This window comes from Rhodococcus sp. 11-3, from assembly GCF_023704055.1.
Taxonomy (GTDB): Bacteria; Actinomycetota; Actinomycetes; order Mycobacteriales; family Mycobacteriaceae; genus Rhodococcus; species Rhodococcus aetherivorans.
Map to the genome: position 1 here is coordinate 800,093 of NZ_CP080406.1, position 57,671 is coordinate 857,763.

General features: G+C 70.8%; 47 protein-coding genes and 1 pseudogene (2 of these 48 running past the window's edge). 25 read left to right on the forward strand and 23 right to left on the reverse strand.

The genetic code is table 11. The features are described from left to right. Positions 1–234: the 5' portion of an STAS domain-containing protein gene (locus KZJ41_RS03680; protein ID WP_029540784.1), read on the reverse strand. The gene continues 198 nt to the left of window position 1, outside the view; only the first 234 of its 432 coding nucleotides appear in the window; it begins with the start codon at positions 232–234; its stop codon lies off the left edge, out of view. Between the two features lie 267 nt (positions 235–501). Between KZJ41_RS03680 and KZJ41_RS03685 the strand changes: the two genes are divergently transcribed. After that, on the forward strand, positions 502–1,767 hold the full coding sequence (locus KZJ41_RS03685; RefSeq protein WP_251550188.1) for an MFS transporter: 1,266 nt from the start codon (positions 502–504) through the stop codon (positions 1,765–1,767). Here KZJ41_RS03685 and KZJ41_RS03690 read toward each other — a convergent pair. The 4 genes from KZJ41_RS03690 to KZJ41_RS03705 all read right to left on the reverse strand — a co-directional run bounded on the left by KZJ41_RS03690 (position 1,755) and on the right by KZJ41_RS03705 (position 8,363). Next, a complete protein-coding gene (locus KZJ41_RS03690) occupies positions 1,755–5,411 on the reverse strand; it encodes a hydantoinase B/oxoprolinase family protein (RefSeq protein ID WP_006947939.1) in 3,657 nt (1,218 codons plus the stop codon). The two genes, KZJ41_RS03685 and KZJ41_RS03690, sit on opposite strands and share 13 nt — an antisense overlap. 52 nt (positions 5,412–5,463) lie before the next feature. Further along, entirely contained in the window at positions 5,464–6,378 is a 915-nt protein-coding gene (locus KZJ41_RS03695; RefSeq protein ID WP_006943426.1) for a metal ABC transporter permease, read from the reverse strand. After that, positions 6,375–7,187 carry a metal ABC transporter ATP-binding protein gene (locus tag KZJ41_RS03700; RefSeq protein WP_202917110.1) on the reverse strand — a complete coding sequence of 271 codons (813 nt, stop codon included), beginning with the start codon at positions 7,185–7,187 and terminating at the stop codon, positions 6,375–6,377. Before KZJ41_RS03700 ends, KZJ41_RS03695 begins: the two co-directional genes overlap by 4 nt. Before the next feature lie 135 nt (positions 7,188–7,322). Next, positions 7,323–8,363, reverse strand: coding sequence for a metal ABC transporter solute-binding protein, Zn/Mn family (locus KZJ41_RS03705; protein ID WP_006943424.1), 1,041 nt, complete (start codon positions 8,361–8,363; stop codon positions 7,323–7,325). Between the two features lie 156 nt (positions 8,364–8,519). Between KZJ41_RS03705 and KZJ41_RS03710 the strand changes: the two genes are divergently transcribed. Next, on the forward strand, positions 8,520–9,629 hold the full coding sequence (locus KZJ41_RS03710) for a LacI family DNA-binding transcriptional regulator (protein ID WP_065923070.1): 1,110 nt from the start codon (positions 8,520–8,522) through the stop codon (positions 9,627–9,629). On the opposite strand, the gene otsB (KZJ41_RS03715) is transcribed toward KZJ41_RS03710, so the two are convergent. Next, positions 9,617–12,214 carry a trehalose-phosphatase gene (otsB, locus tag KZJ41_RS03715; RefSeq protein ID WP_006943418.1) on the reverse strand — a complete coding sequence of 866 codons (2,598 nt, stop codon included), beginning with the start codon at positions 12,212–12,214 and terminating at the stop codon, positions 9,617–9,619. The genes KZJ41_RS03710 and otsB (KZJ41_RS03715) overlap by 13 nt on opposite strands. 94 nt (positions 12,215–12,308) lie before the next feature. Further along, on the reverse strand, positions 12,309–12,974 hold the full coding sequence (gene kstR / locus KZJ41_RS03720; RefSeq protein WP_006943416.1) for a cholesterol catabolism transcriptional regulator KstR: 666 nt from the start codon (positions 12,972–12,974) through the stop codon (positions 12,309–12,311). A 92-nt stretch (positions 12,975–13,066) separates the two neighbouring features. On the opposite strand from kstR, the gene KZJ41_RS03725 reads away from it, so the two are divergent. The 10 genes from KZJ41_RS03725 to KZJ41_RS03770 all read left to right on the forward strand — a co-directional run bounded on the left by KZJ41_RS03725 (position 13,067) and on the right by KZJ41_RS03770 (position 23,634). After that, a complete protein-coding gene (locus KZJ41_RS03725) occupies positions 13,067–15,211 on the forward strand; it encodes an acyl-CoA dehydrogenase family protein (protein WP_043797600.1) in 2,145 nt (714 codons plus the stop codon). 65 nt (positions 15,212–15,276) lie between these two features. Continuing rightward, positions 15,277–16,335, forward strand: a complete 1,059-nt coding sequence (locus tag KZJ41_RS03730) for an acyl-CoA dehydrogenase family protein (protein ID WP_185713900.1) — start codon at positions 15,277–15,279, stop codon at positions 16,333–16,335. Continuing rightward, positions 16,320–17,471 (forward strand): acyl-CoA dehydrogenase family protein, encoded by a 1,152-nt coding sequence (locus tag KZJ41_RS03735; protein WP_251550190.1) that lies wholly within the window; start codon positions 16,320–16,322, stop codon positions 17,469–17,471. Before KZJ41_RS03730 ends, KZJ41_RS03735 begins: the two co-directional genes overlap by 16 nt. 14 nt (positions 17,472–17,485) lie before the next feature. After that, complete coding sequence (locus KZJ41_RS03740; RefSeq protein ID WP_251550193.1) at positions 17,486–18,523, forward strand: bifunctional MaoC family dehydratase N-terminal/OB-fold nucleic acid binding domain-containing protein; 1,038 nt, start codon at positions 17,486–17,488, stop codon at positions 18,521–18,523. After that, positions 18,520–18,927 carry a MaoC family dehydratase gene (locus KZJ41_RS03745; RefSeq protein WP_006943405.1) on the forward strand — a complete coding sequence of 136 codons (408 nt, stop codon included), beginning with the start codon at positions 18,520–18,522 and terminating at the stop codon, positions 18,925–18,927. Before KZJ41_RS03740 ends, KZJ41_RS03745 begins: the two co-directional genes overlap by 4 nt. Continuing rightward, complete coding sequence (locus tag KZJ41_RS03750) at positions 18,924–20,096, forward strand: lipid-transfer protein (protein WP_006943399.1); 1,173 nt, start codon at positions 18,924–18,926, stop codon at positions 20,094–20,096. Before KZJ41_RS03745 ends, KZJ41_RS03750 begins: the two co-directional genes overlap by 4 nt. Positions 20,097–20,177: 81 nt before the next feature. Then, positions 20,178–20,897, forward strand: a complete 720-nt coding sequence (locus KZJ41_RS03755) for a TetR/AcrR family transcriptional regulator (RefSeq protein WP_043797593.1) — start codon at positions 20,178–20,180, stop codon at positions 20,895–20,897. Between the two features lie 57 nt (positions 20,898–20,954). Next, the gene (locus tag KZJ41_RS03760; protein ID WP_029540809.1) at positions 20,955–21,773 is read left to right on the forward strand and encodes an SDR family oxidoreductase; all 819 of its coding nucleotides are present in this window, start codon (positions 20,955–20,957) and stop codon (positions 21,771–21,773) included. A gap of 77 nt (positions 21,774–21,850) precedes the next feature. Further along, complete coding sequence (locus KZJ41_RS03765; protein ID WP_006943394.1) at positions 21,851–22,834, forward strand: daunorubicin resistance protein DrrA family ABC transporter ATP-binding protein; 984 nt, start codon at positions 21,851–21,853, stop codon at positions 22,832–22,834. Then, on the forward strand, positions 22,831–23,634 hold the full coding sequence (locus KZJ41_RS03770) for an ABC transporter permease (RefSeq protein WP_006943393.1): 804 nt from the start codon (positions 22,831–22,833) through the stop codon (positions 23,632–23,634). Before KZJ41_RS03765 ends, KZJ41_RS03770 begins: the two co-directional genes overlap by 4 nt. A gap of 109 nt (positions 23,635–23,743) precedes the next feature. Here the strand turns inward: KZJ41_RS03770 and KZJ41_RS03775 are convergent. Further along, positions 23,744–24,097: pseudogene (locus KZJ41_RS03775) on the reverse strand (pyruvate kinase alpha/beta domain-containing protein); the annotation flags it as partial. A 135-nt stretch (positions 24,098–24,232) separates the two neighbouring features. Here KZJ41_RS03775 and KZJ41_RS03780 point away from each other — a divergent pair. Both KZJ41_RS03780 and otsB (KZJ41_RS03785) read left to right on the forward strand, forming a co-directional pair. Further along, positions 24,233–25,840: a DASS family sodium-coupled anion symporter gene (locus KZJ41_RS03780; RefSeq protein WP_251550195.1), complete on the forward strand. Its 1,608-nt coding sequence runs from the start codon at positions 24,233–24,235 to the stop codon at positions 25,838–25,840. Between the two features lie 282 nt (positions 25,841–26,122). Further along, the gene (gene otsB, locus KZJ41_RS03785; RefSeq protein ID WP_251550197.1) at positions 26,123–30,082 is read left to right on the forward strand and encodes a trehalose-phosphatase; all 3,960 of its coding nucleotides are present in this window, start codon (positions 26,123–26,125) and stop codon (positions 30,080–30,082) included. Positions 30,083–30,097: 15 nt separating this feature from the next. On the opposite strand, the gene KZJ41_RS03790 is transcribed toward otsB (KZJ41_RS03785), so the two are convergent. The 6 genes from KZJ41_RS03790 to KZJ41_RS03815 all read right to left on the reverse strand — a co-directional run bounded on the left by KZJ41_RS03790 (position 30,098) and on the right by KZJ41_RS03815 (position 35,257). Next, complete coding sequence (locus KZJ41_RS03790) at positions 30,098–30,499, reverse strand: TIGR02611 family protein (RefSeq protein WP_006943381.1); 402 nt, start codon at positions 30,497–30,499, stop codon at positions 30,098–30,100. A 205-nt stretch (positions 30,500–30,704) separates the two neighbouring features. Continuing rightward, the gene (locus KZJ41_RS03795; RefSeq protein ID WP_006943375.1) at positions 30,705–31,052 is read right to left on the reverse strand and encodes a hypothetical protein; all 348 of its coding nucleotides are present in this window, start codon (positions 31,050–31,052) and stop codon (positions 30,705–30,707) included. Positions 31,053–31,164: 112 nt separating this feature from the next. After that, positions 31,165–32,238, reverse strand: a complete 1,074-nt coding sequence (locus tag KZJ41_RS03800; RefSeq protein WP_029540825.1) for a patatin-like phospholipase family protein — start codon at positions 32,236–32,238, stop codon at positions 31,165–31,167. Positions 32,239–32,318: 80 nt separating this feature from the next. Further along, entirely contained in the window at positions 32,319–33,356 is a 1,038-nt protein-coding gene (locus KZJ41_RS03805) for a DUF5914 domain-containing protein (RefSeq protein ID WP_251550199.1), read from the reverse strand. Next, positions 33,353–34,918, reverse strand: a complete 1,566-nt coding sequence (locus tag KZJ41_RS03810) for an FAD-dependent oxidoreductase (RefSeq protein WP_251550201.1) — start codon at positions 34,916–34,918, stop codon at positions 33,353–33,355. Before KZJ41_RS03810 ends, KZJ41_RS03805 begins: the two co-directional genes overlap by 4 nt. A gap of 102 nt (positions 34,919–35,020) precedes the next feature. Then, complete coding sequence (locus tag KZJ41_RS03815; protein WP_168579042.1) at positions 35,021–35,257, reverse strand: hypothetical protein; 237 nt, start codon at positions 35,255–35,257, stop codon at positions 35,021–35,023. A gap of 259 nt (positions 35,258–35,516) precedes the next feature. On the opposite strand from KZJ41_RS03815, the gene KZJ41_RS03820 reads away from it, so the two are divergent. The 4 genes from KZJ41_RS03820 to KZJ41_RS03835 all read left to right on the forward strand — a co-directional run bounded on the left by KZJ41_RS03820 (position 35,517) and on the right by KZJ41_RS03835 (position 39,139). Beyond that, complete coding sequence (locus KZJ41_RS03820; RefSeq protein WP_251550203.1) at positions 35,517–36,950, forward strand: DUF4038 domain-containing protein; 1,434 nt, start codon at positions 35,517–35,519, stop codon at positions 36,948–36,950. 441 nt (positions 36,951–37,391) lie between these two features. Continuing rightward, entirely contained in the window at positions 37,392–37,682 is a 291-nt protein-coding gene (locus tag KZJ41_RS03825; RefSeq protein WP_043797559.1) for a hypothetical protein, read from the forward strand. A 204-nt stretch (positions 37,683–37,886) separates the two neighbouring features. Next, the gene (locus KZJ41_RS03830; protein ID WP_043797557.1) at positions 37,887–38,633 is read left to right on the forward strand and encodes a flavodoxin family protein; all 747 of its coding nucleotides are present in this window, start codon (positions 37,887–37,889) and stop codon (positions 38,631–38,633) included. Further along, a complete protein-coding gene (locus tag KZJ41_RS03835) occupies positions 38,633–39,139 on the forward strand; it encodes a lipoprotein (RefSeq protein WP_006943359.1) in 507 nt (168 codons plus the stop codon). The genes KZJ41_RS03830 and KZJ41_RS03835 overlap by 1 nt, the downstream gene beginning before the upstream one ends. A gap of 194 nt (positions 39,140–39,333) precedes the next feature. Here KZJ41_RS03835 and KZJ41_RS03840 read toward each other — a convergent pair whose 3' ends face one another. Beyond that, positions 39,334–40,551: an erythromycin esterase family protein gene (locus KZJ41_RS03840; RefSeq protein ID WP_251550205.1), complete on the reverse strand. Its 1,218-nt coding sequence runs from the start codon at positions 40,549–40,551 to the stop codon at positions 39,334–39,336. Positions 40,552–40,664: 113 nt separating this feature from the next. Between KZJ41_RS03840 and KZJ41_RS03845 the strand changes: the two genes are divergently transcribed. Further along, positions 40,665–41,384 (forward strand): MerR family transcriptional regulator, encoded by a 720-nt coding sequence (locus tag KZJ41_RS03845; RefSeq protein WP_185713893.1) that lies wholly within the window; start codon positions 40,665–40,667, stop codon positions 41,382–41,384. Between the two features lie 329 nt (positions 41,385–41,713). Here KZJ41_RS03845 and ligD read toward each other — a convergent pair whose 3' ends face one another. Continuing rightward, positions 41,714–42,685 carry a non-homologous end-joining DNA ligase gene (gene ligD, locus KZJ41_RS03850; protein ID WP_161995491.1) on the reverse strand — a complete coding sequence of 324 codons (972 nt, stop codon included), beginning with the start codon at positions 42,683–42,685 and terminating at the stop codon, positions 41,714–41,716. Between the two features lie 245 nt (positions 42,686–42,930). Here ligD and shiA point away from each other — a divergent pair, with 245 nt between their 5' ends. After that, positions 42,931–44,295 (forward strand): shikimate transporter, encoded by a 1,365-nt coding sequence (gene shiA / locus KZJ41_RS03855; RefSeq protein WP_006943336.1) that lies wholly within the window; start codon positions 42,931–42,933, stop codon positions 44,293–44,295. Between the two features lie 170 nt (positions 44,296–44,465). Here shiA and KZJ41_RS03860 read toward each other — a convergent pair whose 3' ends face one another. Both KZJ41_RS03860 and KZJ41_RS03865 read right to left on the reverse strand, forming a co-directional pair. Beyond that, entirely contained in the window at positions 44,466–45,245 is a 780-nt protein-coding gene (locus KZJ41_RS03860) for an IclR family transcriptional regulator C-terminal domain-containing protein (RefSeq protein ID WP_043797546.1), read from the reverse strand. A gap of 74 nt (positions 45,246–45,319) precedes the next feature. Beyond that, positions 45,320–45,955 (reverse strand): TetR/AcrR family transcriptional regulator, encoded by a 636-nt coding sequence (locus tag KZJ41_RS03865; RefSeq protein WP_251550207.1) that lies wholly within the window; start codon positions 45,953–45,955, stop codon positions 45,320–45,322. A 49-nt stretch (positions 45,956–46,004) separates the two neighbouring features. On the opposite strand from KZJ41_RS03865, the gene zapE reads away from it, so the two are divergent. Further along, on the forward strand, positions 46,005–46,970 hold the full coding sequence (zapE, locus tag KZJ41_RS03870; protein ID WP_006943332.1) for a cell division protein ZapE: 966 nt from the start codon (positions 46,005–46,007) through the stop codon (positions 46,968–46,970). A 9-nt stretch (positions 46,971–46,979) separates the two neighbouring features. After that, on the forward strand, positions 46,980–49,550 hold the full coding sequence (locus KZJ41_RS03875; RefSeq protein WP_006943331.1) for an AMP-binding protein: 2,571 nt from the start codon (positions 46,980–46,982) through the stop codon (positions 49,548–49,550). 33 nt (positions 49,551–49,583) lie between these two features. Here the strand turns inward: KZJ41_RS03875 and KZJ41_RS03880 are convergent, their stop codons facing one another. The 3 genes from KZJ41_RS03880 to kstD are packed head-to-tail and all read right to left on the reverse strand — an operon-like array spanning position 49,584 to position 54,010. Continuing rightward, positions 49,584–51,329 (reverse strand): cholesterol oxidase substrate-binding domain-containing protein, encoded by a 1,746-nt coding sequence (locus KZJ41_RS03880; RefSeq protein WP_251550209.1) that lies wholly within the window; start codon positions 51,327–51,329, stop codon positions 49,584–49,586. Between the two features lie 57 nt (positions 51,330–51,386). Beyond that, positions 51,387–52,247 carry a MaoC/PaaZ C-terminal domain-containing protein gene (locus KZJ41_RS03885; protein ID WP_100056781.1) on the reverse strand — a complete coding sequence of 287 codons (861 nt, stop codon included), beginning with the start codon at positions 52,245–52,247 and terminating at the stop codon, positions 51,387–51,389. A gap of 50 nt (positions 52,248–52,297) precedes the next feature. Next, a complete protein-coding gene (kstD, locus tag KZJ41_RS03890; protein ID WP_251550211.1) occupies positions 52,298–54,010 on the reverse strand; it encodes a 3-oxosteroid 1-dehydrogenase in 1,713 nt (570 codons plus the stop codon). 131 nt (positions 54,011–54,141) lie between these two features. Between kstD and KZJ41_RS03895 the strand changes: the two genes are divergently transcribed. From KZJ41_RS03895 to dmpG, 3 genes are read left to right on the forward strand one after another with little or no spacing between them, the layout of a single operon-like run. Continuing rightward, positions 54,142–54,927, forward strand: a complete 786-nt coding sequence (locus tag KZJ41_RS03895; protein ID WP_251550213.1) for a 2-keto-4-pentenoate hydratase — start codon at positions 54,142–54,144, stop codon at positions 54,925–54,927. Positions 54,928–54,956: 29 nt separating this feature from the next. After that, positions 54,957–55,886 (forward strand): acetaldehyde dehydrogenase (acetylating), encoded by a 930-nt coding sequence (locus tag KZJ41_RS03900; RefSeq protein ID WP_029540875.1) that lies wholly within the window; start codon positions 54,957–54,959, stop codon positions 55,884–55,886. 5 nt (positions 55,887–55,891) lie between these two features. Then, positions 55,892–56,959: a 4-hydroxy-2-oxovalerate aldolase gene (gene dmpG / locus KZJ41_RS03905; protein ID WP_251550215.1), complete on the forward strand. Its 1,068-nt coding sequence runs from the start codon at positions 55,892–55,894 to the stop codon at positions 56,957–56,959. Positions 56,960–56,974: 15 nt separating this feature from the next. Here dmpG and KZJ41_RS03910 read toward each other — a convergent pair whose 3' ends face one another. Then, positions 56,975–57,295 carry a DUF6191 domain-containing protein gene (locus tag KZJ41_RS03910; protein ID WP_006943319.1) on the reverse strand — a complete coding sequence of 107 codons (321 nt, stop codon included), beginning with the start codon at positions 57,293–57,295 and terminating at the stop codon, positions 56,975–56,977. Positions 57,296–57,452: 157 nt separating this feature from the next. Then, a protein-coding gene (locus KZJ41_RS03915) for a hypothetical protein (protein ID WP_161996828.1) crosses the window boundary here: on the reverse strand, positions 57,453–57,671 show its end. It continues 471 nt past the right edge of the window; the window shows 219 of its 690 coding nt (coding positions 472–690); its start codon lies off the right edge, out of view — the gene reads right to left on this strand; it ends in the stop codon at positions 57,453–57,455.

The following is a 57,671-nucleotide window of genomic DNA, read 5'->3' on the forward strand; positions in this document are numbered from 1 at the left end:
GAGGATCGTGAGGCCCACCGCGCCGAAGAAGGTGACGCCGCCCATGTCGGCGACGAGGGCACGGCCGCGATGGGCGTTGTCGAGCGCGGAGCGCAGCAGGTGCGCGGTGGTCATGTCGATCTCGCCGGCGACCGAGAGCACGGCGTATCCGGCACGTTCCGACAGGGTGGCTCCGAAGGCCGGCGACGGTGCGGGGGAATCGGACGGAGTCTCGGGAGTAGTGGGGTCGATCATCGGACGAACCTTTCGCTCGGGATGTCTCGACGCCGTGGATCCGACGCTGTTTCGCAAAAGCAAGCATGTCGCAGTTCGATAACGGCCCAGGACCGCGCTCCATAGCGAAATGATCTCGAAAAGATAGCGATGAGATAACGGAGACGGGAAAGGCCTGGCAGAGGAGGGGACCGGACTGCGCGGAACCGGCCGCTTCGCCGCCCGAAAATCGCTCGTGCCGGCCGCCGTGCTCCTGCTAGCGTCGCGGCACCGCCTCCTCCCGAGTGAATGCCGACCGCCGTGACCACCCTCGACCTGACCACCCGCCGCTTCGCGCCGCTGATCCTCCTCAACGTCGCCACCCTGCTGTCCGCCACCGGCAACGGCATCGTAGTCGTCGCGCTGCCGTGGCTGGTGCTCGAGCAGACCGGCCGGGCCACCGACGCGGCGATCGTCGCGGGCGCGGCCACCGTGCCGCTGCTGCTGGCAAGCCTGCTCACCGGCACCGTCGTCGACCGGTTCGGCCGGCGGCGCACCGCCGTGGTCTCGGATGCCCTCTCGGCGCTGTCGGTCGCGACGATCCCCGTGCTCGCGGCCACCGTCGGACTCTCGGTGCCCCTGCTCGCCGCACTCGCGGCGCTCGGTGCCGTGTTCGACCCGGCGGGCATCTCGGCGCGGGAGTCGATGCTGCCGGCGGCGACCCGCGCCGCCGGGTGGTCGCTGGACCGTGTCAACAGCCTCTACGAGGCGAACTACAACCTCGCCTACCTGATCGGACCGGGTGTCGGCGGTGTCCTCATCGCGGCGGTCGGTCCCGAGAACACCCTGTGGGTGACGTCGGCGTGCTTCGTGCTCTCCCTCGTCACCGTCGCCTTCCTCCGGCTCGAGCACGCCGGCCGGCCCGACCGGGCCACCCGGCCCGCCTCGCTGTGGGCCGGCACCCTCGAGGGGCTGCGGTTCGTGTGGCGCGACCGGTTGCTGCGCACGCTCGCGCTGGTCGACATGGTCATCATGGCGCTGTTCCTGCCGATCGAGTCGGTGCTGCTGCCCGCCTACTTCACCGGCCTGGACGCACCCGCTCAGCTCGGCTGGGTGCTGATGTCGCTGAGCATCGGTGGCCTGGTGGGTGCCCTGGCCTACGGCGCCTTCGCACCGCGCCTGCGGCGCCGCACCCTGATGCTCGTCGCGGTCACGGTGCTGGGCGCGGCGACGACCGGCATGGCGTTCCTGCCGCCGCTGGGGGTCCTCGTGCTGCTGGGCATCCTCATCGGCCTGGTGTTCGGCCCGGTGGGGCCGATCGGGAACTGGGCCATGCAGACCCGCAGCCCGGAGCACATGCGCGGCCGCGTCGTCGGTGTGATGACCTCGACCGCGTACGCGGCGGGCCCGGTCGGGATCCTGGTCGCCGGGCCCCTGATCGACGCGGCGGGTGTGCGGACGACGTTCTTCGCGTTGGCCGTGCCGATGATGTTCGTCGCCGCGGTGTGTTTCGCGCTGCCCGTCCTGCGGGAACTGGATCCCGCCCCGGAGTCCCGTGCGGCCTACCGGCCGTAGCCGCCCCCGCCCGGCGTCTCGACCACGAGCACGTCACCGATCCCGACCTCGACGGAGTCGCAGCCGGCCATGTGGGTGACGGCGCCGTCGGCGCGCTCGATGCGGTTGCTGCCCAGCGCTCCCGGCCCGCCCCCGGCCATCCCGTACGGCGGCACGCGCCGGTGCCCGGAGAGCGTGCTGACGGTCATCGGCTCGAGGAACCGGAGCCGGCGCACGGCGCCGTCGCCGCCGCGCCACCGGCCGCCGCCCCCGCTGCCGTGACGAATCGTGAAGGCCTCCAGCAACACCGGAAGGCGCCACTCCAGTACCTCCGGATCGGTGAGCCGCGAGTTCGTCATGTGGGTCTGCACCACCGACGTCCCGTCGAACCCCTCGCCGGCGCCCGACCCGGAGCCGAGCGTCTCGTAGTACTGGTATCGCGCGTTGCCGAAGGTGACGTTGTTCATCGTGCCGGCGCCCTCGGCCTGCACCCGCAGCGCCGCGTAGAGCGCGCCGGTGACGGCCTGCGACGTCTCGACGTTGCCCGCGACGACGGCGGCGGGGAACTCGGGGGCGAGCATCGACCCGTCGGGGACGACGATGTGCAACGGACGCAGGCACCCGTCGTTGAGGGGGATGTCGTCGGCGACGAGCGTGCGGAAGACGTACAGCGCCGCGGCCCGCGTGACGGACGAGGGCGCGTTGAAGTTCGACGCGAGTTGCGGTGACGTGCCGGTGAAGTCGATCGTCGCCGAGCGCGCCCGCCGGTCGACGGTGACCCGCACCGCGATCACCGCACCGGAGTCCATCTCGTAGCGGTACTCGCCGTCGTGGAGGCGGTCGACGACGCGGCGCACCTCCTCCTCGGCGTTGTCCTGCACGTGGCGCATGTAGGCCTGGACGACGTCGAGACCGAAGTGGTCGATCATCCGGCCCACCTCGACCACCCCGCGGGCGTTGGCCGCGATCTGTGCGCGCAGGTCCGCGAGGTTGGTGTCCGGGTTCCGGGACGGGTACGGGCCGCCGGTGAGCAGCGCGCGGGTGTCGGCCTCCCGGAAGGTTCCGTTCTCGACGAGCAGCCAGTTGTCGAACAGCACGCCCTCCTCGCGGATGTCGTGGCTGCCGGAGGGCATGGAACCCGGTGTCGATCCGCCTATTTCGGCGTGGTGACCACGGGAGGCGACGAAGAAGAGGATGTGCTCGCCGGACCCGTCCGGCCCGGGGCCGAAGACCGGCGTGATCACCGTGACGTCCGGCAGGTGGGTACCCCCGTGGTACGGGTCGTTGACCGCGTACACGTCACCCGGCTTCATCGACCCGTGCCGGCGGCGCACCACCTCCTGCACGCTCGTGCCCATCGAGCCGAGATGGACGGGGATGTGTGGCGCGTTCGCGATCAGGTTTCCGTCCGGATCGAACAGCGCGCACGAGAAGTCCAGGCGCTCCTTGATGTTCACCGACTGCGCGGTGGATTCGAGGGTGGTGCCCATCTGCTCGGCGATCGACATGAACAGGTTGTTGAAGATCTCGAGCATCACCGGGTCGGCGTGGGTGCTCACCGCGGTGTCGTCGTGGGCGTGCACCCGGGTGAGCACGAGATGGCCCTGCTCCGACATCGTCGCCGCCCAGCCGGCCTCGACGACGGTGGTCGAGTTGTCCTCCGCGACGATTGCCGGGCCGGCCACGGCGTCGCCGGGGGAGAGGTGTTCGCGGCGGTGCAGGGGGGCATCGCGCCACGCGCCGTCGACGAACATCCGGACGGTGCCGCGCGGCGGGCGGGTGGGCTCGGGTGCGCCGCTGTCGTCGCTGCGGCCGCGTCCGAGCCCGGACAGGTCGGGCCGGCGCGTCGCCCCGACGGCCTCGACCGCGACGGCATCGACGATCAGCGGACGGTCCATGAGGAAGGAGTAGGTGCGCCGGTGCACGGCCTCGAACTCCGCGGTCATCGTCGCCGGGTCGGCGAGCGCGACGGGCACGGACGTGTCGGTGCCGTCGTAGCGCAGGTGCGCCCGGAAGGCCACGTCGATGCGTTCGGGGGGCACGTCCTCGTCGAGCAGTTCCGCGCGCGCCGCGGCCTCGAGTTCGGCGGCGACGTCGCGCAGCCGCGGCATCGCCTCGGCGTTCAGTTCGACGACGACGGACTGCTCGCGCATCGCGGTGGTGTCCGCGAGACCCATGCCGAGCGCGGACAGGACACCGGCCAGCGGCGGCACGAGGACGGTCCGGATGCCGAGCGAGTCGGCCACCGCGCAGGCGTGCTGCCCGCCGGCGCCGCCGAAGGTCGTCAACGCGTACTCGGTGACGTCGTGTCCCTTCTGCACCGAGATGCGCTTGACGGCGTTGGCCATGTTCGCCACCGCGATCTGCAGGAAGCCGGCGGCGACCTCCTCGGGGCTGCGGTCGTCGCCGGTCGCCTCGCGGATCTCGGCGGCCAGGGCGGCGAACCGGGCCCGCACCGTCTCGTCGTCCAGCGGTTGGTCGCCGCCGGGACCGAACACGTGCGGGAAGTGCGCGGGCTGCACGCGGCCGAGCATGACGTTGGCGTCGGTGACGGTGAGCGGGCCGCCGCCGCGGTAGCAGGCCGGCCCGGGGTCGGCGCCGGCGGAATCGGGCCCCACCCGGTACCGGCTGCCGTCGAAGTGCAGGATCGAGCCGCCGCCGGCGGCGACGGTGTGGATGTCCATCATGGGGGCGCGCAACCGCACCCCGGCGACGACGGTGTGGAAGACGCGCTCGTATTCCCCGGCGAAGTGCGACACGTCCGTCGACGTGCCGCCCATGTCGAACCCGATCACCTTGTCGAACCCGGCCAGCGCCGACATCCGGCTCATGCCGACGATGCCCCCGGCAGGACCGGAGAGGATCGCGTCCTTGCCGCGGAAGTGCATCGCCTCGGTGAGCCCGCCGTTGGACTGCATGAACATCAGCCGCACGCCCGGCAGTTCCTCGGCCACGCGGTCCACGTAGTGGCGGAGCACGGGCGAGAGGTACGCGTCGACGACGGTGGTGTCGCCGCGCGGCACCAGCTTCATCAGCGGGCTGGCGACCGCGGACAGCGAGATCTGCCCGAAGCCGAGACGCTCGGCGAGCTCACCGATCGCGTGCTCGTGCTGCGGGTACAGATGGCTGTGCATGCACACCACGGCGACGGAGTCGATGCCGTCGTCGCGCACCTGCCTCAGGTCCCGCTCGAGCCGGTCGAGGTCGGGGGCACGCAGCACCGTGCCGTCGGCCCGGATGCGTTCGTCGACCTCGAGCACCCGCTCGTACAGCAGCTCGGGCAGCACGATGTTGCGCTCGAAGATCCGCGGCCGGTTCTGGTAGCCGATGCGCAGCGCGTCCCGGAAACCGGCGGTGATCACCAGGGCGGTCCGGTCGCCCTTGCGCTCGAGCAGTGCGTTGGTCGCGACGGTGGTGCCCATGCGCACCTGCTCGACGAGGTCGGCGGTGACGGGTTCGCCGGCGGGCACCCCGAGCAGCTCCCGGATCCCGGCGACGGCCGCGTCCCGGTACCGGGACGGGTTCTCCGACAACAGCTTGTGGGTGACCAGGGCACCGTCGGGCCGGCGGGCGACGACATCGGTGAAGGTGCCGCCGCGGTCCACCCAGAACTCCCAGCGCCCGGGTGTCCGGTCTCGTTCGCTCGCCTGCTCCGCTGTCGCCATGACAGCAGGTTAGCCACCGCGTGCGGGACGGCCCAGACCGCCGCACCCGGGCTCAGGCGGTGACGGCCGCGGCCCTGTCCGGGGCCGGCGCGGGCGCTCTGCGTCCGGTGCCGCGCCGGGTGCGGGCCGCGCCGATTCCGCGGCACACGAGATAGATGACGAACGCGATCGCCGTGATGAACGCCGAGACCGGCACGCCGGGCGCGAGGGCGAGCAGGATCCCACCGACCGCGGAGACCTCCGCGAAGATCACGGCCAGCACCGTCGCGGCGAGCGGGCCGCCGGCCACCCGGGACGCCGCGGCGGCCGGGGTGATGAGCAGCGCCATCACCAGCAGGGCCCCGACGATCTGCACGCCGAGGGCGGCGGTGATTCCGACCAGCACGGCGAAGACGATGGACAGCGCCCGCACCGGCACCCCGCGCGCGGCGGCGACCTCGGGGTCGGTGCTGGCGAACAGCAGCGGGCGGTAGATGACCAGCATGGTGCCGATGACGCCGACGGCGCAGGCGGCGAGCAGCGCGATGCCCGTGCCACCCGGCGCGACGATCTGGCCGGTGAGGAGGGAGAACGCGGCGCCGGTGCGGCCGTCGTAGGCCCACAGCAACAGCACGGCCAGACCGAGCCCGAACGCCATGACGACGCCGATGACGGAATCGCGTTCACGGGCGCGGGTGCCGAGGACACCGAAGAGGATGGCCGCCACCACCGCCCCCAGCACGGCGCCGAGTCCGACGGAGACGCCGATGATCAGGGCCGCGGCGGCACCGGTGAGCGAGAGCTCGGAGGTGCCGTGCACGGAGAATGCCATCTGACGGCTGATCACCAGCGGCCCGATCACGCCCGCGAGCAGGCCGAGGATCGCGCCGGCCAGCAGGGCCTGCTGCACGAAGTCGTACTGGAGCAGGTCGACGGTGGCCTGCACGTCGAACATCCGGCCCATCGCGTCGGTGAACTTGCTGCTCAATGCTGATCCTCGTGATGGTCGTGGTGGACGCCCTCGCCGGGGCGCAGCCCGCCGGCGCTGCCGAGCGCGTCGATGGCGTCGCCGGTGCCGACGACGACGAGACGGCCGCGGATCTCGAGGACCTCGACGTCGGTGCGGTACAGCTCGGAGAGCACCTCGGAGGTCATCACCTCGGCGGGGGTGCCGATGCGGAACTGCCCGTCGACGAGATACAGCACGCGGTCCACCAGCGGCAGGATCGGGTTGATCTCGTGGGTGACGAACAGGACGGCGGTGCCGTGTTCGCGGCGACGACGGTCGATGAGGGACGACACGAGGTGCTGGTTGGCCAGGTCGAGACTGAGCAGCGGTTCGTCGCAGAGCATGACCCGCGGGTCGCCGACGAGGGCCTGCGCGATGCGCAGCCGCTGCTGTTCGCCGCCGGAGAGGGATCCGATCGGGGCGTTGGCGTAGGTTTCGGCGCCGACCTGCCGGATCGCGGCGTCGACGGCGCTGCGGCGGGTCTTCCAGTAGCGCAGGCCGGTGCCCCAGCGATGGCCGTCCACGCCGAGCCCGACGAGGTCGCGGCCGCGCAGGGGCACGCCCTCGTCGAGCGACTTCTGCTGCGGCACGTAGCCGACGTGCGAGTTGCCCGTGCGGGCGGGCGCGCCGGCGATCGTGGCGGTGCCACCGCTGAGGGGTAGCTGACCGAGCAGGACCTTCAGCAGCGTCGACTTGCCCGCCCCGTTGGGGCCGAGCACCGCGACGAACTCGCCGGGCTCGACGGTGAGATCGAGGCCCCGCCACAGGACGCGGTCGCCGAAGGCCATGCGGGCGTCGCGGAGCTCGACCGCGGCGGTGCGGCCGGCGGGCGTCGCGGGCGCGCTCGGTGTCGCGGCGGTGCCGCCCGGTGTGACGTCGGCCGGTGTGGTCACGGGAGTGATGTCCTTGCCCTGCTCGAAGGGTCAGCGGGCGGCGTCGAGGGCGGCGGCGAGCGCCTCGGCCGTCTGCTTCTGCCACTGAATGTAGTCCACGCCCGCGGGCAGGGTCTCCACAACTTCGACGACGGGGATGCCCGCGGATTCCGCGGTCGCCCGCATGTCGCGGCTGACCTTGTCCTCGGTCTGCGGGTTGTGGAGCAGGACGGCGACCTGCTTGTCGAGGAGCAGCTGGCGGGTCGCGGCGATCGCGGCGGGCGACGGGTCGGTGCCGTTCTCGACGGCGTTGGTGAAGTCGGCGGGCGTCCGGTCCTCGAGCTTCGCGGACGTGACGAGGTAGTAGCCGATGGATTCGGTCTGCGCGACGGGGGTGTTCGCGTGCGCGGCGGCGATCTCGGCGGTCACGTCGGTGACCTCGTGCAGCTGCGAGTGGAAGGCCTCGGCGTTGGCGCGGTAGGTGTCGGCCCCGGCCGGATCCAGTTCGGCCAGCCGGTCGGCGACGGTGTGCGCGACGGCGTCGGCGGCGGCCAGGTCGTACCAGACGTGCTCGTTGATGCCGCTGTGGTCGTGCCCGGCGTGCGCGTCGCCGTCCTCGGCGGCATGGGTCTCACCCTCGTGGGTGTCGCCCTCGGGTGCGGTGCCGCCCGAGTGGTCGTGGCCGTCCTCGAGGTCGCTTCCGGTGCCGGACTCGAACAACGCGAGGGCGTCGACCGTGGCGGTGTCGGTTCCGGTGGACTCGAGGATGTCGTCGACGAACTGGTCGTAGCCGCCGCCGTTGTAGACGACGAGGGTGGCGTCGCTGATGGCGGCGGCGTCGGCGGGGCTGGCCTCGTACGAGTGCGGGTCGGCGGACGGCTCGGTGATCAGCGACTGCACCTGGGCGCGGTCCCCGGCGACGGCCTGCGCGACCGAGCCCCACACGTTGGTGGACGCGACGATGCGGATCTCGCCGGAGCCGGTGCCCGCCCCGTCCCCCGAGTCGCTGCCGCAGGCGGCGAGGGTGAGCGCGGCGGCGCAGGTCAAGCCCACGGTCGCGGTGGCGGCGCGCATTCGGCGGGGCAGTCGCACGGTTCCATCTCCTGTGATCACGTTCGGCCGGAGGGCCGGGGAGGTCGCGGTTCCCACCTTATTGGAAACCGTTACCGTTCCACTTTAGCGGATGTCCGGATCTGCGCCCATCCGGCCCGATTCGTCGCCGCGGCGCGGACCCGCTACCGTCCGTTCATGCCCAGGTCTCCTCAGCCGCGTCCCCAGGCCACCCTGGCGTCGATCGCTGCCGAGCTGAAGATCTCCCGCACCACCGTCTCCAACGCCTACAACCGGCCGGACCAGCTGTCCGCCGAGCTTCGCGAGCAGATCCTCGAGGTCGCCAAGCGTCGCGGCTACGCAGGTCCGGACCCGATGGCCCGATCCCTGCGCACCCGCCGGGCCGGGGCCGTGGGCGTGCTGCTCACCGAGGCGCTGAGCTATTCGTTCCGGGACCCGGCCGCGATGAGCTTCCTGTCCGGCCTCTCCGAATCCTGCGAGGCCGCCGGCGAGGGCCTTCTGCTCATCCCCGCCGGACCGGAACGCGACGAGGAGGAGGCAGCGCAGGTCGTGCACGGCGCGGCGGTCGACGGCTTCGTCGTCTACTCGGTTCCGTCCGACGATCTGTATCTCGCCGCCGTCCTCGAACGGAACCTGCCCCTGGTGGTGTGCGACCAGCCCCGCGGCATCGCGAGCGCGCCCCTGGTCGGCATCGACGACCGAGGCGCGATGCGCCGGCTCGCCGAGCACCTCATCGCCCTCGGCCACCGCCGGATCGGGGTGCTGTGCATGCGACTCGGCCGCGACCGGCACGACGGTGTCGTCGACCCCGCCCGCTTCGAGTCCGACCGCTTCCACGTGCAGCACGAGCGGATCCTGGGCGTGCAGGAGGCCCTGCGCGCGGCCGGCCTCGACCCCGCGAGCCTCACGGTCGTCGAGCGCTACGCGCACACCGCGGAGGACGGCGCGTCCGCCGCCGCGCAGGCGCTGGCGGCGAACCCGGCGATCACCGCCCTGATGTGCACCACCGACGTCCTCGCGCTCGGCGCGCTGGCGTGGGCACGCAGCGCCGGCCTCGAGGTCCCCGGACGGTTGTCGATCACCGGCTTCGACGGGATCGGCGAGGCCCTGCGCGAGGGCGTGACCACCGTGCGCCAGCCTCAGGAGGAGAAGGGCCGGCGCACCGGCGCCCTGCTCATGGCCGCGCCGTCACACTCCGGGGTCGCGACGGTGGAAACCCTTGCGACGGAACTGCTCATCGGCCAGACCACCGGCGTGCACGACGAGACGTCGATCTACGCCGAGTGATCGACGACCGACAGCGTCCGATCCGCCTCCGCCGGCGCCGCCGCGAGCAGCTGGGCGCACCGCAGCAGCCCGAGGTGGCTGTACGCCTGGGGATGGTTGCCGAGTGACCGCTCCGCCACCGGGTCGTACTCCTCGCTGAGCAGCCCCGTGGGCCCCGCCGCGTCGACGAGCTGTGCGAACAGCGCCTCCGCCTGCGGACGGGCGCCGACGAGAAGATATGCCTCCACCAGCCACGCCGCGCACAGGTGGAAGCCGCCCTCGGTTCCGGGCAGGCCGTCGTCGTGCAGGTAGCGGTACACCGTCGAACCGCTGCGCAGCTCCGCCTCCGTCGCGACGACCGTCGCGTGGAACCGTGGGTCGTCGGGGTCGATGAGCCCGGACAGGCCGATGAACAGCGTCGCCGCGTCGAGATCGGTGCCGTCGTAGGCCGCGGTGTAGGAGCAGACGTCCTCGTTCCAGCCCTTCTCCAGCACCTCCTCCGCGATCTCGGCGCGCAGCCCGGCCCAGTTGTCGCCGGCGGTGCGCCCGAACTTCTCGGCCAGCGTCAGCGCGCGGTCCACGGTCAGCCAGCCCATGACCTTCGAGTACACGTGGTGGCGCGGGTTGTCGCGGATCTCCCAGATGCCGTGGTCGGGCTCGAACCAGCGGCATTCCACGGCGGTGACCATGGCGCACACCAGCTCCCAGTCCCGGTCGGTGAGGGCCTGATCGTGCGGGACGCCGCGCTCCTCGCGGCGGTGCGCCAGCGCCGAGATCAGGTCCACGATCGGACCGAACACGTCGAGCTGGACCTGCTGGCTCGCGGCGTTGCCGACCCGGACGGGCCGGGAGCCGGCGTAGCCGGGCAGCGTGTCGATGACGGCCTCGGGCGGCAGCGCGCCGCCGGCCAGCGTGTACAGCGGGTGCAGGCGCTCGGGACCCGGCACGGTGTCGAGCACCCGGTGCACCCAGTCCAGATAGGCATCCGCCTCGGCGAGCGACCCGACGCTCACCAGGGCATGCGCGGTCAGGGCGGCGTCACGGAGCCAGCAGTAGCGGTAGTCCCAGTTGCGGACGCCGCCCATCTCCTCGGGCAGCGACGTGGTCGCGGCCGCCATGATGGATCCCGTCGGTGCGTGCACGAGGCCGCGCAGAGTCAGCGCCGACCGCTTCATCAGGTCCCGCTTGAGCGGCGGCAAGTCCAGGCCCGCCGCCCACTTCCACCAGTACTCCTCCGCGGACGCGCGCCGCTGCACCTCCGCGACGGGGTGTGGGCCGATATCATCGGTGCCGCAACGGAATTCGAGGATGATGTCGCTGTCGGACGGATCGACGACGGCGTGCGCGGTCTGATGGGCGCCGTCGGTGGTGATGTTCCACTCGACGCCGGGGGAGCGCAGCACGTACGGCTCGTTGAATCCGAGTACCCGCAGGCCGTCGGCCACGGGTTCGAGCCCGACCTGGCCCTGTCCGAACTCGGGGCGCGGCGCGAACGTGACCACCGCCTTGGCCTTGCCGGTGATGACCCGGGTCAGGTCGGTGCGGCCCGGTTCGACGTCGTGCGGAAGGTAGTCGATCACCGCGAGGCTCGCCCAGCGGGTCACCGCCGTCATGGTGCCGTCGATGTAGCGCTGGCTCAGGGGCAGGGCCTCCCGGCTCGGACCGATGGTGAAGTGCCCGGCCGGTTCGCCGCCGAGCAGATGCGCGAACACCGCCGCGGAATCCGGCTCGGGGTGACACAGCCACGTCACCGTTCCGTCCGGCGTCAGCAGCGCCTTCGAGCGCGGGCTCGCCAGCATCGTCAGCCGCTCGATCGGGCAGGCCTCCGCGCCCGAGAGCCACGTGCGGCGCTGGTCGAGCAGGAACGCCAGCGCGGCCGCGACGTCCTCGACCGTGCCGATCCGGTACTGGGCGGCGGTCTCGCCGTCCCCGACCTTCACGCCCACGTCCGGGCCGTGGAGGGAGGCGAAGGCCTTCTCGTCCGTCACGTCGTCGCCGAAGAAGACCGCGGCGCTCGCCGATTCCTGGTGCCGGATGATGTCCAGCGCGTGGCCCTTGTCGGTGGGCACGACCGCCAGCTCGATGACGGCCTTGCCCTCGGTGACCTGCACACCCGGGTGCCGGGCGAGGTCGCCGCGGACCAGCGACAGTGCCAGCTCGGCGTCGGCCGGGTCGGCGTTGCGCACGTGCAGCGCGGCACTGGCCGGCTTCGCCTCGACGTGCACGCCGTCGTAGCGGGCGGCGATCGCCTCGAGCTCGGCGACGATATCGCGCAGCAGCTGCCGGGCGTCGCTGTCGATGGCGTGGACGAAGCCGATGTCGAACTCCGAGCCGTGGCTGCCGACGAGCTGCACCTCGGCGGGCAGGCGGGACAGGGCCGCGAGATCCTTCAGGGCGCGACCGGAGATCACGGCTGCGGCCGTGGACGGCAGGCCGGCGAGCGCGCGCAGGGCGCGGACCGACTCGGCGTTCGGGAACGCCTTGTCCGGATCCGAGACGATCGGCGCGACGGTACCGTCGTAGTCGGAGGCCACGAGGAGCCGCGGGGTCCGCGCCAGCGCGACGAGGGCGCGGCGCAGGTCGATCGGGAGGTCTTGGGCGCTCACTCACTCAAAGGTAGGTGATCCGGCGCCCGGCGTCGTCTCCCCTGTCCGGTTCGGGACGTGTTTCCCGTTACAGTTCCGCTCCTCGCGGCGCAGGTCAGCCTTCCTGGACCGGAATCGAGGCCGGACGCTGCGATCCGTCGCCGAGCAGCAGCTCGACGGTCAGCTCCAGCCGGCGCGCGACGTCGGTCGCGGACGAGCGCCGCGTCAGCCACGCCACGAGGTTCGACAACCACACGTCGCTGATGACGCGGGCGATCGCCAGTTCCTCCTCGGTGGGCTCGCCCTCGTTCATCGCGCGGGCGAAGAGCCGGTCCATGAGCAGGCCGACCTGATCGACCTCGGCGGCGGCCGAGGCGTCGGCGAACATGAACGCCCGGGTCATGGCTTCGGTGAGCAGCGGGTCACGTTGCATCGCCTTCGTGATCAGGCTCAGGATCAGTTGCATCCGCTCGAGCGGCGTGTGGCCCGGGGGGATCTTGCCCTTGCCCTCGATGCGCGCGAACTCGCGGCCGAGGGCCGAGACGAGCAGGTGCACCTTCGAGGGGAAGTACCGGTACAGGGTGCCGACGGCCACGTCGGCCTTCTCGGCGACGGAGCGCATCTGTACGGCCTCGTACCCACCCTTGGAGGCGAGCGCCAGGGTGGCGTCGAGTATCCGCTTGCGCCGTTCCTTCTGGGCGTTGGAACTGAGATCGTCCTCGGTGAGGGCGGTCAGAGTTCCGCCGCCGCCGGTGGAACGTGAGCGGGACGATGTCGTCATCGAGATGTCTTCCTCTGCCTTGACTCTGAACCGGCTGTCATATTAGAACACGTTCTAGGCATCGTGTCATTCCCGAAAGGCGGAAACCCGCTGTGAGCATTGCCACCACCGAGGAACAGCAGGCCGCGCAGGCCTCTGTACAGGCCTGGGCGCGCGCCACAGCGCCGATCCAGAACCTACGCGAACGACCGGCGACCATGTGGCGGCCGGGGTGGGAATCGCTCGCCGACCTCGGAATCTTCGCCGTCGCCGTGCCCGAGGCCGCGGGCGGCGCCGGCGCCGGCGTCGTCGACCTGGCGACGATGCTCGAACAGGCTGCGCACCACCTCGCGACGGGCCCCGTCCTTCCCACCGCCCTGGCCGCGCTCGTCTTCGGCCGCGCCGCCGGCACCGACGGCGCCAAGTGGACGGAACTCCTGGCCGAAGGCGCCCTGCCGACCGCCGTCGCATTGGACGGCGCGCTCACCGCGACGACCCGGGAGGGCGGGTACGACCTCGACGGCGACGCGGGCCCGGCGCTCGGCGGCGAGCCGGGCGTCGCGGTCCTGGTCCGCATCGGCACCGACGGCGGGACCGAACGCTGGGCGCTGCTCGACGCCGACACCCCCGGACTGAACCTCGAACCCCTCGACACCCTCGACAAGTCGCGGGCGCTCGCCCGCGTGCGGCTCGCCGGCGTCGCCGTCACCACCGACCGGGTCGTCTGCGTCCCGGTAGGCCTGGTGCGCGACCTCGCCGCCACGCTCGCCGCCGCCGAACTCGCCGGCGTCGCCGGCTGGGCCCTGGCCACGGCCGTCGAGTACGCCAAGATCCGCGAACAGTTCGGCAAGCCCATAGGCTCGTTCCAGGCGATCAAGCACCTGTGTGCCGAGATGCTCTGCCGTACCGAGAAGATCCGCGCGGCGGCCTGGGACGCCGCCGTGGCGGCCGACGCGGCCCCGCACGAACTGCCCCTGGCCGCGGCCGTCGCGACCGCCGTCGCCCTCGACGCCGCCGTGCAGAACGCCAAGGATGCCATCCAGGTGCTCGGTGGTATCGGCTTCACGTGGGAGCACGACGCCCACCTGTACCTGCGCCGCGCCGTCGTCACCCGTCAGCTGCTCGGCGGCTCCGCCGCGTGGCGGGCCCGGGTCGCCGGCCTCGCCCGCTCCGGCGCCCGCCGTCACCTCACCGTCGACCTGAGCGCCTTCGACGACGAACGCGTGCGCATCCGTGCCGAGATCGCGCAGCTCCTCGACCGGCCCGGACCGCAGCGGCGGGCCGCGCTCGCCGAGGCCGGGTTCCTGGCCCCGCACTGGCCGCCGCCGTACGGCCGGGGCGCGCACGCCGCGCAGCAGATCCTCATCGAGGAGGAACTCGCGGCCGCCGGCGTGGACCGGCCCGATCTGGTGATCGGGTGGTGGGCCGTGCCCACCATCCTCGAGCACGGCACCGCCGAGCAGATCGACCGCTTCGCCCTGCCGACCCTGCGCGGTGAGATCGTCTGGTGTCAGCTGTTCTCGGAGCCGGGCGCCGGATCCGACCTGGCGTCGCTGCGCACCGCCGCGGAGAAGGTCGACGGGGGCTGGCGCCTGCAGGGGCAGAAGGTGTGGACCTCGCTGGCCCAGGAGGCCGACTGGGCGATCTGCCTGGCCCGCACCGACCGCGACGCCCCGAAGCACAAGGGCATCACCTACTTCCTCGTCGACATGAAGTCCGCGGGCATCACCGTCTCGCCGCTTCGGGAGATCACCGGCGACGCGCTCTTCAACGAGGTGTTCCTCGACGGCGTGTTCGTCCCCGACGAGTGCGTCGTCGGCCCGCTCGGCGGCGGGTGGAAGCTCGCCCGCACCACGCTCGCCAACGAACGGGTCGCGATGAGCGGCGGATCCTCGCTGGGGAAGGCGGTCGAGCAACTGCTGGACCTGGTGGCACCCGGCGACCCGGTCGCCGAGGACCGGATCGGCGGGCTCGTCGCCGAGGCCACGGCCGGGTCGCTGCTCGAGCTGCGGACCACCCTCGCGCAGCTCGACGGTCAGGACCCCGGCCCGGCGTCGAGCGTGCGCAAGCTGATCGGCGTGCGGCAGCGCCAGGACACCGCGGAGCTCGCGTTGGATCTCGCCGGTGCGGCCGGCTGGGTCGAGGGCCCCCTCGCGCGCGAGTTCCTCAACACGCGCTGCCTGACGATCGCCGGCGGCACCGAGCAGATCCTGCTCACCCTCGCGGCGGAGCGCCTGCTGGGCCTGCCGCGCGGCTGACGGGTGCTTCCACCCGCCCTGCCGAGGTGATACAACTAGAACACGTTCTAATCGAAGGTGGAAACGTGGACTTCGCTCGTGACGACACGCAGGAGGCCGTGGCCCAGGTCGCCGTCGACCTGCTCGCCCGCGACCTGAGGCCGGACGAACTGTGGCGCGCCCTCGCCGACGCCGACCTCCTCTCCCTCGCCCTGCCCGCGCGGCTCGGCGGCGACGACCTCGGCGTCGCCGAGGTCACCGCACTGCTCACCGAGATCGGGCGACGTGCCGCACCCGTCCCCGCCCTGGCCACCCTCGGCTTCGGTGTGCTGCCCGTCCGGATCCTCGCCGCCGACACGCAGCAGGACGAGCTGCTCGCGGGCGTCGCCGACGGCGCCGTCCTCACCGCCGCCCTCGCCGAGGTCGGCCGCGCCTTCCCGGCGTCCCCCGCCGCCACGGCGGTACCCGACGGCGAACGCCACGCCGTCACCGGGCACTTCGTCGGCGTGCCCTACGCGGCGACGTCGCGAAAGATCCTGGTGCCCACCGACGCCGGTGTGATCGCCGTCGAACCCACGGCACCGGGCGTGACCCTGACCGAGAGCCCGTCGTCGGCGCACACCCCCGAGTGCTCCGTGCGGCTCGCGTCCGCGCCGGGCCTGCTCCTCGGCGACGGCGCCGACCCGGCCGCCGACGTCGCCGTCCTGTACCGCCTCGCCCTCGCGGCGGTCGGCGCCTACGCGGACGGACTGCTTTCGGGCGCAACGCAGCTCACCGCACAGCACGTGAGCACCCGGCACCAGTTCGGCAAGCCGCTCGCCGCCTTCCAGGCGGTGGCCCAGCAGATCGCCGACGTCTACGTCACCTCCCGCACCCTGCACGTCGCCGCGCTCGCCGCGGCCTGGCGGGTCGCGCAGGACGCCCGCAGCGCCGCCGCGGACGACGACCTCGACGTCACGGCGTACTGGATCGCCACGGAGCTGCCGCCCGCCGTGCGCGTGCTGCACCACCTGCACGGCGGTCTCGGCGTGGACGAGACCTATCCGCTGCATCGCTATTCCTCGACCGCAAAGGATCTGGCGCGCCTGCTCGGCGGCGCCTCGTACCGACTCGACCTCGTGGGGGCCCGGTGTTCATCGATCTGACCGACGAGCAGCGCGCGCTGCAGGCGGAACTGCGACGGTACTTCGCGGACCTGATCTCCCCCGAGGAGGCCGCGATCATGCGCACCGAGCGTCACGGCCCCACCTACCGGGAGGTCGTGCGCCGGATGGGCAAGGACGGCTGGCTCGGCGTCGGCTGGCCCGTCGAATTCGGCGGCCGCGGCTTCGGTGAGGTCGAGCAGCAGATCTTCGTCAACGAGGCCGTGCGCGCCGACGTGCCGCTGCCCAGTGTCACCCTGCAGACGGTCGGGCCGACCCTGCAGGTCTACGGAACCGAGGAACAGAAGCGGAAGTTCCTGCCCGCCATCCTCGCCGGCGAGGTCCACTTCGCGATCGGCTACTCCGAGCCCGACGCCGGGACCGACCTCGCCGCACTGCGCACCACGGCCGTGCGCGACGGCGACCACTACGTCGTGAACGGGCAGAAGATCTTCACCACCGGCGGCCACGACGCCGACTACGTCTGGCTTGCGGTGCGCACCGGCAGCGCCGACTCGAGGCACCGCGGCATCTCGATCCTCATCGTCGACACCAAGGACCCCGGCTTCGGCTGGACCCCCATCATCACCTGCGACGGCGCGCACCACGTCAACGCCACGTACTACAGCGACGTGCGCGTCCCGGTCGAGATGCTCGTCGGCGAGGAGAACGAGGGCTGGAGGCTGATCACCACCCAGCTCAATCACGAACGCGTCATGCTCGGCCCCGCCGGCCGCGTGGGCGGGCTCTACGACCGGGTGTTCGCCTGGGCCCGTTCCCGGGACCTGCTCGGCGAACCCGACGTGCGGCGCGGGCTCGGCGAGATCCACGCGACGTTCCGGCTCAACGAACTGCTCAACTGGCAGGTCGCCGCCACCGAATCCGAGGCGGTCGACATCGCGGACGCGTCGGCCACCAAGGTGTTCGCCACCGAACGCATCCAGCGTGTCGGCCGGCTCGCGGAGGAGATGGTCGGCCGGTTCGGGGATCCCGGCGACCCGGAGACCGCCGACCTGCTGCGCTGGCTCGACATGCAGGTCAAGCGGAACCTGGTGATCACCTTCGGCGGCGGTGTCAACGAGGTGATGCGGGAACTGATCGCGACGGCGGGCCTGGCCATGCCCCGGGTCCCGCGGTGAAGGGGGACGTGTCGATGAGCGCCGCCGTGCCGTCCCCCCACGACGAGATCCGCGCGGCCGCCGAACGCGTCCGCGCCGACGGGCCGTCCAAGCCGCGTGCGGGCCGCGACCGGGTGAACCTGCCGCTGATCCGCAACTGGCTCGAGGCTATCGGCGACGAGAACCCGATCTACACAGACGAATCCGCCGCGATCGCGGCCGGGCACGGCGGCCTCGTCGCGCCACCCGCGATGGCGCAGGTGTGGACCATGCGCGGCCTCGGCGCCAAGCGCGAGGAGGACGATCCGCTCCGCCGGATGACGGAGATCCTCGACGAAGCGGGCTACACGTCGGTCGTCGCCACGAACTGCGATCAGGTCTACCACCGCTATCTGCGCCACGGCGAGGAGGTGACCATCGAGTCCACCCTCGAGGACCTCGCCGGACCGAAGAAGACCGGCCTCGGCGAGGGCTGGTTCTTCACCACCCACAGCGTGTGGAAGGTCGGCGACGAGGTGGTCGCCGAAATGCTCTTCCGCATCCTCAAGTTCGCGCCGCCCCTCCGCGAGACCGGCCGAATGTCACATTCTGTCGATTCAACCGAACCGGTGTCACATTCGGCCCCGGCGGTTCCGGCGGACCTCGACCCCACCCGCATGCTGCGGCCGTCCGCGTCGCAGGACACGCGGTTCTTCTGGGACGGTGTCGCCGCGCACGAACTGCGTATCCAGCGGCGGCCCGACGGCACGCTGCAGCACCCGCCGGTGCCGGCACTGTGGCTGGCCAAGGACGAGACGACCGACTACGTCGTCGCGTCGGGCCGCGGCACCGTCTTCAGCTACGTGGTGCACCACGCGCCGAAGGTGCCGGGGCGGACGGTGCCGTACGTCGTCGCCCTCGTCGAACTCGAGGAAGGCGTTCGTATGCTCGGCGAACTGCGCGGGGTGGACCCCGGCGACGTGCGCATCGGGACGCCGGTCGAGGCGATCTTTCTCGATTTCCCGGGCGACGACGAGACCGGCGGCGACCCCTGGACCCTGTACGCCTGGCAGCCGAGCGAGGAGCGCGCATGAACGCGGGAACGGTCACCGTCGGACAATCCTTGCCGCCGTTGACGATCCGGGCCGATCCGACGTTCGTCGTCTCGACGGCCTTGGCCACCAGGGACTTCCAGGACGTGCACCACGACCGCGACAAGGCGCAGCAGCGCGGGTCGAAGGACATCTTCGTCAACATCCTCACCGACACCGGGCTGGTGCAGCGCTATGTCACCGACTGGGCCGGTCCGCGCGCGGTGCTGAAGTCGGTCTCGCTGCGGCTGGGGGTGCCCTGGTACGCGTACGACTCGCTGACCCTGACCGGGACCGTCGCCGCCGTCGAGGCCGACGGGCGCATCACCGTCGACATCGTCGGCAAGAACGGTCTGGGCGACCACATCACCGCGAAGGCCGTCCTCGAGATCGGAGGCTCCGCATGAGCGACCTGTCCCGCCGCGCCGCCATCGCCGGCATCGGTGCCACCGACTTCTCCAAGGACTCCGGCCGCAGCGAACTGCGCCTGGCCGCGGAGGCGGTGCGGGCGGCGCTGGCCGACGCCGGCCTGCGCCCGGCGGACGTCGACGGCCTGACCTCCTTCACGATGGACACCAACACCGAGATCGCCGTCGCACGTGCGGTGGGGATCCCGAGCCTGAAGTTCTTCTCCCGCGTCCACTACGGCGGCGGCGCGGCATGTGCCACCGTGCAGCAGGCGGCGATGGCCGTCGCCACCGGCGTCGCGGACGTGGTGGTGGTGTACCGGGCCTTCAACGAGCGCTCCGGGGCGCGGTACGGTCAGGTCAACACCGCGCTGTCCGCGCAGGTCAACTCCTCCGGCACCGACTACGCCTTCTCCTATCCGCACGGCCTGGGCACCCCCGCTTCGTTCGTGGCGATGGCCGCCCGGCGCTACATGCACGTCACCGGGGCCACCAGCGCGGACTTCGGGAAGGTCGCCGTCGCGGCCCGCAGGCACGCCGCGACGAATCCGCATGCCTTCTTCCACGGCAGGCCGATCACCCTCGACGACCACCAGAATTCGCGGTGGATCGCGGAACCGCTGCACCTGCTCGACTGCTGCCAGGAGTCCGACGGCGGCGTCGCGCTCGTCGTCACCACGACCGAACGGGCGCGGGACCTGCCCCAGCCGCCGGCCGTGGTGGCGGGGGCCGCCCAGGGCAGCGGACCGGACCAGTACATCATGGCCAGCTACTACCGTGACGGCCTGACGGGGCTGCCCGAGATGGGCATCGTCGGCCGCCAACTGTGGGAGCAGTCCGGCCTCGGCCCGCAGGACGTGCAGACGGCGGTGCTCTACGACCACTTCACGCCGTACGTGCTCATGCAGCTCGAGGAACTCGGGTTCTGTGGGCCCGGCGAGGCGAAGGACTTCGTCGCCGACGGGGCGATCGAGCTCGGCGGCCGGCTGCCCCTCAACACCCACGGCGGCCAGCTCGGCGAGGCATACATCCACGGGATGAACGGCATCGCCGAGGGGGTGCGCCAGCTGCGCGGCACATCCGTCAATCAGGTTCCCGACGTGGAGAACGTACTGGTCACCGCGGGCACCGGCGTGCCGACGTCGGGACTGGTGCTGGCGAGGAGCTGAGGGCGCCGGTGTCCGCCCGGACCCGGGAGGATCCGGCCGGACATCACGGCCGGGAGCCGACCGGGACGGTATAAGTAGGACATGAATTCCGCCTCACACTCAGGCCGCGGCGACGCGGGCCGCGACGCCGACTGGGACGGACCGGCGCCGTCCATGGCGCCGGCGGACCTGCTGCACGACCCGCCGGTCACCCAGCGCGGGGCGCGCCGCCGCGCCGAGCTGATCGCGGCGGCCCGGGTCGTCTTCGAGCGGTCCGGGTTCCTCGACAGCAAGCTCACCGACATCACGCGTGAGGCGAAGTGCTCGACGGGGTCCTTCTACACCTACTTCAACAACAAGGAGGAGGTGTTCGCGGCCGTCCTCCAGGAGGCCCAGGAGGACATGCTGCACCCGGGGATGGGCCGGGCCGCGGGCACCGACGACCCGTACGCGGTGCTCGAGGCCAGCAACCGGGCGTACCTCGAGGCGTACCGCCGCAACGCCCGCCTCATGGTGCTGCTCGAGCAGGTCGCGAGCATCGATCCGCGCTTCCGCGAGCTGCGGCGCCGGCGCGGCGAGACCTTCATCCGGCGCAACGCGCGCAGCATCGCGGAGCTGCAGAAGCGCGGCATCGCCGATCCGGAACTCGATCCGATGCTCGCCTCGCGCGCGCTGTCGGGCATGGTCAGCCGCCTGGCCTACTCGACGCTCGCCCTCGGCGACGCCGAGCCGGTGGATTTCGACGTCCTGGTGACCACTCTGACGCGGCTGTGGGCCAATGCGCTGCGGATCCCGGAGCGCGCCGCCACGGCAACCACTTGAACTCGAGGTTTGATTCAACTAAACAGAGAGGCATCATCCCCGACGAGAGGAACGCCAGTGCACGTCGAAGGCAAGGTCGCCGTTGTCACCGGAGCCGGTAACGGGATCGGCGCCGCACTCGCTGCCCGGCTCGTCGCCGCGGGAGCGCGGGTGCTCGTCGCCGATCTCGACGGCGACGCCGCGCAGCGCGTGGCCCGCGAACTCGATCCCGACGGCGCCGGTCTGGCCGTGGGCGTCGGCGCCGACGTCGCCGATCCCGACCGGATCCGGGAGATCGTCGACCGCGCCGAGGCCGACCTCGGTCCCGTCGCGCTGTACTTCGCCAACGCCGGAGTCGCCGGGGCAGCGGGGCTCGGCGCCGACGAGTCGGCCTGGGACCTCGCGCTCGACGTGAACCTGCGCGCGCACGTGCGGGCCGCGCAGCTGATGGTGCCGCGATGGCTCGAGCGCGGCGAGGGCTACTTCGTGAGCACCGCCTCCGCCGCCGGGCTGCTCACCCAGATCGGTTCGGCCACCTACTCGGCCACCAAGCACGCCGCCGTCGGATTCGCCGAATGGCTGTCGGTCACCTACGGCGACAAGGGAATCCGCGTCAGTTGCGTGTGCCCCATGGGGGTGAACACCCAGCTGCTGCACGAGGGGGAGACCTCCGGCGAGGGGCTGGGCGTGGCGGCCGCGCGGGCCGTCACCTCCGCGGGGGCGGTCCTCGAACCGGCCGACGTCGCGGAGGTGGTGCTCGCGGGGGTCGAGGCCGAGCAGTTCCTGATCCTGCCGCACCCCGAGGTCCTCGACATGTACCGGATGAAGGGCGCCGACTACGACCGCTGGCTCACCGGAATGCGGCGCTATCAGGAACGACTGCTGGCCGGTATCTGACGAGCCGGGAAAACCGCTCGAAACCTGTCGGAGGTCTGTAGCACACTGGGGCGCACATCCGACGACGGGGAGGACTCATGGCCGACGCCATAGTCGCCGAGGGGTTGATCAAGAGGTACGGACGGGTCACGGCCCTCGACGGAATCGATCTGCGAGTCCCGGAAGGGACGGTGACGGCGCTGCTCGGGCCCAACGGCGCCGGCAAGACGACCACGGTGCGGGTGCTCACCACCCTGCTCGTACCGGACGAGGGCCGGGCCACCGTGGCGGGACTCGACGTCGTCGCCGACGCGCGCGCTCTGCGTTCGCACATCGGCGCCTCGGGCCAGTACGCCGCGGTCGACGAGTATCTCACCGGGTTCGAGAATCTCGAAATGGTCGGTCGCCTCTACCATCTGGGTATCAAGCGCAGCCGCGAGCGGGCGCGTGAGCTGCTCGAGCAGTTCGACCTGGTCGAGGCCGGGGACCGTCCGGTCAAGGGCTACTCCGGCGGCATGCGGCGCCGGCTCGACCTCGCCGGTGCGCTGGTGGCGCAGCCACCCGTGCTGTTCCTGGACGAACCCACCACCGGGCTGGACCCGCGGGCCCGGCTCCAGCTGTGGGAGGTCATCGACCAGCTCGTCGCGCAGGGGACGACGCTGCTGCTCACCACCCAGTACATGGAGGAGGCGGAGCGGCTCGCAGACCGGATCGCGGTGATCGACCGGGGCGTCGTGATCGCCCGCGGCACCGCCGACGAACTCAAGAGCCTCGTGGGCGGGGAACGCATCGAGCTGGGGGTCGCGGACGCCGCCACGATCCCGACCGTGCGCCGCGAGCTCGACGACCTCGCGGTCGGCGAGATCCAGGCCGACGCGGGATCCGGTCGCGTCACCGTGCCGGTCAGCGACACCGGCTCGACAGGCAGCGGCGCCGATGTGCTGGCCACGGCGCTCGGCCGGCTGTCCGCGGCGGGCATCCGCGTCACCGATGTGGCGTTGCGCAAACCGACACTGGACGACGTGTTCCTCGCCCTCACCGGGCACGAGGCGGACGAGAAGATCGAGGAGGCGGTGGGATGAACACGGCTCAGATGATGGTGTCGGACGGGGTCACCATCGCCAAGCGCAACGTCATCAAGATCAAGCGCGTGCCCGACCTCATCGTCTTCACGATGCTCTCGCCGATCATGTTCGTGTTGCTGTTCGCGTACGTGTTCGGCAGCGCGATCCAGGTTCCGGGGATGTCCTACCGCGAGTTCCTCATCGCCGGCATCTTCACCCAGACGGTGATCTTCGGGGCGACCTGGACCGGTCTGGGCATGGTCGAGGACCTGCAGAAGGGCATCATCGACCGGTTCCGCTCGCTGCCCATGGCGCCGTCCGCGGTGCTGGTCGGCCGCACCTCCACCGACGTGCTCATCAACGTGCTCAGCCTGGTGGTGATGTCGCTGACGGGCCTGCTCGTCGGGTGGCGGATCCACTCGTCGTTCGGGGAGGCCCTTGCCGGATACGCGCTGCTGTTGTTGTTCGCCTACGCGCTGTCCTGGGTGATGGCGGTGGTGGGGATGTGGATCCGCACGCCGGAGGTGTTCAACAATGCGAGCTTCATGGTGATCTTCCCGTTGTCGTTCGTGGCCAACACGTTCGTCGACATCTCCTCGCTGCCCCCGGTGCTGCAGACGATCGCGGAATGGAACCCGGTGTCGGCCCTGACGCAGGCTGTGCGGGAGTTGTTCGGCAACACCAATCCGGCGATGCCCGTGTCGGACGCGTGGCCGCTGCAGAACCCGATCCTGGCGTCGCTGCTGTGGACGGCCGCGATGCTGATCGTGTTCGTGCCCTTCGCGATCCGTCGCTACCAGAAGGCCGTCAGCCGCTGAGGAACCCTGGTCGACGCGCTGGGGTCGCGCACGGGCCGCGGCCCCAGCCGTCGAACGCGCTACGCGGTGCTCGTGGCCGGACTGGTGCACTTGCCCCCCGACCTGATGGTCAGTGGGAGGTGTGGTCGTTGGTGCCGATGCGGTGGACGTGGATGAGGTCGGTCGAGCCGATGGTGTTCGGGGGTGATCCGGCGACGATGACGACGAGGTCGCCGTGCCGGTAGCGGTCGAGTCGGAGGAGGGCGGTGTCGACTTGGCGGATCATGTCGTCGGTGGTGCGGACGGGGTCGACGAGGAAGGTCTCGGTGCCCCACGTCAGGGCGAGTTGGTTGCGCACTTCGGGCAGCGGGGTGAAGGCCAGTAGTGGCAGCGGGGTGTGCAGGCGGGCGAGGCGGCGGACGGTGTCCCCGGATCGGGTGAACGCGACGAGGGCTTTCGCGTGCAATCGCTCCCCGATGTCGCGGCCGTCTCCCGGCGGACGCACCTCACGCCACCCGCACGCACCCTGATGGACTCGGAAAATCATGCCGCAGTACGACTAGCGCGCTCGGGGGATGGGTACTCCGTCCGTACCGATCCACGTCGTGGGGAAGGGGCCATGACAGCTGAGAACCAGGGCGACCGAACCGACGTCGACAAGGCGTTGCTCGGGCACGCCACCTATCGCAGCCTCGGCGAACAGCGGCTCTCACCCGCCGAGGAGCGGTTCGAGAAGGGCCGCCGCACGATTGGGCTGTTTCTCGCGCCGCTGATCGCGATCGTCTTCCTCGCCCTGCCGATCGACATACCGCCGCAACAGCAGACGTTGGCCGGTGTGCTGCTCGGCGTCATCCTGCTGTGGGTGAGCGAGGCGATGCCGATCCCGATCACCGGACTGCTCGGTGTGGCGGTCGTGGTCTTTCTGGGGGTGGCGCCGGCCGACGAAGTCCTCGCAGCGTTCGGGTCGTCGACGATCTTCACTTTCATCGGAGCGTTCATCCTCGCTCAGGCGATGCTCAAGCACGGCGTGGCGCGTCGGTTCGCGTTCCGCATCCTGACCCTGCCGCGTGTGGGCCAGTCCACCACCGGGGTGATCATCGCCTTCGGCGCGATCACGTGCGGGCTCTCGGCCTTCGTATCCAACACCGCGACCGTGGCGATGCTGCTGCCCACGGCGCTGGGCATCCTCGGCGTCATCGCGAAGCTCATGCAGAACCGCGGCGTCGTCGCACCCGACTTCGACCCGCTTCGCGTCCGGGTGGGCGCCGCGATCATGCTGATGCTCGCGTACGGAGCAAGCGTGGGCGGCCTGCTGACGCCGGTCGGGAGCCCACCCAACCTCATCGGACGCGGGCTCATCGAGGAGGCCACGGGGGAGCGGATCAGCTTCGGGCAGTGGATGGTGATCGCCATCCCGATCTGTCTGTCGATGTTCCTCGCGCTCGCCGTCATCCTGCTGCGCCTGAACAAGCCCGAGATCCGACGTATCGAGGGCGTCGCCGACTACCTGGCGCAGCAGCGCGCGGAAATGGGTCCGCTCTCTCGTGCCGAGAAGAACACGCTCATCGCCTTCGGAGTCACGGTGACGCTGTGGATCCTGCCCGGTATCGTCGCGGTGATCGCCGGCAACGACTCGGACCTCTACAGCACGATCAGCGACCGGCTCGACGAGGGCATGGTCGCGGTCCTCGGGGCGGCGTTGCTCTACCTTCTGCCGACCGATTGGGAGAATCGCGAGTTCACGCTGCGCTGGCGAGACGCAGCGGAGATCGACTGGGGCACGATCGTGCTGTTCGGCACCGGCATCATCTTCGGCTCCCTGCTCGCCGACACCGGCCTCGCCGAGACGATCGGCACATCCGTCGCGGACTCGCTGGGCTTGACGAGCGTCGTCGCCATCACGGTCTTCGCCGTCGTGCTGGCCATCGCCGTATCGGAGACGACGAGCAACACGGCGTCGGCGGCGGTCGTGGTGCCGATCGTGATTCCGGTGGCGGTGGCGGCCGGTGTCAACCCCTTCGTGCCGGCGCTCGCGGCCACGTTCGCTGCGTCGTTCGGCTTCATGCTTCCGGTCTCGACGCCGCAGAACGCCGTGGTCTACGGCTCCGGGGCCGTCCCGATCACCACGATGATTCGAAGCGGGGTGGTCTTCGACATCGTGGGGGCGATCCTGATCATCGTTCTCCTGCCCTTGACGATCGCCCTGGTCGGCCTCGGCGCTGCATGATCGGCCACACCGTCGTCGCGAAGGTCGACGTCCGGAGACTGCACGCGACGGGGGTGGACGTGGATGACGTTGGCGTGCAGCCTCGGTAGGGCAGCGCTCGCACCTCGTTCAGGAGGCCGGGGTCGTCGTTGCCGAGGGAGGCGATCGCTGCGTGCCGCGGCCCTTCCACCCGAAAGAGCCTGAGTGAACGGCCCGGAGCGATGCCGGTCGCCGTGGGATAGTGGGCCTGTCGAGCGAGTACAGGGAGCAGGCCCACATGCACGAATCGACCGGGAGATGACGATGAGTGGACCGGTGATCGACCCCCGCCGTCACGACGCGGTGATCTTCGACCTCGACGGGGTGGTCACCGACACCGCGGCGGTCCACGCCGGGGCGTGGAAGGAACTCTTCGACCGGTATCTCTCGCGTCGTCCCGAACGCGACGGCGAGGAGCATCGCGAGTTCACCGACGAGGACTACCGCAAATTCGTCGACGGCAAGCCGCGCGTCGACGGCGTCGCCGATTTCCTTGCCTCGCGCGGAATCACGCTGCCGTGGGGGGACCCCGACGACGGCCCGGACGTCGAGACCGTGTGCGGGCTCGGTGCCCGCAAGGACGAGATGTTCCGCGAGCGCATCCACCGCGACGGTGTCCCGGTGTTCGAGTCCAGCGTCGATCTCGTGCGCCGGGTCCAGAGCCTCGGGCTGGGCACCGCGGTCGTCACCTCGAGCCGCAACTGCACGCTCGTGCTCGAGGCCGCCGGGCTCGCCGACCTGTTCGGCGTCCGGGTCGACGGCGTGGTCTCCGACGAACTCGGGTTGCCCGGCAAACCCGATCCGGCGGCCATGCTCGAGGCCGCCCACCGGCTCGGGGTCCACCCCGCCCGGTCCGTCGTCGTCGAGGACGCGGAGGCGGGCGTCGCCGCGGGCCGGCACGGCGGGTTCGGTCTCGTCGTCGGCGTGGACCGGGTCCATCATCGCGACGAACTGCGGCGCCGCGGCGCCGACGTGGTGGTCGACGACCTCGCCGAGCTGGTGGTGCGCACCGGCGACCGGCGCATGTCGGAGATCCCGGACGCGTTGGCGTCGCTCCAGCAGCTGACCGCCTTGCTCGGCACACGCCGGCCCGCCGTCTTCCTCGACTTCGACGGCACGCTGTCCGAGATTGTGAACGATCCCGCGGCGGCCACGCTGGTCGACGGTGCGGCGGCGGTGCTGTCTTCCCTGGCGAGCGAATGCACCGTCGCCGTCATTTCGGGACGCGACCTCGCCGACGTGCAGACCCGGGTCGGTCTTCCGGGCCTGTGGTACGCGGGAAGTCACGGCTTCGAACTGATCGGCCCCGACGGGCAGCACCAGCAGAACGATGCGGCCCTGGCCGCCGTGCCCTACCTCGAGCGGGCCGCCGCCGCGCTGCAGGAACGGCTCGCCGACGTGCCGGGCGCGGTGATCGAACACAAGCGGTTCACCGTCGCCGTGCACTACCGCAACGTCGCTCCGGACCGCGAGGAGGGACTCGTCGCCGCGGTGCACGAGGTCGCCGCCGCCGAGGACCACCTCCGGGTCACGACCGGTCGCAAAGTCGTCGAGATCCGCCCCGACGTCGACTGGGACAAGGGCCGGGCTCTCGAATGGGTGCTCGAGCACGTGCGCGACGAGGACAACCCGATCCCGGTCTACATCGGTGACGACATCACCGACGAGGACGCGTTCGACGCGCTGGCCGGCACCGGACTCGGAATCGTGGTGCGCCACACCGAGGACGGCGACCGTCGCTCGGCGGCACAGTTCTCGGTGGACGGCCCCGAACAGGTCCGGCGGCTGCTGCAGCGGCTCGCCGAGCTGTGGGGCGAGGACCAGGAGGTCGGCCCGCGTCACGACGCCTGGACCCTGTACTTCGAGGGTTACGATCCGCCGGCCGAGAAACTGCGCGAGGCCGTGTGCACGGTCGGCAACGGGTACTTCGCCACTCGTGGCTGCGCCCCCGAATCCCGCGCCGGTGCCGTGCACTACCCCGGCACGTACGCCGCCGGGATCTTCAACCGCCTGACGGACGAGGTGGCGGGCCGCACCATCGACAACGAGAGCATGGTGAACCTGCCGAACTGGCTGCCGGTCACCTTCCGCATCGACGGCGGCGAGTGGTTCGACATCGACTGCGTCGAAGTGCGGGAGTACTGCCAGTATCTCGATCTGCGCCGGGCCGTGCTCACCCGGCGGTTCCGATTCCGCGACGGTGCGGGCCGCACGACGACGGTCGTGCAGCGCCGGTTCGTCGCGATGCACCAGCCGCACGTGTGCGGCCTCGAGACGACGATCGTCCCGGAGGACTGGTCGGGGCGGCTCGAGATCCGGTCGGAGGTCGACGGCGCGGTCCGCAACACGCTCGTCGAGCGCTACCGGCACCTGGCCGGCGATCATCTCCGATTGCTGCACACCGCCCGGTTGTCCGAGGACTCGGTGTGCCTGACGGTGCAGACCAACCAGTCCCGCATCCCCGTCGCCGTGGCGGCTCGCAGCACGCTCTGGCGCGACGACGAACGGATCCCCGCCGAGTACACCCTCCTCGACTCGGGAGGGCGGGTCGGGCACATCGTCGCGCTCGATGTCGCGGCCGGGGAGCCCGTGACCCTGGAGAAGATGGCCACCCTGTTCACCGGGCGTGACCAGGCGGTGTCCGAGCCGTCGGAGGAGGCCACGCGCTGGCTGGCCCGCACGGGGCGCTTCGAGGAAACGCTCGAGGGGCACGTACTCGCCTGGGTGCACCTGTGGGACCGCGTGGACATCTTCCTCGGGGGCGACGGCGAAGGCCTGCGGATAGTGCGGCTGCACCTGCTGCAGATGCTGCAGACGCTGTCGCCGAACACCGCGGATCTCGACGTCGGCGTACCGGCGCGCGGCCTGCACGGCGAGGCGTATCGAGGACACATCTTCTGGGACGAGCTGTTCGTGCTGCCGGTGCTGAACCTGAGGTTGCCGGGGTTGACCCGTTCGCTCCTGCGCTACCGCCACCGCCGCCTGGACGAGGCCCGCCGCGCGGCGCGGGAGGCGGGTCACAGCGGCGCGATGTTCCCGTGGCAGTCCGGCAGCGACGGCCGCGAGGAGAGCCAGCAGGTGCACCTCAATCCGAAGTCGGGACGGTGGAATCCCGACGCGAGCTGGCGCCAGCACCACATCGGGGTCGCGGTCGCGCACAACGTGTGGCAGTACTACCAGGTGACCGGGGATCTGGGGTTCCTCGCGGAGTACGGGGCCGAGATGCTGGTGGAGATCGCCCGGTTCTTCGCCGATCTCGCCACCTACGACCGCGCCCGTGATCGGTACGTCATCCGCGGCGTCATCGGCCCCGACGAGTTCCACTCCGGCTATCCCGACGCGCCCTTCGACGGGATCGACAACAACGCCTACACCAACGTCATGGCGGTGTGGGTGATCCTGCGCGCGCTCGAGGCGCTGGAGATCATCCCGCTGCGGATCCGCACCGAACTGGTCGACACCCTCGGCCTGACCGCTCGCGAGACGGCGCGTTGGGAGGACGTCAGCCGCCGCATGTTCGTGCCCTTCCACGATCAGGTCATCAGCCAGTTCGAGGGGTACGGGGACCTGACCGAACTCGACTGGGAGGGATACCGGCGCCGGCACGGCGACATCCAGCGTCTCGACCGGCTCCTCGAGGCCGAGGGCGACGACGTCAACCGCTACCGCGCGTCGAAGCAGGCCGACGTGCTCATGCTGTTCTACCTGCTGTCGGCGGACGAACTGCGGGAGCTGTTCGAGCGGCTCGGCTACCAGCTGACGGGCGAAACCATCCCGCGGACGATCGACTACTACATGGCGCGGACGTCACACGGGTCGACGCTGAGCGCGGTGGTCCACTCGTGGGTTCTGGCCCGGGCGCATCGCGGTCAGGCCATGGAGTTCTTCGACCGGGTGCTGGCGTCCGACATCGCCGACATCCAGGGCGGCACCACCTCGGAGGGGATTCATCTCGCGGCGATGGCCGGCAGCGTCGACCTGCTGCAGCGTTGCTTCTCCGGGCTCGAGGCGCGGGGGGACCGCCTGGTCTTCGGCCCGGAGTGGCCGGAGGAACTCGGCGCGCTCGAATTCCCGATCTTCTATCGGGGGCACCACCTGCAGGTGCGGATCTCCGGTCGGCAGGTCGAGGTCAGCGCAGGTGCGGGCATCCAGCGGCCGATCGAGATCGAATGCCGCGGCCGGGTCGAACGCCTGCATCCGGGCGACACGGTCCGGATGCTCTGACGGTCCGGCCGTCGGCTAGAGCGGGCTGTCGAGCCACGAGTAGTCGACCCCGATCCAGCCGCCGGCCAGGCTGAGCGTGCCCAGCAGCCACAGCGTCATGACCACGATCGCGCCGGTCGTGAGCGCTCCCGCGCCCCGCACCACCAGCGACTGCTGCCCGAACCAGTGCATGAACCGGTCGTAGCGGCCCCGCGCGAAGTGCAGCAGACGGTGAGCCCAGGCGAACTCCGAGGCCAGGATCCCGAGGCCGGCGAAGACGATCAGCCAGCCCGGTCCGGGGTAGGGGATGGCGACGACGCCGGCCAGCAACACGAGCGCTCCGAAGGTACCGACGGTGATGCGGTACGTCAGATTCAGCGACGGGCGCGTCTCGATGCGCCGGCGCCAGCGGAGCCACCGCTGCTTCAGCCGACGCAACGGGGATATGTGGGTCCGGGCCCCGACCCGGTCGGGCGCAACCGCGTGCCGAATCCGTCCTTCACTCACGATCTACCGAGCCTGCTTCTCGTCATACCTGGGTGCCGTGCACGGCAGGGTCGTCTTCCAGTCTACCGACGACCGGCGGGTACGGCGGGGCCCGGAAACGCGGACCCGCACGTCGCGGCCGGTCCGATCCGCGTGGTCAGGCCGCCGCGGCGTCCGTCGGGGCGGGATTCGCGGCGGTGAGCCGGTCCAGGTAGGCGGTGAAGACGGTGCCGAGGGCGACCGCGGTCTCGATCGTGTCGAGCCCCCGTATCGCCGCCACGAAGGACTCGTAGACGATGGCCGCTGCCTGCGACGGGAACAACCCGCCCTCGTCGGCGGTCAGCACCCGCACCGCGTCGTCCACGCTGCCTTCCACCGCGCCGGCCACCGATCCGTGCAGCGGCACCGCGGCCGCCGCGGCGATCAGGGCGTCCGCCAGCGCGGAGGAGGGGAACGCCACCGCAGCCGGTGCGATCACCCGACGGAACATCGTTACGTTCGCCATGTCGAACCTCCCGTGGAATCTCCCGAGCCGTTCTGTCGAGTGGTACCCGTGCGGGCACGCTGTACACAGTGCCCGAGGGGACCGACAAGTTCCGCTGCCGGCGAGCGACTCGTCACGCCGCCAGGACGCGCCGGGCATCGGCACGTCCGGCATGCATGAACTCCGGCCAGTCCCGGGTGCCGAGGAACTGCCGGTAGAAGCCGACGCCTCGCACTTTCTCGTACGGAACCGGCTCGATCATCGTGACGTGGGAGGCCGAGCGCAGCCGCGCCAGGTTCTCCCGCGCCAGCTCGACTTGCTGGGACGTGCGCACCTGACCGGCGATGTAGAGGATGCTCGCGCGCCGCTCGGCCCAGCCGGTGGCGTCCTCGCCTTCGAAGCCGGGTGGGTAGAAGCCGTTGACGGCGAGGGTGACCTCGCACGGCTGCTCGAGGTCGAGCAGCGGGTGGACGGGGAAGATATCGACGATCCCGCCGTCACACCAGTGGAATCCGCCGAGCTCGACGGGCGCGACGAACAGCGGCAGCGCGACCGCCATGTGCACGGCCCGGGCCACGGGCAGGTCGGGATACGTTCGTGGCCCGAGGTATTCGAGCCGGTTCTGTTCGATGTTCCAGATCGGCGCGTAGGCGGGTACGGGCATCGCGGCGAGAGTCATGTCGCCGAGCAGGCGCCGGTACGTGGCCTCGATCGCATCGCCGCGCAGGATGCCGGCGAATCCGCGGCCCACCGTCGGTGCGACGGCGAGCAGGCGACGCCAGTCGACGTCGAGATAGTCCTCGGGATCCAGCGCGAGGGTGAACTCTGCGACCTCCTCGGCGGGGACTCCCGCTGCGATCGGGAAGCCGAACAGCGCGGAACCGGAGCACAGGGAGATCACCGCCGGCCGGATCCCACCCTCCTCCATCGCCCGGGCCACACCGACCAGAGACGCGAGCGCTCCGCTGCCCCCTGTCGCGGCCATCGCGATCCGATCCCCCTCCTGCAGCCCGACCCGGAAGGGCTCGAACCGGGGAAAGGGGTGCAGTTCCCGGTCCGGCGTGCCCGAGGGCCGCTGCAGGGCCGCCCGCGCGACGTCGACGAGAAAACCGGCGTCGCTGCGCACGCCTTCGACCACGTCACGACCGCGGGAGAGGAGGTCGAAGTACTGGCGCACCCGGAAGATGTCGAGGACGGTGTCGAGCATGCCTCGACTGTGCGCGCGTGCCACACCGCGGGCCAGGGTCCTCGGTCCCGAATCCGTGCGGGATGCCCGCCGCGCAGCGGCTACCGGCCGGGGACGCGGCCCGGTTGTGCCGCGGTGCGGAGTTGATAGCGCCGTTCGGCGTAGTCCAGGTCGTCGCGCCACAGCCGGGTGGCCGTGTGCCGCATGAGGGGGCGGAGGGCGGCGGCGGCGCGCCGGGTGGCGATGCCGAACCCGGGGCGAGGGGAATCGGCGACGACGGCCTCGACGATCGCGGTCCGGGGCCGCCCGTCCGGTCCGGCACCGAGGGGCGTCGCGTGGGTCTCGACCACGCTGCCCACGCCCTCGCCCGACACGATCCGCATGACGACGGTGCGCGGGTCCGGGCTGGTGAATTCGGCGCGCACCGGCACACCGATCCGGCCGGCGACCCGGAAGGTGACGTCGACGAGGAACCGGTCCTCGCCGTCCGCAGTGCCGCGGGTGGAGGGAGCCTCGACCACCTCCAGGCGGGCGAACGAATACGGGTGGAACCAGGCGCCGTGCCACGGGTCGAGGCGGTTGGCGACGATGTCGGCCGGTTCGCACACACCGACGAGGGTGGCCACCGCGGCGAGGCGGGACCCGGCCGTCGGGCGAGTCGGGACGATCGGCAGTTCCGTCGGCTCCTCGCCGCCGACGTGATCGAGACGGACCCACACGAGCACCCCGTCGTCGTGGCTGGGGAAGGGCTTCCAGCCGTAGGCGCCGTCGGCGTCGAGGCGCAGCCCGTGCCAGCGGCAGACCAGCGCGCCGCAGTCCACCGCGGCCAGCGCCATCGGGGCGCCGAGGTGGGGGCAGGCGCCGGGGCCGACGAGCACCCGGTCGCCGTCGCGCCAGGCGACGAGTTCGATGCCGGCGATCGTGATGCCGAAGGGCCGGTCCGCGCCGATCTCACGGCTGGCCGCCACGACGTACCAGTTGCCGGACGGCCGGCGCTGGGCGCGGTCGAGGACGGCGGAGATCAGCTCGGGCCGTGCACCGCGGTAGGTGGGTTGCTGCGCGGCCCAGCGGTCCGGGTCGATGGGCCGGACGGGCCAGGTGTCGGGCCAGCGCCGGTACAGCGGATCGAGCACGCTCATGCGGGGTGCCTTTCCAGGGCGGCGAGCCGGCGCAGGACGGGTGAACGGCCCTGCGTGGGCACCGTATACAGGTCGTGTCCGGCCACACCCCATTGCGCGAGAAGGGAATTCGCGGCGTGCCACCCGGTGGTGGCCGCGCGTTCCATGAGGGCCACCGGCAGATCGATCCGGATGCCGTCGCCGGCGAGCATCAACCGCTCGTGCGGGGTGCGAACGGTGGGCCGTCGCGCGAAATCGCCCACCCCGAACAACGGGCAGTCCTGACGCCAGAGCATGCGTTCCTCGACGACGCGGGCCGCGGCGGTCTCGGGATAGATCGCGTGCAGGCGCGCGAGCACCTGGGCGCGCACGTCGTCGGGCGAATGTTCCCCGCCGACAGCATCTCCCGTCGCGGCGTACGCGTGCAGTTCCACGACCGAGCCGCCGGTGCGGCGAGTCCAGGCCCGGGCCTCCTCCTCGTAACGGTCGAGCACGCTGACATTGTCGAGCGGGCGCAGGCCGCCGGTGCCGAGAAATGCCGGGCGGTCCGCGGCGACGGGACGGTCCAGCCACAGGCGCTGCACCAGGAACGGGGGCGCGGAACGCAGTCGGTCCACCCGGGAACGCCATCCGGGATCGCCGAGATCCGGCGAGGCGTCGACGAGGGCGCGCAGCCCGGCCACATCGAGCGCGAGGACGAGGCCGTCGGCGTCGATGCTGCCGCCGGTGCCGTCGTGGACGCGGAAGGTCCGGGTACCGCCGAGTTCGACGCCGGTCACCGCGGTGGACGTCCGGATGCGCGCGCCGTGTCCCGCGAGGTACCGGCCGAGCGGCTCCCACAGGGTGGTGTCGAAGTTGCCGGTGGCCACGTCGAAGAGCAGTCCCTCGGCGGAGCCGAGGAAGTAGATGTGGAACATCGTGGCCAGCTCGGCGGCCGACATGCCGGCCGGGGGAGCGAAGAAGCTGCGCGAGAACACCTCGAATGCCAGATGGTTTGCCGCCTCCGGAAAGCGGATGCGCTGCAGGAACGTCTGTGCATCGACGTCGTCGAGCCGGTCGTAGATCTCCGGCACGGACACGGTCGCCAGCGGGGCCGCCGCCCGCACGTCGATGCGCACCAGGTCCTGCAGCCGGAACGTGGGGCTGCGCAACGCGAACACCAGCGCGTTCCACGGAGGGGTGTTCGGGATCCCGCGAAAGGTGTCGCGCCGGCCCTCGCCGTCGATGAGCGGATAGTCGTCGACCGCCGTCAGCCGTTGCAGATCCGGGTCGGTGCGGCGCAGCAGCCGGCGCAGGTTGTAGTACTGCCGGAAGAAGGCGTGGAACCCGCGGTTCATCGCGATCCCGGTGCCGTCGTCGAGCCGCTCGTGCCACCCGCCGACCCGCCCGCCGAGGTGAGCCTCGCGTTCGAGCACCTCGACCTCCACGCCGCGCTCGGCGAGGGCGGTGGCGGCGGTCAGCCCCGCGATGCCCGCGCCGACGACCACCACTCGGGGCCGCTGCGGCAGATGCCCGGTGTCCGGCGCACCCCGAGAGGCGGCGTGGTGGGCGATCCGCCGATCGCTGCCGACGGCACCGTTCATATAGCTGCCCTCCTGCGGCGCCGGTCCGAATCCGGCCGTCCTGGTCGAACAGTGGCGAGGCCGAGCCTACCGCGGCAAGGCCCCCGGCGACGGCCGACGCGGTCAGGCGCCGAGCCGGGCCGCGTGCGACGCGACGGCCTCGAGATGCTTGTCCGCGGTGCTCAGATCCAGGTGGGCGTCGCTGAGGCCGTCGACGACCTCCCGCAGGTTGGCCTCGGCGGCGTCGTCGTCCGGTACCGGATCCACCAGGTCGAACGCCTCGGCGAGGGAGCGCACGCGCCGGTCCAGGGCCTGTAGATCCGTACGCAGTTCGGCGACCTGCCGGAGGAGATCGTTCATCGTGCTCCCTCCCCGTGCTGTGCGGCCGGCGACGGTCCGGGCGCGAACATCCAGCCGCACGCTCACGGTAAGCCGGAACCGGGGACCTTCGAGGCGGAACGGGCGGTCCGGGAAGTGACGTCACGAGATAGGCTCGACTGTGCGCGTGTGTCGGCGAGCGCATGCGGCAACCGGGTGAGGACGAAGGCAGTGGAACGGCTGAAGTCCCGGAGGGCGTGGACTTCTCCGGGGCGCGTAGCCGACACCGGGTGGGAGAAATGTGAAGAGAACCGCCGGCCTGTCCCTCCTGGTCGTGCTCTGCCTGGCGAGTTGTTCGGATGGCGGCGGGCCGCAGGTTCGGCCGTCGCCGCCCGCGACCGTCCCGGCGGCCGCAGCGTGCGACGTTACCGAGAGCGCCGGCCATCGCTACATCTCCGCTGTCGGTCGTGACGGCCGCTACTTCGACGATCAGCATGGCGATCCGATCCTGATTCGCGGAGACTCGCCGTGGTCCGGCCTGGCGGACTGGTCGCCCGAGCAGGCCGAATCGTACTTCGCGAATCGTGAGGCCCACGGGTTCAACGCATCGATAATCTCTGCGGTCGCCGTCCCCGACAACGGCGGGCCGAGCGAGGAGGGAGCGACCTTCGACGGCATCCGACCGTTCGTCGACGGTGACATCACGGCGTGGAACGAGCGGTACTGGGCGCGTGTCGACGAGTACCTGCGGATCGCCTGCCGGCACGGGAACACGCTGTTCCTCTACCCGATGGACGGGTGGAACATTTCCGACGTGTTCGCATCGGCGACTGCCGAACAGGCCGCCGTCTACGGCCGGATGTTCGCCCAGCGATACGCTCGGTTTCCGAACATCGTCTGGATGACCGGCGGGGACTATTCTCCCGAGACAGACGATCCCGCTGCGGGTTCCGACTCCGACCACGTGTTGCGCGGCATGCTCCAAGGGATCAGGGCGGCCGGCTCGGACAAGCCGTTCTCGATACAGCTGGGACCCCAGAAATCGCTCTCGACGGACAACCCCTTCTGGGAACCGTTGGCGGACTGGAACTTCGTCTACACATATCTGCCGACGTACAAGGCAGTGCTGGACGGTTACCAGCGACCGGCGGGCGCCAGGGACCCGCGTCCCGCCGTCTTCTCGGAGGGAAACTACGAGGGCGAGAACAACCAGCCCGACACGGCGCCGACAACCGACGAGACCCTTCGGCGCCAGGCTCTGTGGGCGTTGACCTCCGGATCACCGGGGGAGTTTCGTGGCTCCGACGACTGGGAGTTCCGAGACGGCTGGGAATCGCGCCTCGACACACCCGCCGTCACACAGCTCGAGGCCATTCGTGATCTGTGGGCCTCGTGGGCCTGGTGGCAGTTGGTGCCGGACGTCGACGAGCCGTTCGTGCTCGACGGGCGAGGCACCCGATCGACGGACGACGAGATGGTGGACGTCCTGGACGACGACTACGTCACCGCTGCACGCACCCCGGACGGCTCGCTCGCCGTCGTCTATGTGCCGACGCAGCGCACGATCCGGCTCGACCGTGCACTGATTCCGCCGGGAGCGACACTCGGCTGGATCGATCCCGCCGATGCCGCCGCGCCTTCGCTGCCGGCGGAGATCGATCGGGACGGATACGTGGCCACCCCGGGGACGAACGTCGACGGCGACCAGGATTGGCTCCTGGTGGTCGAGGCGTGAACGGGGAGCCGGGTCCGCGCGTCAGATCATGATGGCGGCGATGGCTACGGCCACCAGGACGGACGCTGCGACTGCCAGCCCGAGAAGCACCGAACCGGTGACGGCGACCGCCATGGCTGCCGCCACCATGCACGCACCTGCCGCCGTGCCGGACGTGTGCCGGAGACGCGAGTAGGACTCGCCGGCGTCGTCGTCGATATCGGTCCGTAACCGGTGCCGACCCTCGCATGTATGGACCACTGATGTACCCCCTGCCGTACCACAGTGTGATCGCTCTCACATTATGCACTCATTTGTATCGCATCACAAAACGATTTCGCCAGTCGAACGCGTATCCGGATCGTCGCGGTGCTCCTCTCGTCCCCTGTTCGTGCACCGAGGGTGTGAATTCCGTCCGGGCTGGGTATCGGATACGGAGTCGGCAGGAAAGGAGACGGGCGGATGGAGACGGAACGACAGGGCGGCAACGACGAGCCTCTGGTCGCGCACCCCGTGGTGGCTTTCGTGCTGGACGGCGTGCTGGTGCTGGCCGTAGCCGTGGTGGGGATGTGGATGTTCGGTTCGCTCCTCTGGGCGGCACTCGGCGGGGCGTTCTGCGCGGCCACGCACCTGCTGTGCCGGGCCACGGGGAACTGCGGTGCGCCCTCGCGCTCCACGGTCACGCAGCCGGAGAAGCAGAAGTCGGTCCCGGTGGCCACGGACGTCCGAGCCGAGGTCGCACAGGCGGCCTGACGCTCGGTCCCGCGGGTTCGAGTCGCACGCTCACGACGCGTCCTCGCTGCGCGAGTTCGTCGGTCACGGGTACCGATCCCTTCCCCGGGCAACGATGTTCCGAACGTTACCGTAGGTCTCCGGCAGCAGAGGAGACACGGAACCGCCTCCGCGGGGTGTCGTCGCGGCCTATCGTAGGCGTGCGGATCTCGTATGGGAGGACCCATGGCCGAACCGGTGTTCGAGGAGTCGCAGGGCGCGGGCGGACCGCCGCAGTTCGAGGGACTGCGTGCCATGTTCGTCAACTGCACGCTCAAACGATCGCCCGAGACCAGCAACACGCAGGGGTTGATCGATCGCAGTGTGGCGTTGATGGAACGCGAAGGTGTCAAGGTGGACCAGATCCGGGCCGTCGACCACGACATCGCGACGGGCGTGTACCCCGACATGACGGAGCACGGATGGCCGAGCGACGAATGGCCGCAGTTGTTCGACCGGATCCTCGCCGCGCACATCCTCGTCATCGCCGGGCCCATCTGGCTGGGTGACAATTCGTCGGTCACCAAGAAGGTCGTCGAACGTCTCTACGGCTGTTCCTCGCTGCTCAACGAGCACGGCCAGTACGCGTACTACGGCCGCGCGGGCGGTTGCCTGATCACCGGCAACGAGGACGGCGTCAAGCACTGCGCGATGAACATCCTCTACAGCCTCCAGCACCTCGGATACGTGATCCCGCCGCAGGCCGACGCCGGCTGGATCGGGGAGGCCGGCCCGGGTCCCTCGTACCTCGATCCGGGGTCGGGCGGCCCGGAGAACGACTTCACCAATCGCAACACCACGTTCATGACCTACAACCTCATGCACACCGCCGCACTGCTCGTGCGGGCCGGCGGCTTTCCGGTGGGTGGCAACCAGCGATCGCTGTGGGACGCCGGGTGTCATCCGTCGTTCGAGAACCCCGAGCATCGGTGATGCCGGCACAGATCGGCGAGCGGGGGCCGGGGGCCGTGTGGTGCGCGCTCCTCCCGCTCGTGGTGCTCGTCGCCACCGGCTGTGGGGCGACGGGCGAGAGCTCCTACGATGTCGTCCCGGCGTCGGAACCTGCGGTGACCACGGCCGGCGAGCCGACGGTGATCACCACGGCGAACGGTCCCATCGGTGAAATGCTCTTCGACCGGAGGGACCAGGCGATCTACATCTTCGACCGGGAGGCAGGCACGGTCCCCGACTGCTACGGGGACTGTGCCGTGGCGTGGCCGCCGGTGCTCACCGTCGGTGCTCCCGTCGCGGCCGGTGACGCCGACCAGGGGCTGCTGGGCACCACGTCGCGCTCCGACGGGACCGCTCAGGTCACCTACGCCGGGCACCCGCTGTACTTCTATGCCGACGAGGAGCCCGGACAGGTGCTGTGCCACAAGGTCGAGGAGTTCGGCGGCCTGTGGCTGGCGATAGACGAGGCCGGCGTGCCACTCCCGTGACCGGGGTGACCGTCCGGTGGTGTTCTACCGCCGCCCGGGCGAACGTGAGCGGGTACCAGGAGTGACGGGTGCGCACCATTCGAACCCGCTATATCGGTCTGCTCACCAGATTCCTTGTTGCGCAGCATATCTCGAGCGCCGGTCCTCGTTCGGTGAGGGGCTTCCGCGGACCTTGGCCTGCGCGTCGAGTGCGGCTACCAGTACTGATGCCGTCTTCCGTCGGTGTCGGCGACGAAGATGACCGCGTCGGCGCCGTCCAGGTCTGCCGGGCCCAGCGGGATGTGGCCGGGCACGATCGGTTCGCCCGTGCCCATCGACGGGGCAAGCGCGGCGCACAGGGCCGGTGCCGGGAACAGGGCGCGGCGGGTGGTCGCCTCGGCCAACACGCCTTGGAGGGTGCCCGGATCGCTGTCGGGGTTGGCGTCGGTGGCCAGGAACACATAGCGCTCGCCGAGGGTGAGCCCGACGAGCGCGCCGGCGCTCCCCCAGCTCACCTCGCTCTCGCCGACCGGCATGTGGGACTGCGCACGCTGGAGGTGAACGTTGTGCGCGAATATGAGACTCGGCCCGCGTCGCTGCTCCTGGGCAACGATCGCGAGCAGGTTCTCGGCCATCATCTCGGCGCGCAGGCTGAGCAAGGTCGCGATGCGATCGGGTGCGGGACTGGCCATGGCGGCGTGATAGCGCAGCAGGCCCTGGGCGGTGCGCGCGTGCGCGACGGCGTGGTCGTAGCCGGTCGGGTCGGCGGAGCGCAGGCCGGGTGCCGCGCGGCGCAGGGCGCTGGCGAGGTCGTCGGCGACAATGCGCAGGGCGCGAGCGCGATCGGAGTCGCCGACGGACGCTGCCGGGTCGAACATGGCCGCCTGGTTCGTCCAGTCCGCGTCCTCGCCGAGCAGCGCGTCGAGGTCGCGGACCGATGCGGGCCGCAGCGCCGCGGGCAGGTAGTCGTTGGCCGAGGACAGTGCGCGTCGCGGGCTCGGCGCCCCGGAGAACTCCAACGGCGCGTCGAAGCCGTGGAAGCGAACCCGATCCTGCTCCGCGCGGCCGGCATTGTGCGCGCGGAGCCATTCGACGAGTTCGCGGTTGCCCGGCACCGCGCCGAACCCGTGGCTGAACCCGGTCGCGAGCACCGTGTCGATCTCCGCCGTTCCCACGGCCACGTAGTCGTCGACGACGGACGCGGCGAAGACGTCGGTCTCCAGCACGATCGACCGGTACCCCCGTTCGACGAGGTGACCGAGGAGTTCGTTGCGCAGAAGCGGGAACGCCTCGATCCCGTGGGTCGGCTCGCCGAGGGCGAGCAGGGTCGGCGGCTCGGGCCGCGTGGCGAGCAGTTCGTCGAGGGCGCGGCCCAGGCTCGCCGAGTCGTCGAGTTGGCGGCCGATTCCACGCAGTGCTGCGGCAGTAGACATGAACACCCCTTGTCGGAAGGAACTGCCCTCGACGATATCGTTGAAGAATCGGGTGAAACTTCTGCGATTCCGACCAGGAATCCGGAGGTAGAAGCCTCAATCGGAGGTGCACGTTGCGACCCATCGACCTCGCCCGGGAACACGGGTTGTCCGCACAGGCGATCCGCAACTACGACGACGCGGGCATCCTCCCGCCGACCGAGCGCAGCGAGACCGGCTACCGGCGCTACACGCCCCTGCACGCGCAGGCTCTACGCGCCTTCCTCGCGTTGCGCGGTGGCCACGGGCACCGGCAGGCAACGGACATCATGCGTTCAGTCAACCGCGGCGACACCGAGTCCGCCTACCGGCTGATCGACGCCGCGCACGTCGCGCTGCTCGCCGAACGCGGCACCCGCACCGAGGTCGCAACGGCCCTGGGCGCCCTGTCCACCACGGCACCGACTGCTGTCCGCGGTGGACCGCTGACTGTGGGCGAACTCGCCTGCCGACTCGGCGTGCACCCGGCCACGCTGCGCACCTGGGAGACCCAGGGCATCCTGCGCCCCGACCGCGACCGGGCAACGGGCTATCGCGAATACGGACCGGACTGCGTGCGCGACGCCGAGATCGCACGGCAACTGCGCCAGGGCGGCTACCCGCTGTCCCAGGTCGCCCGGTTCCTCGAGTCGCTGCGCACGGCGGGCGGGGCGGACGCGTTGGCCGCCTTCCTCGGCTCCTGGCAGGACCGGCTGACCACACGCAGCCGCAACCTTCTCGCCGGCGCGGCCCAGCTCGATACCTACCTCACCCTGCTCGACCGGACGCAGCAGGGGCGACCGACGACGTCGTGAGGGCAAGGGCCGGATCCTGGGGCCACTCCGCGCAGTGCCGGGTCGCTCGCGTGGACGCCACCGGTATCCCATCTTCCGGAGGCTTGCCCATGCCTCAGCCTCATTCTCGACCGGATTCCATTGTCACGGATACAATTCCGTGCGAGTCGCAGTCGCGAGCGGATCATGCCGTCCTCATTCGGAAACCGTGCACGCCGCTGCCGCGCCCGCCCCTCCAGCATCGCCTCGCACACAGTCTGCCCAGCGTCCAAGTGCACGACGTTGCATGCCAGAACCCCGTCGCGTCGAACCGGGGGCCTCGTCAAACCACAGCGATGGTGCATCCATTCCTATTTCGGTGCTCTTACCTCCTCCGGCTCCTTGTCCGGCCGCAGTCCCTTCCAACTCGGGTGGCGCAGACTGTCGCCGGTGAACTCGCGATACTCGACGTCCCCGACCAGCACCGGCTCGGCCCATCGGGCGGCCCGGACGACGGGCGCCGGAGGTATCACGTCGAACGGATCGCTGGGCCGCTCGAGTTCGTCGAGCCGCTCCCACAGGGCGCGCCGGCCGGCGGTGGTGAAGCCGGTGCCGAGGTTGCCGATGTGGACGAGACGGCCGTCGTCGTCGTGGGCGCCGAGGACAAGGGAGCCGAACGTCGCGCGGTGCATGCCGGTGCCCGGCAACCATCCCGCGATCACGGCCTCGGTGCTCTTGCGCAGGGCGGTCTTGATCCATGCCGTAGCGCGGCGTCCCGGTTGGTAGACGGAATCGGTCCGCTTGCAGACGATGCCTTCGAGACCGTGATCGCGGGCAAGGTCGAGGAGGATTTTCGTGTCGGTGCCGACCCAGTGCGGCGGCGTGCGGACCAGGGGGCCGGACATCGACAGGTCGACCAGCCGACGGCGACGTTCGAGGTACGGCAGCCGGGTCGTCGGCGCGCCGTCGAGCGCGAGCAGGTCGAATGCGTAGAACTCCACGGGGATGGTCCGGATCAGGGCCGCCGTCGGTTTCGCCACGTGGATGCGGCTCTGCAGCCGGGCGAACGCCGGCGCCCCGGACCGCGGATCGGGAGCGACGATCTCCCCGTCGACGACCATCGGCCGACCCCGGGACACCGCCGACAGTGCGATCGTCAATTCCGGGTAGACCCCCGAGACGTCCTTGCTGTTGCGGCTGTAGAGCCGGCACCGCTCGCCGTCGCACACCGCCACCGTGCGGGCGCCGTCCCACTTCATCTCCACCGCCCAGCCGGTGCCGATCGGCGGCCGGCCGGGCGTGGCCAGCATCGGGGCGGGCACCGCGGAGCGGGAGGCGGGCATGGGTCGAATTATCCCGTGTGCCGTGCCCGGCTGCAGGGCAACTGTTCGGATCACCCTGTACCGGAATGAATTACACGCGTGTATTCCGCTGCCGTCCGGTGGCGCCGGTGCATTGCCGCAGTTTTCGTGCCGGTGGCGAGACCTGTCGCTCGTCTTGACGAAACTCCTGCGGAGTGTCTACCGTCACATACATCCACTCAGCGGACATGCGTTCGCATTACGAACATACGGATCGAGGATCGGGTATGAACGAGCGGCACCTCGCCGGCCCAGACGAGTCTCAGGCTCGGCGCGCAGCCTTCGGCAGCTTCGTCGGCGCCGTCATCGACTGGTACGACTTCATCCTCTACGGCCTGGTGGCCGCGCTCGTCTTCAACAAGGAGTTCTTCCCCAACGTCAGCCCGGCCATCGGCACGCTCGCCGCGTTCGCGACTTTCGGCGTCGGATTCCTCTTCCGGCCGCTCGGTGGGGTGGTCTTCGGTCACTTCGGTGACCGCCTCGGTCGCAAACGGATGCTGGTGCTCACCATCGTGATCATGGGAAGCGCCACTGCCCTGATCGGCCTGCTGCCGAGCTTCGCGTCGATCGGGTGGTGGGCGCCGGTCCTGCTCGTCACGCTGCGGGCTGTGCAAGGATTCGCCGTCGGCGGTGAATGGGGTGGTGCCGCGTTGATGGCGGTGGAGAGCGCGCCACCGAAGAAGAAGGCTCTCTACAGCAGCGGCGTACAGGTCGGCTACTCCGTCGGCCTGATTCTCGCCACCGGTTTCGTCATGCTGATGAGCAGTGTCACGACCGACGAGGCTTTCACCCAATGGGGGTGGCGTGTTCCGTTCGTCGCCAGCATCGTGCTCGTCGCCTTCGGCCTGTGGGTACGCTCCAGCGTGGAGGAGAGTCAGGAGTTCACCGAGAAGGTCGAGAGGCTCGAAGCGGAGCTCGGCGAGCAGAGCCGCAAGCGCATCCCCCTCGTGGAAGCACTGACCAAGCATCCCAAGGCTTTTCTGCAGATCATCGGTCTGCGCTTCGTCGAGCTGTTCTCGATGTACATCGTCACGACGTTCGCGCTCAGCTATTCCACCAACGAACTCGGCATGGAACGCAGTTTCATGCTCAACGTCGGCCTGCTCGTCGGTGCCCTCGGAATGGTGACCATCCCGTTGTTCGCGTGGCTGTCCGACCGGTACGGGCGTCGCCGGGTGTACATGCTCGGTTCCGCACTCGGCGCCGTCTGTGCGTTCCCGTTCTTCGCGATGCTCGAGGGCGGCTCGATGATCGGAACCGTCATCTTCGCGGTGCTGTTGGTCAACATCGCCCACGACATGGTGGTCAGCGTGCAGCAGCCGCTGTTCACCGAGATGTTCGGCGCGGAGTACCGCTACAGCGGCGCCGGGGTGGGCTACCAGGTGGCCAGCGCGGTCGGGGGTGGCTTTACCCCCTTCATCGCGGCGGCCCTGGTCACCGTCTCCGGCGGGTCGTGGCACCTGGTGGCGGTCTATCTCGCCGGCGGATGCGTGATCTCCGGGATCATCGCCTGGCGGCTCGGACACGACCACGGTGACGCCGGCCGGGCCGCCCGGGCGTCGCGGACATCGACTGTCGCGACCGCGCCCTGAGACGCGGATCGACCGGAGGCGGCGACGGACGGGGCCAGGGGCGTGGGCGCTCGAAATCTCCTACGCGTAATGGCTTCTCGATCACGAAATGCTGCACGGATCGGTTGATCCGCCTCGCCGGGCCGGGTGCGGCCGAGCATGGAAGGGGAACCGCCGGCACCGCGCACGGCTCATGGTCCGCTGATCGCGAGATCGGCCCCGATCCGCTGGGCTGCTTCCTGCAATCGGGAGACCACTCGTGCCTCGACGTCCGCGCCGGAATGCGCGATGTTCTGCAGGGAAGAGTTGAGCGCGGCGACGATCCGGCCGGTTCGGTCCCGGATGGGCACGGCGACGCCGCGAACCCCCAGTTCCAGTTCGTCCTCCGACAGCGCCCAACCCCGCTCGGCCGTGGTCAGGATCTCGGCGCGCAGCCGGTCCGGGTCTACGAGGGTCTGCTCGGTGAACGCCCGCAGTTCCGTCGTCTCCAGGTAGCGGTCGAGTTCGTCGGCGGTAAGGCCGGACAGCAGGACCCGGCCGTGCGAGGTCGCGTACGCCGGGAAGCGCATGCCGACCGAGATCGCGATACGCACGATCCGCGGCGAACGGACTCGCGCGACGTAGAGTGCGTCCGATCCGTCGAGCACGGTGACCGAGACGGTTTCCTCGAGTTCGGCGGCGAGTTTCGCCAGGTGCGGTTCGGCCAGCTGCGGGAGCGCCAGCCCGGACAGGTAGGAGAAGCCGAAACGGAGAACGCGCGGGGTCAACATGAAGCGACGACCCTCCTGCCGCAGGAACCCGCGATCGACGAGGGTCAGCAGGATTCTTCGCGTTGTCGATCGGGTGATCCCCACCACCTGAGCCACCTCGCTGAGAGTGCGCTCCCGGTGCTGTTCGTCGAAGCACTCGAGCACCGCGAGCCCACGGTCCAGAGACTCGAGGAAGTACCGTTCACCGGCGGCCGATCGCATGAGCCAATCCTAGGCACGCGACGTGTCTTCGCCTGCCCACGGCTGGGCCTCCCGGGAGGCAGGCCGGTGCCGGATCACGATCGCATGGTTCGTGCCCGGCCGGTACCGTCGCCCCCGGCGAGGCCGCGGAGGTACACCGCGATCGGCCGGGCCAATTGCGCGACGCTCGCGGCGGTGCCGGCGGCGAGTCCCTCCAGCGACCGGGCGCCGAGCAGCCGGTCCACGGTCAGTCCCTCGGCCAGGCTCACGAGATCGGCAGCCGCGGAGTCGGCGTCGTCGGCGCCGCAGGCGGCCACGAGGTCGCGCGCGGCGGCGCGGGAGAACAGGGCGGCTGCAAGGCCGGCGCGTTGCTCGGCACCGATGGCCGGGTCGGTGGCCAGGGCATACCGCACGAGCAGATCCCGGCGGCGGTGGGCCAGGTCGCGGTCGAGTGCCGTCGCGACCGCTCGCGCGGCGGCGTCGACGTCGACCGGGGTCGGCGGGCGGGTGAGACCGGAGTGCTCGAACGCGTCGCGTGATCGCTCAGCGAGCCGGTGCACGGCGGCGTCGAGCAGGGCTCCGCGGGTGCGGAAGTAGTACGAGCACGAGCCGTCGGGCAGGGCGAGGGCGCGGTCGACGGCCCGGTGGGTCAGCGCGCGCAGTCCGTCGCGGGCGATCAGGTCGAGGGTGGTCTCGGCGATCAGGGGGCGACGGTCGGGGCTGCTGGCCATGATCGAACTCTACATATGTAGAGTCCTCTACCAATGTAGAGGAGGTGGGATGGCCGAGGATCCGTACCAGCGGGCCGGCGCCGCCGCCCTGGGGCGGCTGCACCGCGACCTCGCCGCGCAGCGCACCACCCCGCGCGGCGTCTACCTGTGGGGGCCGGTCGGTCGCGGCAAGACGTGGCTGATGGAGCGGTTCCTCGAGGCCGTGCCCGGTCCCGCGCGACGGCACCACTTCCACGGCTTCTTCGCCGGCCTGCATGCGCAGGCGCATCGCCTCGGCTCGATCGACGACGCCGTCGACGCCGCGCTCGGCGACGCCCGTGTGCTGTGCTTCGACGAGTTCCACGTCCACGACGTCGGCGACGGCATGCTCGTCGCGCGCGCCGTACGCATCCTTCACGAGCGGGGCGTCGCGCTCGTCGCCACCTCCAACTACCCGCCCTCGGGCCTGTTGCCCAACCCGCTGTTCCACCACCTGTTCGAGCCCACCATCGCCCTGCTCGAACGCCGGCTCGAGGTGGTCGAGGTCGGCGGGCCGATCGACCGTCGCCGCACCGGTACGGCCACCCCGGGCGACGGGTTCGCCTCGGGTGAGTTCCTCCCGCCCGGCGCTCTCGACGTTCCGGAGCCGGGGGAGCGGCGAACCCTGCGACCGTCGGGCCGCGCACTACCCGTCCTCGCCGTGCGCGGCGACGTCGTGTGGTTCGACTTCGCCGACCTGTGCCGCGCCCCCACCGCGCCCGCCGACTACCTCGCCGTCCTCCGCGAGCACGGCGAGTGGGTCGTCACCGGTGTCCCGCCGCTGCGCGAGCTCGACGCGGACGCCCTGCGCCGCTTCGGCAACGTCGTCGACGTGCTGTGCGACGCCGACGTCCGGCTCACGGTGTCGGCCACCGTCGCGCGCGCCGACTTCGCGACGTCCGTCCCCGCCGAACCCGACGTCGACCGGCTGCTCAGCCGCCTCGCACTGCTCCGCGAACCCGCCCGAGCCTGGATTCAGGACAGCCAAACCTTATAGACTGCCGCGGTGGTACCACGTTCTTCCGAGCTCGTCGACTGTCCGACGGTTCCGTTCGTCCGACATCTCGCCGAACACGGCGAACGGACCGCACTCGTCTGCGACGGCACCGAGATCACCTATCGCGACCTGGCCGAGCGGGTCGCCGCCGTCGCCGACCGCCTCGGCACCACCCGGCGTCTCGTCCTGGTCGCCGGGGCCAACGCCGTCGACCCGATCGTGGCCTACCTGGCGGCGCTGTCCGCCGGCCATCCCGTGCTGCTCGTGCCCGGCGACCGGCCCGACGCCCTGGCCGCGACGATCGAGGCCTACCGGCCCGACGTCGTCGTCGACGGCGGCCGGATCGAAGAACTCGCCGACGGCACCCACGACCTGCATTCCGACCTCGCGCTGCTGCTCAGTACGTCCGGCTCGACCGGCTCGCCCAAGCTCGTGCGCCTCTCGCACCGCAATGTGCAGGCGAACGCCGAGGCCATCGCCGACTACCTCGACATCCGCGACACCGACCGCGCGATCACCACCCTGCCGATGCACTACTGCTACGGCCTGTCGGTCCTGCACAGCCACCTGCTGCGGGGCGCCGGGACCGTGCTCACCGACCGGTCCGTCACCGACCCCGGATTCTGGGACCTCGTGCACCGGCACCGGGTCAGCGCCCTCGCGGGCGTGCCGTACACCTTCGACCTGCTCGACCGCGTCGGCTTCGCCGACATGGACCTGCCGAACCTGCGCTACGTCACCCAGGCCGGCGGCCGTCTCGACCCCGACCGCGTCCGCCGCTATGTCGACCTCGGCCGGCGCGACGGGTGGCAGTTCTTCGTCATGTACGGCCAGACCGAGGCCACCGCCCGCATGGCCTACCTGCCCCCGCACCTCGCCGCGGAGCACCCCGGCACGATCGGCGTCCCCGTTCCCGGCGGCGCCTTCCGCATCGACCCCGTGCCCGAGGCCGGCGACGGTGCCGGCGAACTCGTCTACACCGGGCCCAACGTCATGCTCGGCTATGCCACCGACCCGTCCGAGCTGGCCCTCGGGCGTGTCGTCGACGAACTGCGCACCGGTGACCTCGCCGTCCGCACCGACGCCGGGCTGTACCGGATCGTGGGCCGTCGCTCCCGCTTCGCGAAGCTGTTCGGCCTGCGCATCGACCTGCAGCGCATCGAATCCGTCCTCGCGCGCCACGAGCTCGTCGCGTGCTGCGCCGGCGGCGACGACGAACTGATCGTCGCCGTCCAGGGAGCCGACGCCGCGCCCGTGCGGGCGGTCGCGGCCCGCGCGAGCGGGCTGCCCGAGTCCGCGGTGCGGGTGTGCGTGGTGGCCGAGCTGCCCCGCACCCCCAACGGCAAACCGGACTACCGCGCCGTCGCCGCGCTCGGCGCCGCCCCGGAACCGCCGCAGCCGGCGCCCGAGGCGCGGGCCGTGGACCCCCGGCGGCTGCGGGCGCTGTACGCGGACGTTCTCCGCCGCGACGACGTCACCGACGACAGCACGTTCGTCGACCTCGGTGGCGACTCGCTGTCGTACGTGCGCATGTCGGTGCGGCTCGAGCGGCTGCTCGGGCATCTGCCCGCGGACTGGCCGACGACGCCGCTGCGCGAGCTGAGCCCGTCGTCGCGCCGGGCGCCGTGGGGCTGGCGGATCGTCGAGACCAACGTGCTCATCCGCGCCGTGGCGATCGTGCTCATCGTCGGCTCGCATCTGCACCTGTTCGCCCTCGTGGGCGGGGCGCACGTGCTGCTCGCGGCCGCGGGCTACAACTACGCGCGATTCCAACTGCCCAAGCCCCGCGCCGAGCGGCTGCGCACCACCCTGCTCAGCGTCGCCCGGATCGCCGCACCGGCCGTCGTGTGGATCGGCGCGGTGCACGCGCTCACCGGCGAGTACCGCTGGTCGAGCGTGTTCCTGCTCAACGGGGTGCTCGGCCCGCCCGCGTGGACGAAGGAATGGCGGTACTGGTTCATCGAGGCGCTGGTGTACGCGCTCGTCGCGGTGGCTCTGTTGCTCGCCGTGCCGTGGTTCGACCGGCACGAGCGACGGTTCCCGTTCGCGTTCCCGCTCGCGCTGGTGGGCGTGGGCCTGCTGACCCGGTACGAGGTGCTCGGGCCGGACATGCCGACCAGTCAGATCCTGGCGTCGTACGTGGTGTTCTGGCTCTTCCCGCTCGGCTGGGCGGCCGCCCGGGCGACCGCGGTGTGGCAGCGGCTGGTGGTGTCCGTCCTGGCGGTGGCGACGGTGCCGGGGTTCTTCCATGCCGAAACCGACCGCACCGCTCTCGTGATCGGCGGCCTGCTCCTGCTGATCTGGGTGCCGCGGACCTGGTGGCCGGCGCTGCTGGTGCGGCCGGCCGAGGTGCTCGCCGCCTCGTCGCTCTACATCTACCTGACCCACTTCACGGTCTATCCGCTGCTGCGGGACATCGACCCGTGGCTCGCGTTCGCGGCCTCGCTCGTGGTGGGTGTGGCGTACTGGCAGCTGTGGGTGCGGCTCGGCCGGCTGTGGGGCCACTTCGGCCGGGTATCCGTCCTCACCATGCTTGCGCGGCGTGGTGCTACCCGCGCGCGTGAGAACGCGCGCGGGTAGCACCGACGGGCGCGGATGTCCGGCGCCTTCTCGTCAGGGCAGCAGTCGGTCGATGAAGCTGTTGCTGAATACCCGATGCGGGTCGAGCCGGTTGTACACCGCCCGCGCGGAGTCCCAGTTCTCGTCCGCGGGCACGCCTTCCCGGTAGGTGTCGGGCAGGACCTGCTCGATGACCCGCTGGTCCGTGTACGGCAGTTCGGGGCCGAACGCCCAGCCCTTGGACCATTCGGGCCGGAAGGTGGAGTCGGCGTTGTTGTAGTGACCGCGCATCCACTGCTCCATCTCGCGGTAGAACGCGAACATGCCGGGGGTGCCCGGCACCCCGAGCACGTTGAGCCAGATCGCGGTGTCCCACTCGGGGTGGTCGGGTCGCGGCCGGGTCGCGGAGATGGTCGGCGGCCCGGCGGACGGGACCCGCACGTCGTCGGGCTGATCGAGCCCGCAGCACCGGATCTCGACCGGGCCGTTGAGCGGGTACTGCCCCAGCGCCCGGTAGTGCTCGATGCGTTCGTGGAACCACTGCGTGAAGTCGTGGATCACGTTCGCGATGTTGGCGCGGTTGGTGAGGACCGCGCCGCCGCCCTCCGTGAGCCGCAGGGTGGTGGCCTTGATGTAGAACTGCAGGTCCCTGGACCAGCCCCAGATGTCGCTCGAGTTCGTGGCGGCGAGGCCGGCGACCGTGGTGTTGTAGTAGACCTGCCCGAAAGCCGGCGCGATGGCGGGGTTCCCGGCCGTCATCTGCCCGAGCAGGTCGGTGACGGGCTCGGGGACGTTGTCCGAGAACGGATAGTTGTACGGGCCGAACACCTCTCGGGACGTCACCGGCTTCTGCGGAGCGAGGGACCACACCTTCATCCACGGCTTGTCGGTGAACGGATACCAGATCGCCTCCGCGCGCCCGCAGGCCCGCACGAAGCTCTCGAAGGTGCGTCCCGGTGCTCCGGCAGGCGCGAACAGCTCGCGCCAGTCGATGTCGGTGTAGCTCTGGCACCGCATCCGGGTGTCCGGGCCGGCCTGCAGGGTGACCGAGGTGACGAACGTCCGGCCGAGGTGGGCGAGCAGCGCGGTGACGTCCGCGTCGGCGCGCGTGTAGGTGCGCAGCGCGTACTCGCTGCCGTTCCACGCCACCGTGGTCAGTTCCGTGACGAGATTGCTCAGCGAGCCGAAGGTGTGTCCCGGGACGTTCTTTTCGCCATCGGCGGGCAGCGCCGCACCGTGCGCGTTGACGGCCAGTGCACCGGCGATGGACAGCACCCCGGGGGCGGGGAGGTTGGCCCAGCCGAGGCCGTGCCCCTGCAGCGCCGTGGTGATCGCGTCGAGTGTCGCTCCGGCTCCGGCGGTGACGGTGGCGGGGTCCGAACCGGAGTGCACCGACACCCCGTTCAGGTGCGCCATCGTGTCCGCCAGGATCACCCTGTCCACCGGTGCGCCGTTGACGATGGTCAGCGGAGTCCAGCCGTGCATCGCGCCACGCGGCCGGACGGTGTAGCCGTGAGCGTGGGCCCAGTTCGCGAGCCGGACGACGTCCTCGGGACTGCGCGGGGCGCACGTCCAGATCGCGTCGAGCATGATCTCCTTGGACCAGTTCTGGTAGGCCTGCTGGTAGAGGGCGATGCCGTCGGGAAACGCGGCCGGGGTGGTCAGGGTGGCACCGGACGAGCCGGCCGGTACGGCGTGGACGGGGGTCCAGCCGCCGAGCGCGGTGGCGGCGAGCGCGCCCGCGCCGGCGGCGAGGAAACCCCGGCGCGACAGGCGCAGGGGTTCGGTGCGAATCGTCATGAACACACTGCTTTCTCACCGGACCGTGGCGGACCGGTGCTGGGGGAGGACGGGGTGTCAGGCGATGGTGAGGACCACGTCGGTGAGGGCGGGCGCGAGGTCGCGCTCGACCACCGCGGCGGTCGCGAGCAGCCGGTCGCCGGTGCGCCAGGCGCGCACCCGCAGGGTCTCGCCGGGAAAGACGACGCCGGCGAACCGGGCCGTGAATCCGCGCACGGACGCGGCATCACCGTCGAGCGCCGCGTCGGTGAGCGTCTTGCAGACGATCCCGTACGTGCACAGCCCGTGCAGGATCGGAGCGGGGAACCCGGCGGCCTGCGCGAACTGCGGGTCCGAGTGCAGCGGGTTGCGGTCGCCGCACAGCCGGTACAGCAGGGCCTGTTGCGGCAGCGTCGCGACATCCACCTCGAAATCGGGTGCCCGGTCCGGCAATTCGACGGACTCGGACGGTCCGCGTTCGCCGCCGAAGCCGCCCTCGCCGCGGGCGAAGATGGACGAGCGGGCCGTCCACAGCGGGTTGCCGGCCGGATCCGTAGTCGTCGACTCCTGCACGATCACCGCGGCCTTGCCCTTGTCCCACACCTCGGCGATTCGGGTCACGGTGCGGCCCTTGCCTTCCGGTGGCAGGGGAGCGTGCACCGTCACCTCCTGGCTGCCGTGCACCACCTTCGCCAGGTCGATCTCGATGCCCGGGAACGAGACCTTCGGCGGCTCGGTGGCGTGGAACGTCGCGGCGACGGTGGCGAAGGTGGGCAGGACCTGCGGATCGCCGTCGCGCAGGTAGCGCAGCTCACCGAGGTCGGTGGGACGCGCGCCGGCGCCGAGACCGAGGTGATAGAGCTGGACGTCGCTGCTGCTCCAGGCGAATTCCTGGGCGGGCAGTTCGGCGCCGAGTGCGACGGCGGGATCGATGGGCACGCGGGACCCTTTCTGTTCGGCGGACGGGGTTCGGCCGGATCGAGTGCGGCTCAGTGCTGTTCGGCGGTCTCGGAGATCGGCCGCGCGGCGGGCTGCTCCGGTCGGCCGAGGGCGTCGAGGACCGCGAGATAGGCGAAGGTCATGGCCGGGCCGATCGTGGCGCCGGGGCCGGCGTAGGTGTGGCCCATGACGGGACCGCTGGCGTTGCCGGCCGCGTAGAGACCCTCGATCACGGTCCCGTCCTCGCGCAGGACCCGGGCGTCGGCGTCGGTGCGCAGGCCGCCCTTGGTGCCGAGATCGCCGGGCACCACCTTGATCGCGTAGAAGGGGGCCTTGTCGATGGCGCCGAGGCTCGGATTGGGCTTGTTGCGCGGGTCGCCGTAATAGTGGTCGTAGCCGGATTCGCCGCGTCCGAAGTCCTCGTCCCGGCCCGCGCGGGCGAAGCCGTTGAATCGTTCGACGGTCGCGGTGAGGGTCTGCGCCGGCACGCCGATCTTCTCGGCGAGCTCGTTGATCGAGCCGGCCTGGACCACCACACCCGCCTTCAGCCACCGCTTGGGGAAGGGACTGCGGGGCGTGATGCCGGCGAAGGTGTAGCGATTGCGGTAGCGCTGGTCGAGGATCATCCAGCACGGGATGTTCTCGCCGGGTCCGTCGCCCCGGCCGTGGCGGCCGCCGTACATGGCGTGCACCGCCTCGACGTACGGAGCGGATTCGTTGACGAAGCGCCGGCCGGCCGCGTTGACCATCATCGAGCCCGGCAGGCTGCGCTCGGACAGGGCGAACCACGGGCCGCCGGTGAGCGGGAAGGACGGACCCCACCAGGCGTCGTCCATGAAATCGACGGCGGCACCGAGAGCCTGGCCCGCGCGGATGCCGTCCCCGGTGTTGGCCTTCGCGCCGACGGTCCACTCGGTGCCGATCGGGGCGCGCTGATACTGCGTGCGCATCTGCTCGTTGTGCTCGAAGCCGCCGGAGGCGATCACGACGCCGCGGCGGGCCCGGATGGTGTGCTTCCGTCCGTCCGACTCGACGCGCACACCGCGCACCACCCCGTCCTCGACGACGAGGTCCGTCAGGGCGGTGTTGAGCAGCAGCGGAACCCCGGCGTCGCGCAGGCCGACGCGGAGTCCGGCCATGAGCGCCTGGCCGCGGACCAGCAGGTGCTTCCTCGTCGCGCGGGCCCACAGGTATCGCATGCCGACCTTCGCGGCGCGGACCGGTCCGCGCGGGTTGCGCATGAGGAGGTTGAGCCACTTGTAGTCGGCCTGGGTGATGACGAAGTTCGGCGGGCCCTTGACGTAGTCGGGCTCGAGCAGGGCGAGGTCGTCGCCGAGGCGCTTGCCGTCGAACGGCTTCGGCTCGACGGACCGCCCGCCGAGCCGGCCGCCGGGGGCCTCGGGGTAGTAGTCGGAGTAGCCCGGCACCCACTGCAGTTCCAGGGCGCTGTGCTTCAGCACGAAGGACAGCATCTCGGGCCCGCGGTCGATGTAGGTGTCGATCTTGTCGGCGGGCACCACGTCGCCGATGATGCTGTGCAGGTAGGTGCGGGCCGAGTCCGGGGTGTCGGTGACCCCGGCGGCCCTCAGGGCCTCGTTGTTCGGGATCCACACCCCGCCGCCCGAGCGCGCGCTCGAGCCGCCGTAGTGGGGTGCCTTCTCGATCAGGACGACGCTCGCGCCCTGGTGCGCGGCGGTCAGCGCGGCGGTCATTCCGCCGGCACCGCTGCCGACTACGACGATGTCGTATTCCTGCTTGATCATGTAGAACACGTTATAGAATGATGGCGCGGTGAGTCCATCCCCTCTGCCAGGAAGAATCACCCGCACACCACGGGCCGAACGGAAACAGGTTGCAGAACATGCCGGTCGCCGGTGAACAGGAAGGAACCGCAATGCTGCCGACACAACTGCGCACCCGGCTGGCGGACGAGCTCGAGGCCGCCGAACGCGACCGCACCCCCGTCGACCCGCTCGTGGCCCGGCACCCCGACATCGACGTCGTCGACGCCTACGAGATCCAGCTGATCAACATCCGTCGCCGGCTCGCCGCCGGTGCCCGCGTGGTCGGCCACAAGGTCGGGCTGTCCTCCCTGGCCATGCAGCAGATGATGGGCGTGGACGAACCCGACTACGGCCACCTGCTCGACGACATGCAGGTCTTCGAGGACCGGGCCGTCGACACCTCGCGGTACTGCTTCCCGCGGGTGGAAGTCGAGGTGGCCTTCGTGCTCGGCAAGGACCTGCCCGGCGCGGACTGCACCGAGAGCGACGTCCTCGACGCCACCGTCGCGTTCGCGCCGTCCATCGAACTGATCGACAGCCGGATCAAGGACTGGAAGATCGGCCTCGCAGACACCATCGCCGACAACGCCTCCTCCGCCGGATGGGTGCTCGGCGCGCAGCGGGTGGCGCCGTCCGGCGTCGACATCAAGGGCATCGACGCCGTGCTCAGCCGCAACGGCGAACGGATCGCCGAGGGGCGCAGCGACGCGGTGCTCGGCAATCCCGTCACCGCCGTCGCCTGGCTCGCCCGCAAGGTCGAGAGTTTCGGAGTGCGGCTGAAGGCGGGCGACATCGTCCTGCCCGGCTCGTGCACCCGGGCCGTCGACGCGCGCCCGGGCGACGAGTTCCACGCCGAGTTCGCGGGACTGGGCTCCGTCTCGCTCACGTTCTCGTGACCACCCGGTCCCGACTGCAAGGAGAAACAATGGCCAAGGCAAGTGTCGCGATCGTCGGGTCGGGCAACATCAGCACCGACCTGCTCTACAAACTGCAGCGTTCGGACCTGCTCGAGCCGCGGTGGATGATCGGCATCGACCCGGCGAGCGAGGGCCTCGCCCGCGCCCGCACGCTCGGCCTGGAGACGTCGGCCGAGGGCATCGACTGGTTGCTCGCGCAGCCGGAGAAGCCGGACCTGGTGTTCGAGGCGACGTCCGCGTACGTGCACCGGGCGGCGGCGCCGAGGTACGAGGCGGCCGGCATCCGGGCGATCGACCTCACCCCTGCCGCCGTCGGACCGGCCGTCGTGCCACCGGCGAACCTCGGGGCGCATCTCGACGTGCCCAACGTCAACATGATCACCTGCGGCGGTCAGGCCACCATCCCGATCGTGCACGCCGTCTCCCGGGTGGTGGACGTGCCCTACGCCGAGATCGTGGCGTCGGTGGCGTCGGTGTCCGCCGGGCCGGGCACCCGCGCCAACATCGACGAGTTCACCAAGACCACCAGCCGGGGCATCGAGACCATCGGCGGTGCCCGCAAGGGCAAGGCGATCATCATCCTCAATCCGGCGGACCCGCCGATGATCATGCGCGACACCATCTTCTGTGCCATCCCCGAGGACGCCGACCGGGACGCGATCGCCGAGTCCATCCACCGCGTCGTCGCCGACGTGCAGGAGTACGTGCCCGGCTACCGCCTGCTCAACGAACCACAGTTCGACGAGCCGACCGTCGTGTCCGGCGGGCACGCCACCGTCACCACCTTCGTCGAGGTGGAGGGCGCCGGCGACTTCCTGCCGCCGTACGCCGGCAACCTCGACATCATGACCGCGGCCGCCACCAAGGTGGGCGAGGAGATCGCCCGCGCGCTCCTCTCGGCGGACTCCCTCCCCTCGAACTCCACCGTGAAGGCCTGACTCCGATGACCTCTTCGAACTCCGACCTCCGTCGCGACGACATCTTCTTCGAGCCGTCGTGGGACATCCGCGTGACCGACACGTCGCTGCGCGACGGCTCGCACCACAAGCGTCACCAGTTCGACCGGGAGGAGGTGCGCGCCGTCGTCGCCGCCCTCGACCTCTCGGGCGTCCCCGTCATCGAGGTCACGCACGGCGACGGCCTCGGCGGGTCCTCGTTCAACTACGGGTTCTCGAAAGTGCCGGAGCAGGAACTGATCAAGATCGCCGTCGATACCGCGCAGCACGCGAAGATCGCCTTCCTCATGCTGCCCGGTGTCGGCATCAAGGAGGACATCATCGAGGCGCAGGACAACGGCGCCTCGATCTGCCGCATCGCCACCCACTGCACCGAGGCGGACGTGTCCGTCCAGCACTTCGGGCTCGCCCGCGAGCGCGGGCTCGAGACCGTGGGCTTTCTGATGATGGCGCACACCGTCACCCCGGAGAAGCTGGCCGAGCAGGCCCGCATCATGGCCGACGCGGGCTGCCAGTGCGTGTACGTCGTCGACTCGGCCGGCGCGCTCGTTCTCGAGCAGGTCGCCGAACGCGTCGAGGCGCTCGTCGCGGAACTGGGTTCCGACGCGCAGGTCGGATTCCACGGGCACGAGAATCTCGGCCTGGGCGTGGCGAATTCGATCGCGGCGGTCCGCGCGGGTGCCAAGCAGATCGACGGGTCGGCCCGCCGGTTCGGCGCGGGTGCCGGCAACACCCCGGTCGAGGCGTTCGTCGGCGTGTGCGACAAGGTGGGGATCAAGACCGGCATCGACTTCTTCGCCGTCGCGGACGCCGCGGAGGACGTCGTGCGCCTCGTGATGCCCGCCGAGTGCCTGCTCGACCGTCAGGCCCTGATGATGGGCTACGCCGGGGTGTACTCGAGCTTCCTGCGCCACGCCGAGCGCCAGGCCGAGCGGTACGGGGTCTCCGCCGCGGAGCTGCTGGTGCGGGCGGGCAAGCGCAAGCTCATCGGCGGCCAGGAGGACCAGCTGATCGACATCGCCCTCGAACTCCAGCGCGAACAGCAGACCGCCTGACCGACCGACCGAATGTCACATCGCGTCAATTCGATCGACGCAATGTGACATTCGGCCCCAACGGGTTTCGACGCTCAGCCATCCGGGTTCGCCACCGGTGGCGTCCTCACGGTCCATCAGCGAGGTCTGTCGCTGTTCGAATTCGAATCGCCGCGACCCTTCGAACACCGCACCGACCTCCTCGAACCCCGTTGCCGCCACCGGCCGTGTGCGACCGTCCCCGCTGCGCCGGAGCAGGCGATGACCCGTCAGACGGCTCCACAACACCTCGACCGCGGCCGCGCCCACCAGCAGGCAGGCCAGTCCCGGAATCGTCATCGCGAACAGCGCGCCCATCGTTCCAGGGTATCGAGCCGTGGAACGCGGCAACGATTTCCGGAGCGCAGGGGCGGGTATCGAGGGACTTCGCCGGTGCTCGCACTGCGGAGCCCGTCCGGGGGTGCTCTGCCCGTAGCCGGGTGGATGAAGGACGGTGCATGTGCCACCGACGCGGTCAAGCCTGACCGGGCCGTCTCCGGGCCGGGCCGGCCCGACCCGACAGATGCCGCGATGTCCTGACCGATATCCGGGGGGACTGTGAACCGATCGTGGGCGAGAGCCGCCACAGTCCGGTGGCGGCGAGAATGTGCCACAGCGCGTGGCCTTGCAGGACACTACTCGGCCGGCAGAGCGAGGTCCGGTCGCCGATGGTGCCGAGCACGGCGCCGGACGC

Coding starts and splice junctions, on each gene's coding strand:
- KZJ41_RS03810 (WP_251550201.1), bottom strand. CDS start 34,918: ATGAACGGTGCCGTCGGCAGCGATCGGCGGATCGCCCACCACGCCGCC.
- KZJ41_RS03765 (WP_006943394.1), top strand. CDS start 21,851: ATGGCCGACGCCATAGTCGCCGAGGGGTTGATCAAGAGGTACGGACGG.
- shiA (WP_006943336.1), top strand. CDS start 42,931: ATGAACGAGCGGCACCTCGCCGGCCCAGACGAGTCTCAGGCTCGGCGC.
- KZJ41_RS03755 (WP_043797593.1), top strand. CDS start 20,178: ATGAATTCCGCCTCACACTCAGGCCGCGGCGACGCGGGCCGCGACGCC.
- kstR (WP_006943416.1), bottom strand. CDS start 12,974: ATGACGACATCGTCCCGCTCACGTTCCACCGGCGGCGGCGGAACTCTG.
- KZJ41_RS03795 (WP_006943375.1), bottom strand. CDS start 31,052: ATGGCGAACGTAACGATGTTCCGTCGGGTGATCGCACCGGCTGCGGTG.
- otsB (WP_251550197.1), top strand. CDS start 26,123: ATGAGTGGACCGGTGATCGACCCCCGCCGTCACGACGCGGTGATCTTC.
- KZJ41_RS03900 (WP_029540875.1), top strand. CDS start 54,957: ATGGCCAAGGCAAGTGTCGCGATCGTCGGGTCGGGCAACATCAGCACC.
- KZJ41_RS03910 (WP_006943319.1), bottom strand. CDS start 57,295: ATGGGCGCGCTGTTCGCGATGACGATTCCGGGACTGGCCTGCCTGCTG.
- KZJ41_RS03800 (WP_029540825.1), bottom strand. CDS start 32,238: ATGCTCGACACCGTCCTCGACATCTTCCGGGTGCGCCAGTACTTCGAC.
- kstD (WP_251550211.1), bottom strand. CDS start 54,010: ATGATCAAGCAGGAATACGACATCGTCGTAGTCGGCAGCGGTGCCGGC.
- KZJ41_RS03840 (WP_251550205.1), bottom strand. CDS start 40,551: ATGTCTACTGCCGCAGCACTGCGTGGAATCGGCCGCCAACTCGACGAC.
- KZJ41_RS03805 (WP_251550199.1), bottom strand. CDS start 33,356: ATGAGCGTGCTCGATCCGCTGTACCGGCGCTGGCCCGACACCTGGCCC.
- KZJ41_RS03835 (WP_006943359.1), top strand. CDS start 38,633: ATGCCGGCACAGATCGGCGAGCGGGGGCCGGGGGCCGTGTGGTGCGCG.
- zapE (WP_006943332.1), top strand. CDS start 46,005: ATGGCCGAGGATCCGTACCAGCGGGCCGGCGCCGCCGCCCTGGGGCGG.
- ligD (WP_161995491.1), bottom strand. CDS start 42,685: ATGCCCGCCTCCCGCTCCGCGGTGCCCGCCCCGATGCTGGCCACGCCC.
- KZJ41_RS03815 (WP_168579042.1), bottom strand. CDS start 35,257: ATGAACGATCTCCTCCGGCAGGTCGCCGAACTGCGTACGGATCTACAG.
- KZJ41_RS03750 (WP_006943399.1), top strand. CDS start 18,924: ATGAGCGACCTGTCCCGCCGCGCCGCCATCGCCGGCATCGGTGCCACC.
- KZJ41_RS03825 (WP_043797559.1), top strand. CDS start 37,392: ATGGAGACGGAACGACAGGGCGGCAACGACGAGCCTCTGGTCGCGCAC.
- KZJ41_RS03780 (WP_251550195.1), top strand. CDS start 24,233: ATGACAGCTGAGAACCAGGGCGACCGAACCGACGTCGACAAGGCGTTG.
- KZJ41_RS03880 (WP_251550209.1), bottom strand. CDS start 51,329: ATGACGATTCGCACCGAACCCCTGCGCCTGTCGCGCCGGGGTTTCCTC.
- KZJ41_RS03700 (WP_202917110.1), bottom strand. CDS start 7,187: ATGGCCTTCGGCGACCGCGTCCTGTGGCGGGGCCTCGATCTCACCGTC.
- KZJ41_RS03710 (WP_065923070.1), top strand. CDS start 8,520: ATGCCCAGGTCTCCTCAGCCGCGTCCCCAGGCCACCCTGGCGTCGATC.
- KZJ41_RS03685 (WP_251550188.1), top strand. CDS start 502: ATGCCGACCGCCGTGACCACCCTCGACCTGACCACCCGCCGCTTCGCG.
- KZJ41_RS03740 (WP_251550193.1), top strand. CDS start 17,486: ATGAGCGCCGCCGTGCCGTCCCCCCACGACGAGATCCGCGCGGCCGCC.
- KZJ41_RS03860 (WP_043797546.1), bottom strand. CDS start 45,245: ATGCGATCGGCCGCCGGTGAACGGTACTTCCTCGAGTCTCTGGACCGT.
- KZJ41_RS03745 (WP_006943405.1), top strand. CDS start 18,520: ATGAACGCGGGAACGGTCACCGTCGGACAATCCTTGCCGCCGTTGACG.
- KZJ41_RS03770 (WP_006943393.1), top strand. CDS start 22,831: ATGAACACGGCTCAGATGATGGTGTCGGACGGGGTCACCATCGCCAAG.
- KZJ41_RS03865 (WP_251550207.1), bottom strand. CDS start 45,955: ATGGCCAGCAGCCCCGACCGTCGCCCCCTGATCGCCGAGACCACCCTC.
- KZJ41_RS03895 (WP_251550213.1), top strand. CDS start 54,142: ATGCTGCCGACACAACTGCGCACCCGGCTGGCGGACGAGCTCGAGGCC.
- KZJ41_RS03690 (WP_006947939.1), bottom strand. CDS start 5,411: ATGGCGACAGCGGAGCAGGCGAGCGAACGAGACCGGACACCCGGGCGC.
- KZJ41_RS03830 (WP_043797557.1), top strand. CDS start 37,887: ATGGCCGAACCGGTGTTCGAGGAGTCGCAGGGCGCGGGCGGACCGCCG.
- dmpG (WP_251550215.1), top strand. CDS start 55,892: ATGACCTCTTCGAACTCCGACCTCCGTCGCGACGACATCTTCTTCGAG.